The sequence below is a fragment of the Blautia sp. NSJ-140 genome (assembly GCF_022868965.1).
GTDB lineage: Bacteria > Bacillota > Clostridia > Lachnospirales > Lachnospiraceae > Blautia_A.
In genome coordinates this window covers 1-57,671 of the sequence record NZ_JALIFS010000008.1, presented here as the reverse complement: position 1 = coordinate 57,671, position 57,671 = coordinate 1, and the positions used below count along the sequence as shown (strand labels likewise).

Here is a 57,671-nt window from a genome sequence, read left to right as displayed (position 1 = left end):
TCTTTGAGAACCTTAAAGGATGAAAAGAATGCCTCGCCGTCCAGCTTCGTCACAAGACTCACCTTCTGATAAACGGCCGGCGGATAAAAAATGCACAAAAATCTCCGTACAATGGTCTCGTACACACGCTGTGCAGTAAGAGACACACTTCCCAGCGCATTCAATCCCTGACCGGTAGGAATGATCGCATAATGGTCTGTGATCTGCTTGTCATTCACATATCTGGTCTTTGCAATACTTTTCCAGGATTCCATCCCCAGAACCTCTGCCGCCGCAGCACCGGCCTGCTGATAATTTCGAAGACCGGATATATTCTTGTATATCTCCTTGGCCACTGCCGTGGAAAGAACTCTGGCGTCTGTTCTCGGATAAGTCACCAGCTTCTTCTCATAAAGCTCCTGTACGATCCGGAGCGTCTCGTCCGGACTGATCTTAAACAGCTTTGAGCACACATTCTGAAGCTCCGCTAGGTTAAAAAGAAGCGGCGGATTTTTGTTTTCTTTTTTTCGTTCCACCTTTTCCACAATACAGGAAAGGGGCTGGTTCACCATCAGCTGATCGATCAGCATCTGTGCATGCTCTTTTTTCCTGAAGCCGTTTTCTTTATAAAGATACGGGGACTGGAAATACCGGCTGCCTTCCACAGCTCTCCATTCACCGTCAAAATTTTCGCCTGCAAGTCCAATACTGCCAAGGACACGGTAAAACGGTGTCTTTACAAAGACACGGATCTCCCGTTCTCTCCGCACCACCATGCCAAGAACACAGGTCATCACACGCCCAACTGCAATAGCCTGATATTTGGAATGGAGATAATTGGTGACACTGCTTCCGTAGCGCAAGGTCAGAACTCTGGAAAAATTGATTCCCATAAGATAATCTTCCTTTGCGCGGAGATACGCAGATGCTGCCAGATTATCATACTCCGAGATATCCTTCGCTTCACGGATCCCTCTTAATATCTCTTCCTCTGTCTGGGAATCGATCCACACACGTTTCTGGACTTTTCCCCTTACTCCTGCCATCTGGGCTACCAGACGGTAGATATATTCACCCTCACGTCCGGAGTCGGTACACACATAAATGGTATCCACATCCGGCCGGTTCAGCAGCCCTTTTACGATCTCGAACTGCTTTTTGACCCCGGGTATCACTTCATATTTAAATTCGCGCGGCAAAAAAGGCAGGGTATCAAAACTCCACCTTTTAAACTTGATATCATATTTTTCGGGATAGCTCATGGTAACCAGGTGTCCTACACACCAGGTTACCACAGAATCATCAGATTCCAGATATCCGTCTTTTCTCTGACCGTTGCTCTTCAAAGCCTTTGCAAATTCCTGTGCCACGCTGGGCTTCTCCGCTATGTATAAAGCCTTTGCCATACTATTTATCTGCACTCATCTTTCTAAGCGGCCATGCCAGAAGCACAGCTCCGCCAACTATATTTCCCAGTGTTACTATCACCATGCTTTTAAGCATAGCGCCGACAGACAATCCTGGCACCATACAGAATGCAACTGTAAAAATACCCATATTTGCAATACAATGCTCAAATCCGCTGACAACGAAACCTGAAATACAGATCACGATCATCAGGAACTTGCCTGACTCACTCTTCAGCTTAATGCCGCAGAGAACTGCAAGACAGACGAAGAAATTACAAAGTACCGCACGGAAAAACATCTGTCCTGCCGGAATACTCAGTTTTCCGTTTATAAATCCGGCAAAATAATCTGCTGTACCGGACGCTCCGGCACCTACAAAGATCAGCGCCAGGATCAGGCATCCCACAAAATTGCCGATGTAACTGATTCCCCAGACCTTTCCAACATCTTTCCATGATACGCTCTTGTCATACGCACCAAAAGCCATTACCAGATTGTTACCGGTAAACAGCTCTCCTCCTACCATTACGATCAGCAGGACCGCAATGGAGAACACGATGGCTCCAAGGAATTTCCCCCATTCCGGGAATGTCTTGGAAAATACATTTCCAACAACGTTACTGTAGATCATCGCCACATCAATAAAAAATCCGGCCATGATCGCCCGCATAAAGTATTTTCCGAAATTGCTGTTCAGTAAGTTTATCTTACCCTTCGCAGCGGTTGACAGTTTCTCTACATCCTCCCTGTTCATAAATAGCACCTCCACATATTTTTAGCAAGCGTGGCACTTTGTTGCTGCTTCTTTGTTCACAGCAACACGCTTTCCGGAAATCTGCTTGTTATATTGTAACACTTTACCAATTATTTAACAATAAAAATGCGAAAATTTTCAAAAATTTCTGTTTTGTTACATACAACAAACAATATCCTTTTTATACCAGAACACGGTAGATGCCATCCCAGGCCAGTTCCTTTTTTTTCAGGAATTTTTCTGTTTCCTCCTCTGATTGCTCCACGCATTTCCATGCCAGTCCGCACTGGGCACTGATCTCTGAAGGGATCGGGATCAGTCTTCCTGAAAATTCAGATTCTCTGGCCGTTTTTTCCATTTTCATGGCAGCCGTGGTTGTGGAAAATGTCACAACTGTAGTAATTACTTTTCTTCGCATATCTCCTTTGTTCCTTCCACACACGCAAAAACAGGACACCGGAAAAACCGATATCCCGTTTCTGATGATTTTCTTTATTTCCTGTAAAGGATCCAGTTCTTATTTAGCCTGGATATATCCTTTCGCTTTCAGAGTTTCTGCACAGAGAACTGCTCCGCCTGCGGCACCTCTTACTGTGTTATGGGAAAGTCCGATGAACTTGTAATCATAAACAGTATCCTCACGAAGACGTCCTACAGATACTCCCATTCCATTCTCATAGTTCACATCCATCTGTACCTGCGGACGGTTGTCTTCCTCAAGATACTGGATGAACTGCTTCGGAGCGCTTGGAAGCTCAAGCTCCTGCGGAAGTCCCTTAAACTCAACCAGCTTCTGGATCAGCTGCTCTTTGGTAGGTTTCTTGCGGAATTTAACGAATACAGCTGCTGTATGTCCGTTGAGGACCGGAACACGTACACACTGGCATGTGATGACAGGTGTGGTAGCCGGAACGATCACGCCGTCCTCGATCTTGCCCCAGAGTCTTAATGGCTCCTTCTCACTCTTCTCTTCCTCACCACCGATGTAAGGAATGATGTTGTGCTCCATCTCCGGCCAGTCCTTGAATGTTTTTCCTGCTCCGGAAATAGCCTGGTATGTAGTGGCAACTACTTCATACGGCTCGAACTCTTTCCATGCGGTAAGTACCGGAGCGTAGCTCTGGATAGAGCAGTTCGGTTTAACAGCTACGAAGCCGCGTTTTGTTCCGAGACGTTTCTTCTGGAATTCGATAACCTCGAAGTGCTCCGGATTGATTTCCGGAACTACCATCGGAACGTCCGGTGTCCAGCGGTGTGCGCTGTTGTTGGACACAACCGGTGTCTCTGTCTTTGCATATTCTTCCTCGATCGCCTTGATCTCATCCTTAGTCATATCAACTGCTGAAAATACAAAGTCAACAGTAGCTGCAACCTTCTCAACCTCGTGGATATCCATAACAACCAGCTTCTTTACTGCTTCCGGCATCGGAGTATCCATTTTCCATCTGCCGCCTACAGCCTCCTCGTAGGTCTTACCTGCGCTTCTCGGACTTGCAGCTACAGTAACCACCTCAAACCACGGGTGATTCTCCAGAAGAGAAATGAATCTCTGACCAACCATTCCAGTTGCACCTAAAATACCGACTTTAAGCTTTTCACTCATAATAAAACTCTCCTCATCTCGTGTCCCTCTATGGCACACATTTGTCTTTTCTGTAAATACTATACCAATTTTTCCGAAAATGCAAGCATTATCTTAATTTTTTTCAAGATATTCTTTATTCTGAGCGATCACCTGCTCCATCACGTCCGGTCCCGGCGCTCCCAAAGTCACACGTTTTTCCACGCAGGTCTTCATACTGATGGCCTCATAAATATCCTCCTCAAACACAGGACTGATTTCTTTGTACTCGGAAAGCGGAAGCTCATCCAGAGAGATTCCCTTATCCAGACAGAGAAGGACCAGTCTTCCGACGATGCCGTGAGCATCACGGAACGGTACACCGTGGTTAACCAGATAGTCTGCTGCGTCTGTGGCGTTTGTAAAGCCTCTTTTTGCACTTGCCTCCATATTGGCTTTGTTGAACTGCATAGTGGAAACCATGCCGGTAAACAGGGCGATACAGCCCTTTACGGTGTCAATGGCATCAAAGGTCAGCTCCTTGTCTTCCTGCATATCTTTGTTGTATGCAAGCGGGATTCCCTTCATGGTTGTAAGAATAGATGTCAGCGCTCCGTAAACACGGCCTGTTTTTCCACGGACAAGCTCTGCGATATCCGGATTCTTCTTCTGCGGCATGATACTGCTGCCTGTGCTGTATGCGTCATCGATCTCAACGAAACGGTACTCATTGGAATTCCACAGAATGATCTCTTCTGAAAAGCGGCTCAGATGCATCATGATCGTAGAGAATGCACTGAGAAGCTCAATGACATAATCTCTGTCAGATACGGAATCCATACTGTTTCTGGTTGGTGCATCAAAGCCGAGAAGCTCTGCAGTATAGGCACGATCCAGCGGATAAGTGGTTCCTGCCAGTGCTCCGGCTCCAAGAGGACAGGTGTTCATTCTCTTACGGATATCAAAAAGTCTGTCACGGTCTCTCCGGAACATCTCAAAATATGCGCCTACATGGTGTGCCAGAGTTACCGGCTGTGCCTTCTGAAGGTGAGTAAATCCCGGCATGTAGGTGTGAACATTCTCTTCCATGATCTTCTGCAGGGCAAGAAGAAGGTCCTTCAGTTCCTTATCTGTCTCATCGATCTCGTCGCGGACATAAAGCTTCATATCCAGAGCTACCTGGTCATTACGGCTTCTCCCTGTATGAAGCTTCTTTCCGGCGTCTCCGATACGATCGATCAGATTCGCCTCCACGAAGCTGTGGATATCCTCATACTCAGCTGTGATCTCCAGCTTTCCTGCTTCCACGTCTGCAAGGATACCGTCCAGTCCTTCTGTGATCTGCTTCTTTTCTTCCTCTGTCAGGATCCCCTGCTTTGCAAGCATGGCAACATGTGCCTTGCTTCCGCGGATATCCTGTCTGTAAAATTTCTGATCAAAGGAAATGGATGCGTTAAAATTGTAAACCAGCTTGTCCGTTTCTTTTGTGAAACGGCCTCCCCATAACTGTGCCATATTAATTCTTCCTCACTTTTCTTTTTTGCGGCAGAACTATCTTATCCGGACATATATGAGATCCGTCTCCCGGACGTCTGCACTTTTCTGTGTTAGTGTAACATATTTTTATAAAAATGCAAAGTTTTTCATAATTATACGTTTGCTGCCTTCAGCCGTTGTTACTGTTCACTCTGTTCTCAGTAACCAGCCGTTCTCTGTCCATGGCTTCTTTCTTTGAAAATACACAGCCGCAGTAATTCTGCCGGTACAGAGCATGCTCATGAGACAGCTCAATAGAACGCTTGTAGCCATTCTTTTTCTTGAAATCTGAAGTCAGATGTGGCACTTTATAGATTTCCGCCAGTTCCTCACCGATCTCATTAATCTTCTGTGCATTTTTCAGAGGACTGATACTTAAGGTTGTGGTGAAATAATCATATCCTCCCTCCTTCGCCAGTTTTGCCGCCTCTTCCATCCGCAGGCGGTAACACCGAAAGCACCTCTCTCCTCCTTCCGGAACATCTTCCAGGCCTTTTGCCATCTCATAAAATTCCTTCGGGTCATACCGGCCCTCCATAAGAGTTACCGGATGGACAAATTCCATCTCCCCGATCAGGCGGCGGATCTCAGCCACACGGTGTGAATATTCCTCCTCCGGTGCGATATTGGGATTATAAAAAAATATCGTGATCTCAAAATACTGTGACAGGTATTCCATCACATAGCTGCTGCATGGCGCACAGCAGGCATGCAGAAAAAGTCTGGGAGTTTTCCCCTCTTTCCGGTTTCTTTCAATCAGTTTATCCAGTTCTTTCTGGTAATTTCTCTTGTTCAATGTTTGTAATTCCTTTCTCTATGACTGTTTTCAGGCAGACATCGGAGTATACATCCCTGCCATTGGCCTTCTCCCGTTTCAGACATATGATAATATTATACCATTATCTACGAAAAGGAGGCAACATCCATGAATCCTGTCCTGAAAGTGCGGGACGTGTGTCTCTCCTATCACACCTTGTCCGGTGAGACACCCGCCCTTTCTCATATATCCTTTGACCTGATGCCCGGTGAATTCCTGTCCATTGTAGGACCTTCCGGATGCGGAAAATCCACTCTTCTGAATCTCATTGCCGGCCTGCTCACTCCGGAGCACGGTTCCATTACTCTGGGAGGCCGGCCGGTATCCTCCGGCAGTGCCGCTGTAGGATATATGCTCCAGAAGGATCATCTTCTGGAATGGCGAAGCATCTACAAAAATATCCTTCTCGGCCTGGAGATCCGGAAAGAGCTCACACCCGAAAAGCTGGCACATGCAGAAGCCCTTCTTCAGACCTACGGTCTGGACCGTTTCCGCGATGCCCGCCCTTCCCAGCTTTCCGGCGGAATGCGCCAGCGTGCTGCACTGATCCGGACCCTTGTGCTGGAACCGGAACTCCTTCTTTTGGATGAACCTTTTTCTGCACTGGACTACCAGACCCGCTTAAATGTCAGTGATGATATCGGAAAAATTCTCAAAAGCTCCGGCAAGCCTGCGATCCTGGTCACTCACGATATCTCAGAGGCCATCAGCATGGCCGACCGGGTACTGATCCTTTCTGCACGTCCTGCCACTGTACGAAAGATCATTGATATCGATCTGGATATCAGCGACCGCACTCCCCTCTCCTCCAGAAATGCTCCGGATTTCAAGAAATATTTTAACATCATATGGAAGGAGCTCAATGAAAATGCCTGAAATTTCCAGACAACAGAAACAATATCTTGCACAGCAAAAAAAAGAAAAACACATCATCCTTACTGCACGGATACTTCTTTTTGTCCTGTTTATGGGACTTTGGGAAATATCCTCTGATCTTGGATGGATCGATTCCTTTATCTTCAGCAGTCCTTCCCTGATCGCAGAGACCTTTCTTTCCATGTGCAGGGATCAGTCCCTGTTTACACATATTGCCGTGACACTGGCAGAAACTCTTATCAGTTTCTTTTTTGTTGTGATCCTGGGTGTAGGAACCGCAGTACTTCTCTGGTGCTCCCGACGGATCGCACGGATCCTGGAGCCATGTCTGGTGGTACTGAACAGTCTCCCGAAATCTGCACTGGCCCCTCTTCTGATCGTATGGCTTGGTGCCAACGAACGTACCATTGTGGTCGCCGGCATGTCTGTAGCCATCTTCGGCTCCGTTATCAATCTGTACTCAGGCTTCTGCCAGGCAGATCCGGAAAAGCTGAAGCTGATCGAAACTCTGGGGGGACACAAAAAGGAAAAGCTTCTGAAGATCGTCCTGCCCTCCTCCGTTCCTCTTATCCTGAGTGTGATGAAGGTCAACATCGGGCTTTGCCTGGTGGGCGTGATCATCGGAGAATTTATCGGTGCCCGAAAAGGCCTGGGATACCTGATCATTTACGGAAGCCAGACATTCAGGCTTACATGGGTCCTGATGTCCATTGTGATCCTCTGCATCATTGCCATGCTGCTGTATTTTGCACTTTATCTTATTGAAAAGCAGGTCCGAAAGCATTAGCTGTAAAAAGGGCGTGTAAAAATGATCTCTCATTTTTTACACGCCCCTTTTGCTCTTATAACCTCTGTTTCAAAGTTTTCCCACGGCAAAGGCCGTGCATAATAAAAGCCCTGGATCCCATCGCAGTGCAGGCTTCGCAGGATCTCCACCTGTTTTGCTTTCTCCACGCCCTCGGCAAGAACCTTCATTCCCAGGCTGTGTGCCAGCGAAATGGTATGACGGACCACCTGCTGCCCACGAAAATTTTCTATGTAATCGATCAGACTTTTATCCAGCTTCAGAGTATCGAACGGCAGCTGGGTCAGGCTTGTCATAGATGAATAGCCGGAGCCAAAATCATCCATATGCAGCTTGAATCCTGCATCCACCATCTTCTCTATGATCTTGCTGATCTGATCATTATACAACGCAGCAGTTTCTGTCAATTCAATGGGAACAGAAGAAAACGGAATGCCATTTTCTTCCACGATCTTCACATAACGACAGATCATATTATCGTAATGGATACTGGCACGTGACAGATTCACCGAAATCGGAAGTATCTTTTTCCCTAATCTTATACGTTCCCCCTGAATGCTGCATACTTTTCGGAAAACATATTCATCAAGGCGTACGATCAGACCGTCCTTCTCAAAAAGAGGGATAAATTCTCCCGGCGAAACTATAGTCCCTTCCGCTCTCTTCCAGTGCACCAGTGCCTCCGCCCCAACGATCTCTTCTGTCTCCACACTGTATTTCGGCTGCAGGTAGACTACGAATTCTTCATTGCGTATAGCCTCCTCGAAAGCATTCTCTATCTGTCCGTTACGGATATGTCTCCGTCTCATCTCATCATCATAAAAAGCGATCTGGTGCTCATAATCATCCCGGATACTCTTCATGGCCAGAAAAGCTCTGTCACAGATCAGGGTAAAAGGCAGTGTCTTATCCACATTCTCATAGACCCCATAGTTGACCACCAGATTAGGAATCGGCGCTCCGCTCTCGACCCTGTGGATAAATTTCTCCATATCTGCCATACGTATCTCTTTCTTTCCATATATGATGGCTACAAACTGGTCTCCTCCATATCTGCCCACCGTCCCGTAGCGAACCTGATTTCTGTACGTATCTCCCAGATAGGTAAGAACCTGATCTCCGGTCTTCTCTCCATAGGTTCCGTTGATCCATTTAAAGTTCTTTATATCTGCCACCACCACATGAAAATACTGATTCGTATTAAAGCGCATCAGCGTCTTTGCATGATGGAAAAAGGCCTGTCTGGTATAAAGCCCTGTAAGATCATCATATTCCAGAGCTGAGAGGACCATCACGGACTCTCTCAGCTTGATCACATTGTTGATCTTACTTTTTAATATGCGGACATTATACGGTTTCCGTACAAAATCCACTGCTCCCAGTTCCAGACATCGCACCTCATCCTCCAACCGGTTACTTCCGGTTATGATGATCACAGGTACAGAGGTCAGCATCACATCATCACGGATCAACTCCAGAAACTGAAATTCATCACATACCGGCACACTCATATCAAGAAGAATTGCAGAAAGGGTTCTGTAATTCTCAGACAGACACTTCATCCCCTCTGCTTCATTCATCGCAGTGATAACCTCAAAACTGCCCTCCAGATGTTCTGTAAGCGCTTTCCGATCCGTTTCGTCATTCGCTACGATAAGGAGTTTTCTTCCGGATGCTGTTCCTCCTGGTTCCAGTATGGCCTCCATCTCACTGTACCGTACATCCATATCCTCATTGGCAAAAGCAAACACCACGGCCTGAAAATCCTCAGCCGTTCCTACTCTGGCACATTTCACATAGAAATATTCAATCCTCCCGTTGCTTCGGCGTACACGATAATGTACCATCAACTGGGGAATCCTGGTAAGGCGTTGGCATATCTTCTCAAAATCCATCATCTGATGCATCCGGATCCTGTCCTCCGCCGCAACACTGCTCTCAATATAAATATCCATGATCTTCTCATAGGATTCATCCCTGCGAAGTCCCTCTTCCACATAAGCTCCGCCCTGCCCCTGGAAGCGGTACACCTGGACCTTATGAGTTTCTCTGTCAACAGAGTAGATATTGACAAAATTTTTTCCGAGGACATTAATGATCCCCATAAGAAGTGGATTCTCCATCATTCCGCTGCTGATCTCAGCATTAGTCTCTGTATCCGAAAAAACAAGGGCATGTCCTGTCCCGCCGGATTCCAGCGGAATCTCCACAGCATCAACCACACGCAGGATATTCCGTCCCGGTTCCAGATAGTTCTTCGGACCTTTGATCCCGTTAATGATCGGACAGACCTCACAGGGAGTTTCTCTGTTTCTCAGACAGCGATAGCATTTCTCGCCACTTCTCAGCTGCGGATAGAGCTCACGTGCTGCCTGATTATAGCTGATAATCTTATAATCCTCATCTATGACATACATTCCTGATGTATTTTTCCCCACAATCATCACCTCCGGATTCGTAAATTTCTCATAGATCCTTCGTGACAGTTACTGTCTCAAAATCCGCAAATATGCCTTCATTGTATACGATTTTTCTGATAATCGCAATTATCTTTCGTAATTATTTATTTTTATTTTTCATATTGGTTTTATTATATTTCGGTTATCAGCGCATCTGAAAAGATTTCCCCCTGAGAGGGACTCCGGCAAGCTCCGCAAGCCTTTTGATCCCGGAATCTGCTATGGATACCGCACTCTCCACATGATTGAAATCTGTGGCACTGTAATCAAACAGGATATTTCCCTGAGCTTCAAACTCCTCGTCCCGCTCCCAGAAGAAGAATCTCATAGGCATACAGTCAAAGGCCCTGATCTCATATCCCACATCACCCTGGGGCAGTTCCCTTCCGTCAAGCTTGTGAAACGCTTCCCTCAGTTCCTTTTCATGACCGGAAAATGTAGCACCGAACACATCCGTCTCTCCGATCTGATACGCCGGCGCAAATGGTCTTGCATTCCTGAGATCAGCAAAAGGGACCCACTTATCCATAATAAAAGCCCCCTCTTTCGCATACCCCAGAAGTGTATAAATATTCAGCATCTCCGTAGTATCCGGTTCTCTCTGTCCATCCAGGCTCCGGATACTGCCGTCTTCCAGACTCACCCCATATTTTCTTCCGAAATGAATGATCGTGAGAAACCCGTTTTCTTCCTTCAGTTCCGGCACCCGTTTATGCAGATCTGCCTGGTCCATCTTCAAAAAGCGTTGTGCCCACTCTTCACATAGTTTTACATAGTTGGACATTCTTTCTTCTTTCATCCTGTCTTCTCCTGTCTGATATCGATATTCTTCCTCCGCTGTATTCCGGACTTTTTTTACAGAATACACTGCTTTCACATTTTCCGCAAGAATCTTCGCCGATGTATCCGAAATCCGGATATTTCCAATGTTACTTTTTTTCAGCATCCCGGAACCTTCTTAAACGTTTCTTTTTTCGACAGATCCTCCGGCAATTTTTCCAAATTCGTCTAATTTTTTAACATAAAAATAACGTTTTTTTGCACAAAAAACTGGATTTTCTTTTTTAAAAGGTGTATAATATTAACAAAGTTTATTGTTTTTATGGTTAAAGACACCTGGCAGTAAACAAGAAATGAAAGTGAGGATTCGCCATGAAACAAAACAGTATGTTAGCAATGATCCTGGCCGGTGGAAGAGGAAGTCGTCTTCACGAATTGACGAATAAAGTTGCCAAGCCAGCCGTTGGTTATGGTGGTAAATACCGTATCGTGGATTTTCCGCTCAGTAACTGTGCCAACAGCGGCATTGATGTCGTAGGTGTACTGACACAGTATGAATCAGTTTTACTGAACAGCTATGTAGCAGCCGGTGGCCGCTGGGGCCTTGATGCCAAGGACAGCGGAGTTTATGTACTTCCTCCACGTGAGAAGGCTGATGCCGGTCTGGATGTATACCGTGGAACAGCTGATGCGATCTCTCAGAATATTGATTTCATCGACTCACAGAACCCGGAATACCTTCTGATCCTTTCCGGTGACCATATCTATAAGATGAATTATGCAAAGATGCTTGATGACCATATCCAGCATAAGGCAGATGCGACTATTGCAGTTATCGAGGTTCCCATGAAGGAAGCCAGTCGTTTCGGTATCATGAACACCGGTGAAGATGACCGCATCGTGGAATTTGAAGAGAAACCGGAACACCCGAAGAGCAATCTTGCCTCCATGGGTATCTACATATTTAACTGGAAGCTTCTGCGCAAGCTCCTGCTGGCAGATATCAAGAATCCGGATTCCAACCACGATTTCGGTAAAGACATCATCCCTACACTCCTTGCACAGGACAAAGCACTCTACGCCTACAAGTTCAAAGGCTACTGGAAGGATGTAGGAACCATCGATTCCCTCTGGGAAGCAAACATGGATCTTCTCAGTCCAAACAGTGAACTGGATCTTAACGATCCTACCTGGAAAATCTACACTGAGGATGCTACCTCTCTTCCACAGTATATCTGTGATACCGCTGTGATCAACACTGCTTTCATTACTCAGGGCTGTGTTGTAGAAGGTGAGATCACCAACTCCGTACTTTTCACAGGCGTCAAGGTCGGTCCTGGTGCCAAGATCATCGACAGTGTCCTGATGCCGGGTGTTGTTGTTGAAGCAGGTGCCGTTGTCCAGCGTGCTCTCGTTGCAGACGGAGTCGTGATCGGTACCAATGCTCGTGTCGGTTCCAAGGACAGTGAGCACATCGAACTTGTATCAAAACGTGTAAAGGGGGCTGAGTAATATGTTTAAAGCATTTGGAATCGTGAATTCCTCAGAAAGAAATATCCATGTGGAGGGGCTTCAGGACTACCGTGCGATCGGCGCCTTTTCATTTCTCGGAAGATATCGTGTCATCGACTTCCCGATCTCAAATATGACCAACAGCGGAATTGAGTACATTCAGGTCTATGTAAAGAACAAACCCCGTTCTCTTGTAGAACATCTCGGAACCGGACGTCACTACAACATCAACTCCAAGAGCGGTAATCTCCAACTCCTCTTTTCAGAGCATTTCGGAGTCAACGATATCTATAACACCGATATCGACAACTACTACTCCAATCTGGAGTGCATCGAAGCAGTTCATTATCCGTATGTTGTTATCGCTCCGAATTACATGATCTACACCACCGACTATTCCAAGCTGATCGATGCCCATATCGAATCCGGTGCAGATGTGACCATGCTTTATCATTCCGTTGATAATGCCAAGGAGAACTATCTGAACTGCCACATCCTGAACCTGAACCGTCAGAAGGGTGTTCTCTCCATTGAGCACAACCACGGCAATGCAAAGAACCGCAACATTTTCATGGATACCTACGTAATGAGCAAGGAGCTTTTCATCAGCCTCATCCATAAGGCAAAAGAGATTTCCTCTCTTTATACCCTTGCAGACGTGATCAATGCCGGCTGCAGAGACGGTGAGCTGGATGTGCGTGGTATATCTCATCGCGGATATTTTGCATCGATCACTGATTTCAAGAGCTATCACGATGCAAATATGGATCTGATCGACTACAAAACTGCAACCGATCTTTTCCATGATAACTGGCCGATCTATACACGCACCAATAACTCCTGCCCGACCCATTATTTTGACACAGCTAATGTTTCCAACTCCGTTATCTCCAACGGCTCCATGATCGAGGGAACTGTAGAGAATTCCATTGTCGGACGTGGCTGTACCATCAAAAAGGGCGCTGTTATCAAGAACTGTGTAGTTCTTGCAGACTGCACCATCGGTGAGAATGTCCATATCGAAAATCTGGTCGTAGACAAGCATGCCAAGATCACACATGCCAAGGAGATCATCCGTCCTGCGGATGAGCCTGGCTACATCAAACGTAACGATACACTGTAATATTCATATATAATAAGGCCTCCGGTTCCTGTGTTACGAACCGGAGGCCTTATTTATCTCTGTACTCAGCTAAGCATATGGATTCATCATTTCAGAACAGACTGGATCCATTTCAACGCATTCTCTTTATTCTTCACATTACCCGGAAGGCAGATGCACACCGGATCATATCTCAGGCCAAATTCCTCTGCAACACTACTGCTGCCGTCAAGCTCCAGATGCTGATCATCCACAGCGCCCAGAGACTCAAACACCTCATCTCCAAACGTTTCCCTGAGATTTGCATACATTCCGCTATCTTTCTCATGTTCATAGAGTTCCTTCGGCATGATCAGGACATCAACGGTAGCACTCTGGATTTCCGTCACATATGCGATCCTGGCATAGTAATCAAAATCCTCTCCTGTCTCGTCCGTCATCAGATTCTGCGCCACACTGACTTCTGCATATTTATCCTCTGTTCCCAGTGTCTTCAAAACATCCTCTTCCACCTTCTCAGAGTCATAATTCCCTGCATTCACCACCGCAATGGAAAGCACCGTCTTCATCTGTGCGTGACGATAAATATTCACTCCCAGACAGACTCCGCCAATGGCAAGAAGCACGCACAGCATATGTATCTTATAATACATCCAGATATACTGAATCTTCTTACCTGTTCCCATTCCCTTCAGTTTCTCTCTTTCGATCCGGCGGCGTTCCTTCTTCGTCAGATCAGTTTCGTTGGGCATCTCCGGATTCAGTACACTCTCATCGTGTCCGTCACTGCCGGCCTCCGCTCTGTTTTGTAAATCCATAAAAATCTCCTTTTTCTTTCATGTCTCAGTATTTCTTACCCTGAAGCGGGATATTCCAGTCGCTTTCCCCTCATCCTCCGGGTGGGTGCTGTGACTTATCAATAAAGGATATTTTAGCATATTTTGGTACAAAATCACAGCGCATAAATATGAAAATACCATAAACTCTTCTATTTCCGGCAGATCTTCATTCCATATCCATACATTACCGCCACAGCAGTCACAAGAACACAGACCATCACCGGTCTCATCCACAGATATAAAAGATTTTTCTCAATTCCAGCTGCCACAGCCACATCCTTCAGGATATCAGCCACGCAGAGATGGAACAGATAAATAAAAAACGCATATTTCTGACCGATGGCTGCCGGAAGCTCGGGCACTTTCCGATTCTTTCCCATGATCGCAATGAGAAAAAGACCAACAGCCATAAATACTGACCCCAGAAACAATTCCAGTTTGCCAAAATACCGGTATTCCAGCAGACTTGCGATCCCGCCGCCAGCTACCATGCCATACAAAAGAAGCACTTTTTTTCCGGCAAACCAGGCTTCCAGCTTTTCCTGATGTCTGTGTATCAGATGTCCCAACATAAAAAACGGAAATCCGGTAAACAGATAGTTTCGAAACTGCATAACACGGAAATGCTTTTCCGGGAACAGGAAGATTGAAAATTCCTCCATTCCGAAATGGATCAGAAGAAGCACCGGTATCAGAACATATGCCTGCTTACAGAGCCGAAATCTTGCTGCCAGGGCAAAAAGAAGATAACAATAGAGCAGTGCCGGGAGAAACCACAGATGCCATTTCACCTGAGAACTGTTATTATATAGAAGAAACTGACGGATATGTTCCCCCGAAACCAGGGCTTCCAGCCATTCCTTCTGGCTTGCTCCGTCGATGTGGTTCTGGATCAGCTCCCACAGACAGCAGACCGGAAATGCCACAAGCATCAGCCTCAGAACATGCCGGATCTTTTTTCCGGTTCTTATAAATTCCGTATCATCGCCACGGAAACAAAAATATCCGGATACCATAAAAAACACAGGTACTGCAAATCTGGCAAGTACATTGGCTATAATTCCGGCATTTCCCGGAAAATGGACATGAAGAAGCACAACTGCATAAGCACAGATCGCCTTTACCATATCCAGAGTACGGTTTCGCATAAAAATTACTCCTTTTTTTATCGAACGCTTATCCCGGAAATATGATTCCGGGGTTTCCTTTTTTTCGAAACGATATACTAGCAAACCAGCAGAATTTTGTCAATGCTGTTTTTCTCCTGTGCGGTTTACTCTTATACGTTTTTCTCTTGTACGGCTTCCGGATCTGAATTATAATTCTTTTATGACTTCTATTGCAGGATGTTTATTATTTCCTCAGAAAGGATTTTATTTTTTATGAAAAAAGACGGCTACTATTCTTCCGGCGAATTTGCACGCATGGCACATGTAACTCTGCGTACTGTCCGCTATTATGATAAACAGGATATCCTGAAACCCTCTCTCGTCACCGAATCCGGCGCACGTTTTTATACAGACGAGGATTTTGCAAGGCTTCAGCAGATCCTCCTTCTGAAATACCTGGGCTTTTCCCTGGATGACATCCGTGAAATGACCATCGGTGATTCCGATTATCATTTCATGCTGAATTCTCTGAATATCCAGCTTCGTCTGGTCCGTGACCGGATCGAACAAATGCAGCTGGTGGAAAAAGCGATCCAGGATACCGCACAGGTGATAAATGAACAGCACACCATTGACTGGAGCCAGATGCTGAACCTGATCCACCTGACCGGCATGGAAAAAAGCCTCAAGAATCAGTATCAGAATGCTACCAACATTTCCTCCAGGATCAACCTCCACAGCCTGTACTCCCAGAACAAACAGGGATGGTTTCCCTGGATATTTGAGCAATGCCGGATCTCACCCGGTCTTCGTATTCTGGAGCTGGGCTGCGGTGACGGAACGTTATGGACTGACAATCTTTCCCTTCTTCCGGAGGATATCTCCATCACACTTTCCGATATTTCCAGCGGTATGCTCCGCGATGCCAGACGAGCCATCGGTTCCTCGGATACCCGGTTTGCGTTCCGGGCCTTTGACTGCAGAAAAATCCCCTGCAAGGACGAAAGCTTTGATCTGGTGATCGCCAATCACGTGCTTTTTTACTGCGATGATATTCCCTCTGTCCTGAGAGAAGTTCGCCGCGTCCTCGCTCCCGGCGGAAGATTTCTCTGCAGTGCTTACGGAAAGGCACATATGCAGGAGGTCAGCCAGCTGGTGCAGGATTTTGATGAACGGATCGTGCTTTCCGCAGACCGGCTTTATGAGCGGTTCGGACGTGAAAACGGCCAGAGTATCCTGGCGCCTTTTTTCCCAAAGGCTCAGTGGCTTTCTTATGAAGACTGCCTTCTGGTCCAGGATGCGGAGCCGCTGATCTCCTACGTCCTCTCCTGCCACGGCAACCAGAATCAGTATATCCTGAACCGTTACAAGGAATTCCGGTCCTACACCGCCAGAAAAACTGCCAAAGGATTCCGCATTACCAAGGATGCCGGCGTATTTCTTTGTGAAAAATAGCCAAAAATAAAAAATATGAAAAAAGCTCTTGAAGGTGACCTTGCGTCACCTTTTATAATACAGTTACAGTAACAAAGTTATGTGCAGGCACGACTTATGCTGCACATCATCACGCAAAGGAGAAAACATATGAAAGGAATTATTTTAGCCGGAGGCTCCGGAACACGTCTTTACCCGCTTACCATGGTGACCTCCAAACAGCTTCTGCCGATCTTTGACAAACCGATGATCTACTATCCTATGTCTGTTCTTATGAACGCAGGCATCCGTGATATCCTGATCATCTCCACACCACAGGATACCCCGAGATTCGAGGAGCTTCTCGGTAACGGCCATCAGTTCGGTGTCAACCTTACTTACGCTGTACAGCCAAGCCCGGACGGACTTGCCCAGGCATTTATCATCGGCGAGGAATTCATCGGCAACGACACCGTATGTATGGTCCTTGGCGACAACATTTTCGCAGGACATGGCCTCAAAAAGCGCCTGAAAGCTGCTGTAGACAACGCAGAAACAGGCAAAGGTGCCACTGTTTTCGGATACTATGTAGATGATCCGGAGCGTTTCGGCATCGTGGAATTCGACCAGAACGGAAAAGCTGTTTCCATCGAAGAGAAACCGGAAAAGCCAAAGAGCAACTACTGTGTAACCGGTCTCTACTTCTACGACAACAAGGTCGTAGAGTATGCAAAAAATCTGAAGCCAAGCGCAAGAGGCGAGCTTGAGATCACAGACCTGAACCGTATCTACCTTGAGAAAGGACAGCTGAACGTTGAGCTTCTGGGCCAGGGCTTCACATGGCTGGATACCGGTACACACGAAAGCCTTGTAGAGGCAACCAACTTCGTAAAAACCATGGAGCAGCATCAGCACCGCAAGATCGCATGCCTTGAGGAGATTGCTTACTTAAACGGCTGGATCACAAAGGATGACGTGCTCAAGGTTTATGAGATCCTTAAGAAAAACCAGTATGGCCAGTATCTCAAGGATGTTCTGGACGGAAAATATCTGGACGCACTTCACTAAGCCGATCTGTTTTTCCGACACTGAATTTACCGGCGGACTCCATTTCGACGGAATCCGCATAAGATCAATCATTTATTATAAAGGAGATTTTTTATGACAATCATCGTTACCGGCGGCGCCGGATTTATCGGAAGCAACTTTATTTTTCATATGATGGAGGCTCATCCGGATTACCGTATCGTATGCCTGGACTGCCTGACCTATGCCGGAAACCTTTCCACTCTTGCACCGGTCATGGACAAGCCGAACTTCCGCTTTGTAAAGGAAAGCATCACAGACCGTGACGCTGTTTACAAGCTTTTCGAGGAGGAGCATCCGGACATCGTGGTAAACTTCGCAGCTGAGAGCCACGTAGACCGTTCCATCGAAAACCCGGAGGTATTCCTTGACACCAACATCAAGGGTACTGCTGTTCTCATGGATGCCTGCCGTAAATACGGAATCCAGCGTTATCATCAGGTTTCCACAGACGAAGTTTACGGAGATCTTCCTCTTGACAGACCGGACCTCTTCTTCACAGAGGAAACTCCGATCCATACAAGCAGCCCGTACAGCTCCTCCAAAGCAGGTGCTGACCTTCTTGTTCTCGCATACCATAGAACCTACGGCCTGCCTGTGACCATCAGCCGCTGCTCCAACAACTACGGCCCGTATCACTTCCCGGAAAAGCTGATCCCGCTGATGATCGCCAACGCTCTGAACGACAAACCACTCCCGGTTTACGGAAAGGGCGAAAATGTCCGCGACTGGCTCTATGTTGAGGATCACTGCCGTGCCATCGACCTGATCATCCACAAAGGACGTGTAGGCGAGGTTTACAATGTAGGCGGACATAACGAGATGAAAAACATCGATATCGTAAAACTGATCTGCAAGGAGCTTGGCAAACCGGAAAGCCTGATCACACATGTAGCAGACCGTAAAGGCCATGACATGCGCTACGCTATCGACCCGACCAAGATCCACAATGAGCTTGGATGGCTTCCTGAAACAAAATTCGCAGACGGAATCAAAAAGACCATCAAATGGTACCTTGACAACAAGGAATGGTGGGAAACCATCATCTCCGGTGAGTATCAGAACTACTACGAAAAAATGTATGGAAACCGCGAGGAGGTTAAAGCATGAGATTTTTCGTAACAGGTGTTGGCGGCCAGCTTGGCCATGACGTAATGAATGAACTGTCCGGCCGTGGACATGAAGGCGTAGGAAGTGACATTGCTCCTTCCTACAGCGGCATCGCTGATGGTACTCCTGTTACCACCATGCCTTATGTGCAGCTTGATATCACAGATAAAGAAGCGGTAGCAAAAACCATCCGTGAGGTAAAGCCTGATGCAGTAGTACACTGTGCCGCATGGACAGCCGTAGATGCTGCAGAGGACGAGGAAAACCGTGAGAAGGTACGTCTTGTCAATGTTGTAGGAACACAGAACATTGCGGACATCTGCAAGGAGCTTGGCATCAAGATGATGTATATTTCCACAGACTACGTTTTTGACGGCCAGGGAACCACACCATGGGATCCGGACTGCAAGGACTACGCTCCACAGAACGTATACGGTCAGACCAAGCTTGACGGTGAACTGGCAGTATCCGGCACTGTAGATAAATTCTTTATCGTACGTATTGCATGGGTATTCGGTAAAAACGGCAAGAACTTTATCCGTACCATGGTAAATCTGGGAAAAACCCATGACAAGCTTACCGTGGTCAGTGACCAGATCGGAACTCCGACCTACACCTACGACCTTGCCCGTCTTCTGGTAGACATGGTCGAGACAGAGAAATACGGCTACTATCACGCAACCAACGAAGGCGGCTTCATCAGCTGGTATGATTTCACTAAAGAGATCTTCCGCCAGGCTGCTGCCCTCGGCCACAAGGAATACGAAAAAGTAGAGGTATCTCCTGTCACAACTGCAGAGTACGGCGTTTCCAAGGCTGTACGTCCATTCAACAGCCGCCTGGATAAATCCAAGCTTGTAAAAAACGGCTTCCAGCCACTTCCAACATGGCAGGATGCCCTGGAAAGATATCTGAAAGAGATCCTGTAAAAAAAATCCATCGGCGATTGCCGGTGGATTTTTTTCGTTCTGTTTCTCATGAAAAAACAGCCGGTGGAAAGCTTTACGCTTCCCCGGCTGTTCTTATGCTAAAATTTTAATAAATTTATCTTACTACTGTGCAACAGTTCCGTCTGCTGCCTGGGCATCTGCTGTGCCATTCTGTGTGGCATCTGCAGTCTCACCCTGCGCTTCTGCTGTACTTCCCTCTGCAGCTGCCTGTGCATCATTATCCGTAGCTGCTGCCACTGATGTTGCACTGTCTGCCTCCTCCTGGGAAACAGTCTCTCCGTCACGAACCTTCTTCATCATGGCCTCCGCCTTCTGAACGGTAGACTCATCCGGGATCATAACGTAAGCCTTCTGGCTCATGGAGTACGGCTTCTGTGTGTCACCGGTACCATTTACACTGTAGCTTACGATGTTCCAGTCACCGCCATTGTTCAGCTGCTGCTGGAGCAGTCTGGCGATCTCCTCATAGGAGATATTGGTCTCAAAGCATCCCTGGATGCTGGAAAGGACAGAAGAATAATTCTTCAGAAGCTCCGGTGAAAGAGCCTTGTTGATCACACCCTTGATCACTGCCATCTGGTTCTTGCCACGCTGACGGTCGCCCTCTTTAAAGGCATAACGCTCACGGCTGAATACCAGAGCCTGCTCACCGTTCAGGTAGTTCTCTCCCTGATTGAAGTGATATCCTGTCTCATTCTTGGAATCAAAGTCATAGTCAGAATAAACGGTAACTCCGCCAAGCGCATCGATCAGCTGCTCAAATCCCGCAAAGTTGATACGGAAATAATAGTTGATATCCTCATTGTAAAGCATTCCCAGAGTATCCATACATACATTGATACCATAAATACCTGCATGTGTCAGCTTATCTCTCTGTCCGCCTGAAATAGAAAGCGGTACAAAATAATCACGAGGTGTAGAAACCAGAAGCACCTGTCTGGTAGCTGTATTTACCGTAGCAATGATATTGGAATCGCTTCGGCTCTTTGCAACAAGGCCGCTGCGGCTGTCGATACCACTGATAAAAATGGTATATACAGAACCGTCATTGGTATTCTCTTCAGCCTTCGCCTCTGTCTCCTGCGGCTCAATGGTTGTCTCCACCTTCTTCACAGTCAGCTCTCTGATCCTGGAAGAAATATCGGAATACCCATCCATCTCTTCAATAACACTTAAATATGCGCTGTTCAGCACGATCGCACCTGTCTGTCCGTTCAGAAGACCGTCAACCAGCTCTGTAAGTCCTGCAAACTCCTGGACCTGCACGGTCTTACCTGTCTCGGAATCCACCTCCTGGATAGCCTTGTCCGAATTGGCTCTGTCAAGATCTGTCAGCACACCATACATATAATCTGCTGTAGCCTCTATGGAATCTGCAGAATCATCTGCACGGACATAAATGCCGACCTCCGTAACCTCTGTGTTCACACCGGAAATCCCTGCCAGTGTGGAATGTGTCTTATAAACATACATACTTCCGAGAATGAATACTGCTGCAAAAACTGCTGCCAGGATCACTCCCACTACAAATCTTATCTTACCATCCGTACTCCATACAAGCGCTCCGACGATCACGATCAGGACCAGCATTACCAGTCCGATCACTGCAATGAACTTCGTCGGGATCACCTTCATATTCAGAAGCATGACCGCAAATACGATCGCTGTGATCAGAACCACAAGCGTCACGATCAGCCCTGGGATATGTTTTCCCATTTTTCTCATATGCAATCCTCCATTTTTGATGGTACAGAGAATATTACATATGGACACTCTCTGTACAGATTCAAATATCCTAATCATTTTACGCTTTTTTACTGATAAAAGCAAGAAATATCGTAAATCGCCAAATGCAAAAACAGTTCCGTGATATCATGATCCTTTTATGCTCTCACGATGTCACGGAACTGCCGCTAAAATGTCCCTTCTGTAAAATGGATCTCCTTATTCCACGGTAACACTCTTGGCAAGATTTCTCGGCTTATCCACATCCAGACCTTTATTTACACTGACATAGTAGCCCAGAAGCTGCAGCGGGATCACTGCCAGCGAAGTTGCAAAATGCGGATCTGTTTTCGGGATATAAACCGTAAAGTCAGCAGTATCCTCGATATTATAGTTTCCAAACGTAGTAAGCCCCATCAGATATGCCCCGCGGCTTCTGCACTCCACCATATTGCTGACTGTTTTCTCATAAAGCTCCGGCTGTGTCAGGATACCGATCACAAGAGTGCCGTCCTCGATCAGGGAAATGGTGCCATGCTTCAGCTCACCAGCTGCATATGCCTCAGAATGGATGTAACTGATCTCCTTCATCTTAAGGCTGCCCTCAAGGCTGATGGCATAATCGATCCCTCTTCCGATAAAAAAGATATCCTTTGCATTGGCCTGCTTGGAGGCAAACCACTGAAGCCTTTCCTTATCCTCGATGATCCTGCCGATCTTGTCCGGAAGTGTCTTCAGTTCCTTAATGTAGGACTCACACTGCTCCTCTGAGATCTTTCCGCGGACCAGTGCCATCTGCAATGCCAGCACATAGGAAGCGATCAGCTGTGTACTGTACGCCTTGGTGGTAGCAACCGAGATTTCCGGTCCTGCAAGTGTGTAGAATACATGATCCGCCTCTCTTGCAATGGAAGAACCCACCACATTGACAATAGCCAGCGTGCGGATCCCCTTCTCCTTACATTCCCGAAGTGCAGCCAGACTGTCCGCAGTCTCACCGGACTGACTGATGATCACTGCCAGGCCGTCAGGATCCAGAAGCGGCTTCCGGTAACGGAACTCCGAAGCAAGCTCCACACGCACCGGAAGACCTGCAAGATCCTCGATCACATACTGTGCAGCCATTCCCACATGGTAAGCAGAGCCGCAGGCCACGATATAAACCTGGCTGATGCTGCGGATCCTCTCATCATCCAGACCGATCTCCGTCAGATCCAGCCTGCCCTCCCGGATAACGGAGTTCAGTGTATCTGCAACTGCTTTCGGCTGCTCATGGATCTCCTTCATCATGAAATGCTCAAAACCGGCTTTCTCCGCTGCCTCCGCATCCCACTCAATGACCTTAGGCTCCTTCTCGATCTCCTCACCATCCAGATTGTAGAAAGTGATCTCACCCGGTTTCACACATGCCAGTTCCAGATTTCCGATATAATAAACATTTCTTGTATACTTCAGGATCGCAGGAACATCCGATGCGATATAGGATTCTCCATTCTCCACCCCCAGGATCATAGGGCTGTCTTTTCTCGCTACAAAGATCTCTTCCGGATAATCACGGAACATCATTGCCAGCGCATAGGAACCACGGATACGCACCATGGCATGACGCACTGCCTCAACCGGAGATCCGCCGTATTTCTGGTAGTAATAATCCACCAGCTTCACAGCAACCTCCGTATCTGTGGAAGAATAAAAAGAATATCCCCTGCGGAGGAGCTTCTCCTTCAGCTCCTGGTAATTCTCGATAATGCCGTTATGCACAGCTACCACATTTCCGTTATCACTGACATGAGGATGGGCATTGATCTCTGATGGTTCTCCATGAGTTGCCCAGCGGGTATGACCGATTCCGCACATACCCGGAACAGATTCACCTGCGTTTGTTTTCTCCAGAAGGACCTTCAGACGCCCCTTCGCCTTAATGATCTCGATATCCTTTTCCCCGTCACGCACTGCGATGCCGGCGGAATCATATCCCCTGTATTCCAGTTTGGAAAGCCCGTCCAGAAGGATGGGTGCTGCCTGATGCCTGCCTGTAAAACCTACAATTCCACACATGATTTTTTCTCCTCTTATTGCATTTTTATATTCTTCTGACTGCTCCGTTCTTCAGACACCTGCGGTCTGCATCCGGGACATTACTCTGCCACATGCCCCTTCTTACGGACGATCTCAACCACCTGATCCACATATTTTCTGCAAAGCTCCTCGCTCTCTGCCTCTACCATAACACGGAGCAGGGGTTCTGTGCCGGATTCTCTCACCAGGATCCTTCCGGTGTCTCCAAGTGCCTCAGCCACACTCTCTACTGCTGCCTGCACATCCACATCTGCCTGCGCCGCTGCCTTGTCATGGACACGCACATTCTCAAGAACCTGAGGATAGATCGCCAGATCAGCGGTAAGCTCACTGAGCTTTTTCTTCCTTGCCATTATAACTTCCATCATCTTCAGACTTGTAAGGATACCATCCCCGGTAGATGCATACTTGGAAAAAATAATGTGCCCGGACTGCTCACCACCAATACGGCAACCATTCTGCATCATATATTCATAAACATATTTATCCCCTACTGCCGTCTTCGCATAATCGATATCAAGAGCATCAAAAGCCTTGTAAAGGCCAAAATTGGACATTACCGTGGTTACAACCGTATTGGTGAGAAGCTTTCCGCGCTCCTTCATGTAACGACCGTACACATAGAGGATCGCATCTCCGCTGACCACATTTCCCTTCTCATCCACACAGAGACAGCGGTCCGCATCTCCGTCGTAGGCAAAGCCAACATCCAGCCCCTTCTCCACTACAAGCTTCTGGAGACCCTCGATATGGGTGGAACCGGCATTGTTATTGATATTGGTACCATCCGGCTCAGCATTGATCACATAAGTCTTCGCTCCCAGCGCATCAAAAACCGCCTTTGCGATATTCCATGAACTTCCGTTGGCACAGTCCAGACCAATCCTCATTCCCTTAAAAGAATATACTCCCAGGGAGATCAGATATCCTATGTAACGGTTCCGGCCTGCCGAATAATCCACCGTCCTGCCGATCTCACCGCCCTTTGTAAAAGGAATCTCATGCCATTTCTGTCCGAACAGCTGAAGACGGTCATCCAGATAATCCTCCACCAGAGCGATGATCTCCTCTTCCATCTTCTCACCCTGGCCATTGATCAGCTTGATCCCGTTATCATAATAGGGATTATGGCTGGCAGAGATCATAATACCACAGTCAAAGCCATCAGTACGGGCAACATAAGCCACAGACGGCGTTGTTGTCACGTGGAGAAGATAAGCATCCGCTCCGGACGCCACCAGCCCGCCAACCAGCGAATACTCAAACATATAGCTGGAACGTCGGGTATCCTTGCCGATCACGATCCTGGCCGCAGCCGTTTCCCCTGCTCTTCTGCGCAGCTCATTATAATACCATCCCAGAAAACGCCCGATCTTAAATGCATGATCCGCCGTCAACGAAACACCCGCTTCTCCACGGAAGCCATCTGTACCAAAATATTTTCCCATTTCTTGCTCTCCTTTGTGTGTTAATATTTATAACTTATCTTATATATGGTTGTGTCATACAGGGTTAATCAGAATTGTTCTTATCTTTGATTGATTTTACAACCTCGCAACTTTTCAATATATTTTTGTATATATTCCGAGTGTATCTCGTAATATTCTCCAACATCTGGAAGCATTGATCCCGAAAATGTTTGCGAATCATATTCTTCTACGCCAAGTATATTGCTATTTTCTTCTATAAATGTCTTATAAATTCTTTTACCTAAACGGAAAGTATGTTCCATTGTATTGCGATTTTCCAACATATCCAACAATTCATCAGCTTCTATTTTCCGATATATATATATTCCGTTATAGGAATCATATGTCATAACCAAATATCTATTATTCTTATCATCAACACATACAAAGAGTACTGGTTCTATTCCCACAACCAGTTCCTCTTCTACATATAATTTACCTATTCCCCTGATTTCGTCCCAATATTCTTCTGGCATAGTTCGTCCACCTCTATGATTTTGAATTCACTGCTAGCTGAATCAATTTTATCTTCGAATAAATACCAATTATGATGTGTTTTTCCCTCTTGAAAATCTGCTGGTCCATACTGACATTTCATGATTCCTCTGACTATTCCAAGAGTTGGTCTTCCAGGATTCGGAATATGTAGCGCCTTGATCAACTGCATCGGATCTTCATTAACTGAAACACCGCACATTTGAAATGTCGATTTCCTGACAGGACGATCATACAACTCTGCTTCATCCAGGTTTCCCAGAAAATCATCTCTCTCAATTCTATTCTCTCGATGAATTCCTCTATATACAATTATGTCCGCATATTCTTTGGATATACTTTTAAAAAATTTATCTCTTACCCTTGAGTCTTTTAACATCTCATGCAACTTTGTCGGAAACCGTTTTATATATTCCTCGGATGCCTCTTCCTGCTGTATCTGAACTGTGCTTTTCTCCATAAGAACATCATTTTCTAGCATGATCTGTATCTCACCCCTATTTTTTCTTACAATGCTATATATAATTCGTGCTTTCAGAGTAGCACAATACGCTCTTTTTGTCTATTGATTTATTTCGACTCCGTTCGACAAACATATCCGCCTTAACTACACAGCTCTGAAGCTTTTTCACAAAAATCCTCTTTCCAAAAGCAATAAACTATGTTACCCTGAGAATGGATCAGATGATAAAATAACTCTGATTACATAACAAGATCGAAGGTGGTGAAACCTATGGGTACAAAGGATACCATCACCAAAGATTACATGGCTGACAACCCACAGAGAAGCAAAACAATGGCCCTCCACATCCGGAGAATATCTCACCGGCTTCTACAAAGATGACCGGCTGATTCCGGTCATCACCGTAGTCGTATACTTCGGCTCCGATACCTGGAAAGCTCCCAGGAGCCTCCACGAAATGCTCTCTGTCCAGGATCCCGAGATTCTTTCTCTGGTCCCAGATTACCGGATCAATCTCTTCTCACCTGCCGAGATAAAGGATGAAGAACTTAATAAACTTCAGAGTAATCTAAGAGAAGTCATGCTCTTCATCAAGTATGCCAAAGATAAACGGAAACTTAAGGAGCTCACATCCAAGAACTCCAGTTTCCAGTCACTCGAGCTCAAAGCAACCCGGGTCATTGACTCCATAACCGGTATCAACTTACGTTTCACAGAAACAGAAGGGAGTGTTAATATGTGTCAGGCTGTTCAGGAAATGTGCGATGATGCACGCGCAGAAGGTCATGCCTCCGGACTTATAGAGGGACGTACTGCCGGACTATCCGAAGGTCACGCCCAAGGCCTTCAGGACCATGCTTTACTCACTGCTCAACGCATGCTGCAGGATTCCAGGTTCTCCCCTGAGGATATCAGCAGATTCTCAGGACTTCCACTTGAGGATGTTTTGAAATTGCGGGAGAAATGATGAGTTTTATTTGAGAGAATGCTCAGAGAGTATGTGCTTTCTGAGCATTCGTTAATCCTTTTCCAAAAAGCTAACTAGTTTTTTAGAGTATCTCATAAATGCGCAATTCGGGCTAGGCGAATGGTTTAATATTTACAAAAAATCCTGCTTTTTAATGCATTATTATTTTATAAAATCTCCTCAATCCCTGCTAAAAATGCAGGGATTTTTGCTGTCAAGTACTCATGTTTGAGGATTTACTGTTCAACCAGACACTCCTTTGTTGTTCCTAGTATATAGTAAATGTCTCAAACCATGTTGTCGTATATAAATACTACATCACATTTTGAGACATCTCTTTAATCATTACTATACTTTCATTAATATAATAGCATTTATCAATTTATTTTTTAATTTAAGCACTAGTGCTATGATAATTAACATTAACAAATATCTTATCCATTTTAAATCATAAATAAAATTACATAATAAGCAACTAACCATTACTATGGCAACACTTAAGATACAAAACTTAAAATCGTATACTTTTTCTTTTTCAATTTTTCTTGAGTTTATGTAATGTAATGCTGTTAATATTAAATTTGAAGCTAAGGTCGTATATCCAGCCGCAATATACCCATACTGTTTAATAAACACATAGTTCATAATAATATTTGATATAGCAGCTATAACTGTAGCCATCATTATATTAAACGATTTTTTATGAAAAAAAGAGATCGCCGTAAAATTATCATAAAGTGCTGTTGTATATATTCCTGCTGCTATAGGTGGAACAACATAAATCCCCTCATAATACTCTTTTGTTGCTAATATTCCTATAATTTCCGGAGCTGCCAATGCAGTTAAAATACAAAATAATGCAACTACCACCAGGAGCGGTTTGACTGCTTCTCTTATTGCTTTAAAATCTCTTTCACCTAATTTACTATTAACAAACGGAGTATATGTTACACTTAATGCTCTCCAAACTAAAACTCCAATAGCAGACAAAATCGCTGCTAAAGAATAAACACCCGTTTTATTTTGATCAATCATTTGGCTTATCATTATTTTATCAATACTGCTTAAAACAACTGTTGATAAATAATGAGGTATCAATGGTAATGCAACAAATAGTGTAGATTTCCATAAAATGCCATCTACATATTTTTTTCCATGTCTGTATATATAAATGTATAAAAAAACTGCCACACATAGATTAACTATACCTGCACTCCATAACCTAACAATGCCCATATTGTAATCATACTTTTTCAAACAAATTACGGCAATTATAGATACGATTTGTGCCATTACTGCAGTTCCTACTGACACACAAAAAGTAGATTTATATTTTATCTCATATCGCTGCTTTTGAGTCCAAAAAATGGTTGCAGGTTGAAAAAAGCACATAATAAGCATCAATATTATTGCATTCATAGGGAGCTCAAAAAAAGTATTTACTTTTTTATAAAACATAGCATAAATCAAAGAAAGCACCACTGTTGAACAGGCAGTCATTCCCAACATGCTTGATAAATATTTCCAGCGGTTATTACTATGTTCATACAATCCCACATTCAAAATTCCCGGAAATATCAGAGTCAATGACGCAAATACCCTAACAATCTCAAACCACGAATTATATACGGAAATAAGTCCATATTCTGATGTCGTAAGAATTCTCGTAAAAATAGGAGTCGTAATATAATTAATTCCACTAGTTGCAAAAGATGCAATCGCAAAAACAAAGGTTGCTTTTAAATTTTCAGGAATATTATCCAGATTATTTATTTTCAATTTTTTTCCTTTCTTCATATACATTCGTTTTTCCTAAAGATATAAGTTTTCTTGCTCCATACATAAGAATAATTGAAAATCCGTAAAAGCCCCAAAAAACAGGTTTATAAAATGCCGGATCTAACTGTGAAAGAATAAAAAAGAAAATTTGAATTCCAAATGCAACAGCATCTATCTTAAATGCATATTCATAAAATATATTTAAATTCATTTGCTTCTTTATTGTCATCATTCTATGATATGACCCAATAAACAAAAGCAACATAGGAATCATTAAAATTACAGTTCCTATAATTCCATTTTCACATAATAGCTGTAATGTACAATTATGAACATCCATGACATCTTGTCCATGAATTGATCTGAAGGACCCAGAAATATGATAAGCAAAACCTCCAAATCCTATTCCAAATATTGAATTTTCTTTAAATAATTCCCATGCAGTTCTCCATAATTCAGTTCTTCCTGATGTAATATCTGCACCCATCATAATACCTTGTATAGATTTTACATATCGACTAAGGAACGGGATTGATTCTGCACATTCTAATATTCTCTTGTAAAATGCCATTATTATTACAATTCCAATTATGATAACAGTTATTTTCATCAAAAAATGCGTAGTATCTTTCGATAGTAAAAACAAAAATAACAACGCAAATATTACTGCTATTAATTCTCCTCTTCTTCCTTCCGCTATCATAGCCAAGATGATAAGTGCCGTACCTATTACATTTTCTTTTTGTCTTTTACCCGAAACCACTTCTACAAACATTATTAAAATTCCAACAGTCATAATATAATATGCGATTGTGAATGATCCACCTAATGGAATACCATAACCGCGGGGGACATAATATGCAGCTAATTGTTTGCACGCTACATCAATAAATTTATAAACCGTCGCCCAATAAATATTAGGAAATACTTTAAAAAATAGTATCCACATTGCAATAAGACATGACATAACTTTAAATACTTTGCAAGTTTTCACAATTTCTGATAACGAAGGCTCCGCCACAAAAACAACTACTGTCATAACTAGCATTGCAATTATATAAAGCCTTTCATCGGCATCATGTCTAGATGATAATCTTAAAAAAAACAATCCAATTATAATTGTTATAAATAAATATGCTATTTTTTCGAATGATAATCTTACTGACAAATTGCACTGCAACTTTATAACAATATTCAAAAGTGAAAAAAGCAGAATGATTCCCCAACCTATTAATGTTGTAATTCCCAGATCTCGATACAAATAAAATGTTGTCAAAAATAGAGCCATTAAAAGAAGCTCTCCATTTCCATCATTTAATCGAATTCTAATTTTACTTTTCACATACATATAAAGTATTATCCTTTCCGCTCTGCTGTATAGCTACTTTTTATTGATAATTACACCATTTAATAATTTTCTTCCCAATTATCTCAGTAGCTTTTCCACTTTCGCATATTCCTAATTTACTATGATGAATATCTATTCTCTTTTCAGCTGTTACGGAATTATATTCTTTAATTTCTTTTTCTAAATCATTCATCGAAAAGCATGCCGGGTACGGCCATTCCTGTATAGGTGTATATAATTCTCTTTCGTCCATATAGTCATTATAATCAGGCATAAATAAAAATCCTGGTTTTTTCATTAAAGAAAAATCCCATATAGATGAAGAATAATCTGTAATTAATACATCGCTGACAAGTAATAATTCTTGCATATCTGGATAATCTGAAACATTTTTTACATTAAGAGTACTGGAACCATTGCCTTCCAAATAGTAATGGGTTCTAACCAACATAATCCATTCATTCCCAGATTTCGCCTCCAAAGCTTTTAATGTCCTATTATAATTAAGCATGTATTTATATTCCAAATTATGTCTGAATGTTGGCGCATAAATCACAATCTTTATATTTTCTGGAATTCCCAGTTTTTTTCTTATGAAACTTTTTTTCTTTTCATTATTTTCTAAAAGTAAATCATTCCTTGGCATTCCATATTCTATAATTTCGCCTTTATAGTGAAAAGAATCTCTCAATGTCATCTGTGAAAAAGCTTTGCTACTTGACAAATAAACAGAAATTCTTTCATTTTTTTTCAGCATATTCTTATCCAACATTTTGGATGTATCTTTTCTTCTTAAACCAACTCCTTTATATGCTCCTCCACCGTGCCATGTATTAACAATATACTGTCCATTTCTTTTCGGAAGGATTGACCAACTCTCTACATTATCTACAACCACTTTTGATGTTAATAAATAATACAGATGTTGAATACTTTTAAATTTCACACACTTTATATCTGTATTGTTCACATTCTGAAACATCTCTTTTTTTTCAAATGCCCAGATTATTTCAAACTTCCCAGAATAATTTTTTTCAATCCATTCCGATATATATTTAGGATTACATGAATATTGTCTACCACTATAAGCACTGAAAAAAATCCTATTATTTTTTATAGGAAATATAAAAAAAACATGTAACATGATTTTGCTTAATTCTATTATTAAATTTTTCATAATTCCTCTACATTGTTTTTATCAATCTATCATACATCCATAAAAGATCATATTCTGGCTTCCAGCCTAATTTTTCAATTTTAGTTATATCTAAGTTTAAGTAACTAGTATCCGGATATTTTGAAACATCCCCATCTTTTGCAATTTTCACTTTTATTTTTCCATCAGTAAGTTTTTCTGCAACCAGTTTTCCCATTTCATAAATCGAACAGTATGTAACCGGATTAGACACATTATATGATTCCCCTACATTTCCATTCAAGAGCACTGTAAAAATTGCAGTTGCTGCTTGTGCTGTATAAACATAAGGATGTTTACTATCTCCCTTTGTCTGAAGAATAATGTCTTTTCCTTCTATTGCATTTCTTGCCATCATTGCAAATACTCTTTTATCTTCATACGCAATTCCCGGTCCAAAAGTTTGCGCCAATCTTATCTGATAAACAGGTACTTGATATTCAGCTGCATAACTGGCACATAAATTCTCGCAAATTCTCTTACTTTCCGGATAACAGTTTCTAACATTAAGAGGATCAATATAGCCTAATTCTGTCTCTTGTAACGTTTCATCTTTTTCCACTTTTCCGTAAATTTCCATACTGGAAAGATATACCATACCTTTTACTTTTTTGCTTTTCGCCAACTCTAAAATATTAATGGTTCCTTCCACCGCCGTTTTTATCGTTTCAACTGGATGTTCAACAAAAAATGAGCTCGCAGTAGGACTTGCACAGTGAATAATATAATCAATATTCTCCTCGATGCCAGGTATGTTCTCCATACTACCTTCTATAAATTTCAACTTTGACTGACTCTCGATTTGTTCAAAAAACATTCTTTCTGCTTTTTTTATATCTCTAACTATAGACAAAATTTTGATATTGTAAGTTTTTTTTATATTTGCATATACCAAACTGTTAATTAATGTTGAACCAATAAGTCCTGTTCCACCAGTTACTAAAATTGTAGAATTTTTCACTAAATTCCAATCAAAAAATTTAGACTGCAAAATATATTCCATATCTTCCTGATACAAAGATTGTTCCAACCACATCCTATTTTTCTCCTCTAAATTCCAAAAATTTGTGTATTTTCTCTTGCATCGACAATTGCTCTAAACATAAAAAAATCAGTTGGCGTAGTTATCTTAATATTTTCTGCTTTTCCATATACCGTATACAATTCATAGCCATAATGCATCATCATAGTTGCTGAATCTATAAAACTTATCTCTTTATCATTTGTAGCTCTCTTATATACATTTAAAATTTCATTTAAGAAAAATCCCTGAGGTGCTCGTGCCATTTGACATTTAGATCTTTCAATAACCTTTTTTATTACTCCATTATCTTCATTCGAATCAGATACCGTTATTGTCTCGATAGCCGGAGATACTGTAATAGCTGTTCCGTTTGTTTTAACACATTCAATATTTTTTGTGATGGTTTCTTCATCTATTAATGGTCTTACTCCATCATGTATAAGAACTACACTATCTGAAGGAAATAACTCATTTGCTCTGGTCAATCCGTTGAACGCAGATTCTGTTGCAGTTTTTCCTCCCGGAACAATTGATTTAAGTTTTGTTAAATTATATTTTTCTTTTAATTCCTCACAATACTCAATCCAATCCTTTAATGTTACAAGAACGATTCCATCAATGTCTTTATGATTTTGAAATATTTCCAATGTATATATAAGTATCGGCTTTCCATGTAACTCTAAAAACTGTTTCGGTTTTGTCCTGCTATTCATCCTTTGCCCTGTTCCACCTGCAAAAATCACTGCAATATTCATTTTATTAACTTCCTTTCCACTATATTCGCAACCGCATTATCAAGTTTGCTATATATCCAACTGATTCCAACTATAAAAAATGATGTAAGAAGCATTATGCAAATCTTCCTATCATTTGAAGCGTTCATTCCAATACCCAATTCAACTATGATATTTCTCACAAATACATTCATTAAATACACTTCTAATGACATCTTACCTATAAATATCAACACATTATTTAATAGGCTTCCTTTTTGCAAATCTAATATCCACGATGCTATTGTTATTAATATAAACGCAATTCCAAAAGCCCCTAAAAAATACATCATTATCCCGAACTCATGATTGATTTTTCTTATAAATGGACTCAACAGAAATATAATCGTTGTCATTAATGCATAAATTGTTATTATATTCGTACATTCTTCTTTTCTCTCTTTTTCAAAAAGTAATTCACCTAATACACTCCCTATTAAAAATGCAGGTACTCTCATCAGAGCTTTATCTACTTTTATGTACCATTCTGTAAAAAAGAAGTAGACAATAAAATTAACCAAAATAGCCATTATTATAGCCAGTTTTATATAATTCAGATTCTTTTTTTGTATTTTATAAATAATTGGATACAGTAAATACATAAGAATAATAAATTCTACATACCATGTTGTTGAAATCCCATCTGTCCAAAATGAGATTCCAAATAAATCATAAAAAAAATTCACAAAACTATTATTTTTTTGTAAGACATATATAAAACTCCAATAAGGTACAGACATCAAAATCCATGGCATAACAACTTTTATAAATCTTTTTTTATAAAACTCTGTAATGTTACTTTTTTTACTCACAGAAACAAACAAGCCCATTCCAGATACTATAAGAAATATATCTACTCCAATATTCCCTCTTGCAAAAATCTGCGAAATTACGGGAATTGATACCGAATCGTACAATTCTGTAAATATATGATGTCCCAGAACCCACATAGCTGCTAGGCCCATCAATTGGGTTCTATATTTACTAATCTTGAATACATATATTGCTATTTTCTTATCCCTCAACAATAATTTACCCCTTATTTTTGCAATAATATATGCCTTTAAATTTAGTATACGGTTCATTCAAATTCATATATACAACATCGTGTTTTGCAACTCTTTTTTCTTCTGGAGGAAGTTGCATATAATCTCCCCATATTTCTTTCAAATATCTTTTATAGCCAGCCATTACCGGAATTTTATATCCTTCAAAATCTTTTAAAACAACATTATCAAAATCTTCTTTCGGATGTTTAATCAGCATTCCTTTTATACTTCCGACTAATTCTGTCACATACTTACAATCATCCCAGTTATATTTCACCATTACATTTTCAGCATGTTTCCATATTTTATATCTGACATTCTGAGACGGAAACAATTTATATATAACTTCTGAAAATGTTCTCAACATTTTACCTTTATTATCTGGTAACCGTTGTACGTTAAATAAATTAAAAACAAATGCATTAAACAATTGTCTCCATCTTGATAAGAAAAATGTTGGACAACCATCTATAGGCATTATTTCCAATGCAATTCCATGTTCAATATCTTCATTAACACTATGCTTATTAATATACGTTGTTCTGATATCTCTTATAGATGATCCGCCATCATGATACACATGCATTTTATTTGTACGGCAGTAAACAAACTTTTTAACATCAGCATTTTGATTCCAGATTTTTGCCAGTCTTTCATAATCAGGTCTCGGCATAAACAAATCTATATCATCATCCCATGGAATAAATCCCTTATGCCGTACGACTCCAATCAAGCAACCACCGCAAACATAATACTTTAATGAATTTTCTCTACAAAATTCATCAAAATATAACAGCATTTCTAACATCTTATTTTGCAATTCTTCCGTCTTAATATCATTCATTCCAAATACTCTTTTCCTAAAACAGCCATTACTGTTCTAAACATTGTTTTTATTTCTTCACTCAAGCTAAAATTTCTAATGCTTTTGAGATTGTATTTCATTTTTTCAGGTAATATTTTCTTCACATAGATTTCATCTACATTTTCAGCCTGATTTAACAATCTTGCCTCATCTTTATAACGTATGCTCGCTTCTGATGTGATGCCTGCTGGCAGCAATAATGTAGCGCACATCTCTTTTGTGTATTGTTTTACATATTTTGTTGCTTCTGGCCTGGTTCCCACAAAACTCATATTTCCTGACAGGATATCTAATAACTGTGGAAACTCATCAATTCTTAAATTCCTTAATTTTAATCCTACTTTAGTTATTCTTGAATCTTCATCAACCGTAACCGTTGTTCCAATTTTATCCGCATCATTTACCATTGTTCTGAATTTATGAATTCTAAATTTTTTTCCATATGCAGTGATTCTCTCCTGACGATAAAATACAGAACCTGGTGAATCCATCTTTATCATTACTGCTATTAGTAACATAGGAACAGAAAAAATTATAAGCATTAAGCTGGCAACAATTACATCAAATAATCTTTTTAATTTAAGGCTAAATTTTTTCTTTGCTAAAATATTATAATATTCTCTGACTTCTCTACACTGCATGAACTCCGGAAGTTCATCCCATTTTTTTAACATCCAACACCTCTAACTTTTAGGATATATTCCTTCACAACCTCACAAAACATCTCAATCACATACTCCACTTCCTCATCCGTCAATTTCGTATGCAGCGGCAATGTGATCTCATTTTCAAATCGCTTATAAGCATTCGGGTAATCCTTAATGTCAAATCCCATATTTTTATAAGCAGTCATCATTGGCAGTGGTTTGTAATGTACGTTGCAGGCAACACCTTTTTCTGCCATTTTGACGATAATCTCGTGTCTCTGCTCCAAAGTGATTCCCGGAATTCTGGTGATGTACAGGTGTCCGGAGGACTGATGCTCTTCGTTGTAATGATCCAGCACTTCGATGCCAAGTGGTTTAAATGCTGCATCATATCTGCTGATGATTTCTTTTCTTCTTGCAAGCAAAGCTTTATACCGTTTCATCTGCGCCAGTCCGATTCCGGCAACTACATCGGTCATATTGCATTTGAACCAAGGTCCGATGATGTCATACTCCCATGCTCCAAGCTGCGTTTTGGCAAGGGCATCCTTTGACTGACCATGAAGTGATAACAGCTGATACTGATGATAGATTTCTTCATTATCAATTCCTTCGATATCTCTCCATGCCACAGCGCCGCCTTCTGCTGTTGTAAAGTTTTTCACTGCATGGAAGCTGAAGTTTGAAAAATCCGCAATGCTTCCCACTGGTTTTCCATGCCAGGTTGCACCAAATGCATGTGCTGCATCTGCCATTACAATGACTCTTCCGATTGCTTCCTGAAGCTTATTGTCTGGATGGAAAAGCTTCTTTTTCTCTTCTACGATAGAGAAAATCCTGTCATAGTCGCATGGCACTCCGCCAAGATCCACCGGAATGATTACTTTTGTTTTTTCTGTAATAGCTTCTGCCAGCTTGTTATAATCCATTTCCAGAGAATCTTCCTGTGTATCAATAAGAACCAGCTTTGCCCCGACATGACACACCACCGATGCACTTGCGGTATAGGTATAAGCGCAGGTGATCACTTCATCGCCTTCGTGAATTCCCAGAAGGCGAAGTGTCATTTCCGCACATGCAGTCTGAGAGTTCAGGCATACAGCTCTATTGGTACCGCATAAATCCGCTACTTCTCTTTCCAGCTCTTTTGTTTTCGGTCCGGTGGTGATCCACCCGGATCTTAAAGCTTCTGCTACCTGTTCGATTTCTGCCTCTGTAATATCTGGCGGTGAAAATGAGATTTTCATTTTTTCAACACTCCTTCGTTTTCTTATATGTAAATTATTGATCAGTTATCAGTTCTTCTCCGCAGCCACAGCCGCCTCACTCATCAGTTCCTCATACACCTTCTTATGCAGCTTCAGGTCGGAATCCGCAGAGTGATAGGTCGGTACGATCGCGGCTACAATGTCTCGGATCTTTTCGCTGTTGGCGTAGCCGTATGCTGCCAGGACTTCCAGCTGTTTGAAGAATTCCTGTACATCCATTTCGATGGGTTTGCCGATGTGGATGAGGTCGTTTGGAGTTTTCTCCATGCCTTCCTCGGCCATCAGCTTTTCTTCGTAGAGCTTTTCGCCCGGGCGGAGACCGGTGTAGGTAACTTTGATGTCTACATCCGGTGTGTAGCCGGAAAGCTTGATCAGGTTTCGGGCAAGGGTGTCGATTTTTACCGGAGCTCCCATGTCCAGGACGAAGATCTCGCCGCCTTTGGCGTAGGTTCCTGCCTGGAGGACAAGGCTTACGGCCTCCGGGATAGTCATAAAGTAACGGATGATGTCCGGATGTGTGACGGTGACAGGACCGCCTTTTTCAATCTGGCGCTTGAACAGCGGGATTACGCTTCCGTTGCTGCCGAGAACGTTTCCGAATCGTACAGCTACGAATTCTGTGCCGGTTCCTGCTTCTGATGCAGGGTTCTCACTTACATATGCCTGGCCTTCGTTATCATGAAGTGCATCCAGGGTATCCTTTCTGTGTCCGCCAAGTCGTGGCAGCCAGTCGGTGTGTCCGTTGTGGCTGACCATGTTCATGCTCTGGACTACCATTTCGCAGAGTCGTTTGCTGGCGCCCATGATGTTGGTCGGGTTTACGGCCTTGTCGGTACTGATCAGCACAAATCGCTGGCAGCCGTTCATCATTGCCGCATACGCAGTCTTATAGGTTCCTACCACATTGTTCTTGATCGCCTCACAGGGGCTGTTCTCCATCAGCGGCACGTGCTTATGTGCGGCTGCATGATATACGATCTCCGGCTTGTAGGTTTCAAATACCCAGTTGATCCTTTTGCTGTCACGGACGGAGCCGATCAGTACCTTCAGGTTCAGGTTCGGATAACTGGCCTTCAGCTCCTGTTCAATGTCGTAAGCGTTATTTTCATAAATATCGAAGATCACCAGGAGCTCCGGCTCATGACCTGCGATCTGACGGCAGAGCTCGCTTCCGATGGAGCCGCCGCCTCCTGTTACCAGAATCCTTTTGCCCTTCAGATACTGAAAGATTTCTGACATGTTGACTTTGATGGTGTCTCGTCCGAGAAGATCCTCCACTGCTACTTTTTTCATCTTGCTCAAGGATACTTCTCCGTTTACAAGCTGATATACACCCGGAAGCTGCTTCAGCTCGCATCCGGTTTCCTTGCAGATGTTCAGGATATCCCGCTTTTGATGCGGGGTTGCAGTCGGAATCGCAAGAAGGATCTGATTGATATGATACTTATCTACATTGAGAAAAATATCGTCTCTTCCGCCTACCACCGGAACTCCTTCCATGTATCTTCCCCATTTATTCGGATTGTCATCGATCAGGCAGCGTACTCTGGAATTGGTTTCCTTTGCATTCTGAAGTTCCCGGACAATAGTTCTTCCCGCTTCTCCTGCACCGATGATCATCACGTTTTTGCTCCGCTCTTCACGCTCGCTCTTTTCTCTGCGGTTCCGCTCAAGAAGTACAAAACGATAGGAGAAACGTACGCCTACAGTCAGGAAAAACTGCAGCATGACACCGATCAGATAATAGGAGGCCGGCATCCGTCCCCAGAAGATCGTGATACCCGCAATATGCAGAACGCCTGTGATCACAGTTGCTACCGTGATCTTGATCAGCTCATGGAAGCTTGCGAAACGCCATACACTGTTATACAGATGCATGCATCCAAACACTGCCAGGATGATAATGGTATAGATCGGTGCAAAACTCCTCCATGCAGCAAAATAATCTGTGGGGATCGAGGAATACCGAAAATCGAATCTCACCAGCAGCGCCATAAAATAAGAAAAATTAACAGCTATTATGTCATAGATGATCAGATATATCGCAATTACTTTCCAATGTTCTAACTTCTTCATACTTCCTCCGGTCTGTCTTACTGTTTCTGCATAATCCCTGATGTATTCTTCCTGCTCTTTGTCTTCTGTCTGCTTTTCCCTGGGACTTTGTTTTGCCAATGCCAGAAGCAGGACCAAGAACGCGAGAAGTACTACAATCAGCATGATCAATAAAATCTGCATTTTTAACTTCCTCTTTTATATTTATAACTTATCTAATTTATTTTTATCCCCGGACTGCACCTCCGCAGTCCGGGTCATTATATTCGAATCTCAATATGTATTGATCATTTCGCGCCGCTTCCGCGGAAAACGACCATAACTGTCTTAACCAGGATCTCAATGTCCAGCTTCAGACACCATTCGGCAATGTACTTCGTATCAAGCTCTACGACTTCCTCGAAATCCGTGATATCACTTCGACCGCTTACCTGCCACATACCGGTAAGTCCCGGCTTGATGGCCAGACGTTTGCGATGGTGAAGCTCGTACTTCTCCCACTCATCCATTGTCGGCGGTCTGGTTCCTACAAGGCTCATATCTCCTTTCAGAATATTCCAGAACTGCGGAAATTCATCCAGGGATGTCTTTCGGATAAAATGTCCTACTCCTTTGATGATTCGTGGATCATCATCCATTTTGAACATCATTCCGTCTTTTACATTATTCTGTTTCATCAGTTCTTTTTTGCGTTCTTCTGCATCCATATACATGGAGCGGAATTTATAGATCTTGAACGGACGACCGTTCTTTCCCATGCGGACCTGTGAAAAAAATGCAGGACCCGGAGATTTGATCTTGATGGCCGGAACCAGAAAGATCGCTGCGATTCCTGTAAAAAGACAGCCTACCAGACCGCCTGCTATATCCATGGCTCTCTTAACAAACATCTGGCGCGGCGTTACAATGTGGATACTGCTGGAAAGCACGGTGTATCCGCCAAGTTCCTCCACCACCTGGTTCTTGCCAAGGGATTTCATGGTTGCCAGTCTCATATGGATGACAACTCCCATTGCAGAACAATCCTTGATCATCTGCTCCGGGATTGGGATTTGCTTAGGTACTGCAAAAAATACTTCGTCGATCCAGTTCTTATGGATATAGGAGACCATATCCTCCTTCCCGGCTACTACCGGAACTCCACAGACGGATGCTCCCTTCCTGTCACAATCCATAAAAACAATTCCTGCCAGATGATAGGTTCCGTAATTATTCTTGCGGATGGTTTCCACCACATTGTCTGCATCTTCACTGACTGTAACGATCAGCAGAGATCGTTTCTCGCTTTCTTCGTATCTGCGATCCTTCAGGAATTTCTTCAGTGCCTGTCTGCCGCAATAGCTGAAGCAGGTATAAAGCACATAGGTGATCAGCAGGATCATTCTGGAATAATTGTTTCCAATTCTTAAAAGAAACATATATGCCAGAACCAGAAGGCAGACCAGTGTACACTGTTCAAAGGTTTTCTTCAGTTCCACCAGCATTCCTCTTCGCAGAACTCCGCTGAAGCTCTCATTAAAAAATGTGACCATCAGCTGGATAAGAAACATCACCACTGCCACATTTCGGTACAGCTCTGTCTCGTATGGCTGATCGATCCCGTTTCGGATCCAGTATGCAAGTACAAACGCAAGCTGCAGACACAGCATATCGCAGATCGCAAAATCCGCATGTTTTACCCAGCTACTGTTTTCTTTTTGATACATATCCTTTTATACGCCTTCCCTCGCTTACAGTATGTTATACTGTGTTTATTTTACCCCCCCCCTCCGGTATTTTGAAGACCAAGGAGGGGTATCATGCACTATTTTACAACAACAGTCAGTACTGCTCCGTTGGAGCTGTTTCCACTGTTGTCGACTACATAATATGTAAGCTCGTAAGTTCCCGGTGCGGCTGTATTTACATCACCGGTGATCTGGATTTTTTTGAAAAGATCACTGGTTGATTCTGTATCATCCTGGATATCCTTTACATAGCTTAATTTATCCAACGTAGTTCCTACTGGTACCTCTACGTAATAGGTAGTCAGATACATCTTTGGATCCTGCGGAGAGAGCTGCTCGATCTTGTCTTCCTGTGTCTTCTGCGCCTGTTCCTCCGGGGTCAGTTCTCCTTCTGTGGAATCTCCGCTTTCAGCATCTGTGCTGTCTGCCTCTGTCCCATCCTGCATATCTGTCTCTTCTGCCGGCTCTGTGGTGTCTGCGGAATCTCCGTCCTCTGGGAGTCCATCATTATCGATCAGTCCCAGCTGCGGATTTTCGGCGCTGCCGTCCTGAGCCTCCATGGTAAATTCTTTTTTTGTTACATTGTTGTTTTTGTCTTTTGCAACAAAGATAACGGAAACCTGTTTTCCGTCGTTCTTCGGATATATGGTTTCTACGGTAAGAGAATCTGTAACATCTCCGTCCCTGTCATCCTGTGCCTTTACACCCTTCAGAAGATCTTCTTCTGTCATATCGGATGTATAATTTGTATCTTTTCCCTCTTCAAATGTGATCTTCGGTCCTTCATTATCCTCAGAGCTCTTCATGTATACTACACCGGCTCCCATACCAAGGCAGATGACCACTAATAAAAACACAAAAAATTTCTTCATATTTTTGCTGCTCCCGGCCTTTCCCAACACTTTGATCCGTTGTTGTTATTTTTATGCGTGACGTTTCTTTTTCTTTTTGGATTTCTTGCCCATTTTGGAAGAGTACGGAATCGTACCAAGTACACTTAATCCAAGATATTTTTCTACGTCTTCCGGTGTCTTTACGGTATCATTCGTCAGATATACGATGATCACAACGGCTGCTGCCAGAAGTATACCCAGAAGTCCGCCGATCACACCGTTTTTCGGTACGCTTGGGCTTGACGGCTCATCCGGAATGTTTGCTGTCTCTACCACATTTACTGCCTTGATATCCATAACCTGCTGGATATGCTTGGAAGCAATATCTCTTACTGCATTTGCGATCTCTGCCGCTGTATAAGGATCGGTATCTGTAACTGTGATGGATACTACTCGTGTATCGATTGGTGTATCTACGGAAAGCTTCTTAAGGAGCTTCTCATGTGTCATATCCAGGTTCAGCTGTGCGATCACACCCTCGGTAACTGTACGGCTCTTGATCAGCTCCGCATAGTCCTTTGTCAGTGATGTACTCGTCTGGATATCCTGATTGGTCAGTGTGCTGCTGTCCTGCTTGGACAGTACCACGATCTTGGTTGTGGATTCATACTTCGGTGTGATCAGAAGCATGGTTCCCATAACAGCTGCCAGGCAGAAAACAATACCGGATAAAATGATAACACCCAGCTTGCTCAGTAACAGGTGAAATACCTCACCAAGATCGATCTCTACTTCGTCGTTGTTGTTAACAGTCTGATTTTCCATTTCTTTTCTCCATTACCCTGTGATTTTCCGGGGATTTTTGATAAAGATCTTCTTTACATATTCGCTCCCCATTGTTTTTTCCATTTTGGCGACACATTTGCCGATCTCCGGGATACGCTCCGTCTTACGGTGTCCGTCGGAACCGACAAAATCCAGAAGCCCATGCTTCATGACTTTCCGTGCGAAGGTTTTTGCCCCGAATCCGTCCTGACCGCTGATGGTATCTGCGTTGACCTGGATATGTGCTCCCATATCCTTCAGCTCTGTCAGGAATCCGATATCGTTCCGGGTAGCCTTATAACGTTCCACATGAGCGATGATCGGGATAAAACCATTCATCAGAAGACTTCTGACCCGTTCTTCAATATAATTTTTCTCATCTCCGTTGCTGAATTCCACAAGCACATATCTGGAACCTGCAAGGGTAAGCCGCCGTCCCTTCTTAAGGCATTCCACCATATCCATACTGGAATGGAGTTCACAGCCCAGATAAAGCCTCATGCCTTCATCGCCAATATTCATGGCTGCTCTGCGCAGCTGCATGAACTGTCTTGTCACAATGTTCATATGCGGCTCAAACATATCATACCGGAAATGTGGTGTCAGGATCACATGACGTACGCCCTCCTGATACTCCTTATTGAGCATCCAGAGTGATTCTTCCATGTTTCTTGCACCGTCATCCACCCCGGGGAGGATATGACAATGAATATCATAAAGTCCCTTCATTAAAATAACCCACTCATTTCTGTTGTCAATGTCTTTTTATTTACTGCTGCTCTCACCATAATCTCCGTAGGAACCATACTTGCCGTACTTGCCGTATTTACCATACTTGCCATAGTGACCGTAATTGCCGGCCTTGCTGTAGTCCACCTTGTTCAGGATGGTTCCCAGGATCGGACAGTTGCTCTTGGCAAGCTGATCTCTTACTTCCTGTACAAAACGATAGCTGATGGTACCGGATTCAACGACGATTACAGATCCGTCACAGGAATCTGCTATGATAGCACTGTCGATGATCAGTCCAAGCGGCGGTGTATCTACAATAACATAATCATAAACATCTCTTACCACACGGATCATATCCTTGAAAAGTCTGTTTCCGAGAAGCTCTGCCGGGTTCGGAGGTACGATACCGGAGAAGATAATATGGAACTTCGGAAGTGTAGTGGCACAGATCACGTCGGAAAGCTTGGCCTGCTTGGAAAGATAATGGGCAAGTCCCATAACCTCCTGGTCTACTGTCACACGTCCCATCAAAACGGATTTACGCAGATCGGCATCGATCAGAAGCACAGATTTGCCGCTCTCAGCAAGAGAGGCAGCAAGATTAAATGCCACACTGCTCTTTCCCTCATTAGGAGTACAGCTGGTAAGTGCGATCACTTTCTTATCTGCTCCGCAGAACTGGATATTTGTTCGCAGAGCTTTATAAGCCTCATCCATCTGGTGATCAGACTTCCAGTTGCTCAGTTTAACTTTAATCATAATTCCTTTTCACCTTTACCTTTATGTTCTATCTGATGACAGTCTTGCCCCTTGGGCATGTCTACAGATTATTATACAATCTCATTTCTTAATACGCAAGTTCTTTATTCGACAGAAAAGCCGCCAAATATGTACAATTTGCCTAATTTTTATTTTCCGACTCAGAAACAGGATAGATTATTTTTATTCCCTGTGTTAAAATAAACCCACGGCAATGAGTGCAGCGGTTACAGGAGGAGCCTTATTTTTTGCCAACCGTGATTGGCTGCCATAAGGAGGATATAAACATATGACAAAACAGGAATTTCAGAAACTGACCGAAAATCATGTCCTGCTGCTGGATGGTGCTACCGGCTCCAACCTGATGAAGGCCGGCATGCCACGTGGTGTCTGCACAGAGAGCTGGGTGCTTGAGCACAAAGATGTGATCCAGTCTCTGCAGAAGGCATACATCGAGGCAGGAAGCCATATCATCTATGCGCCTACCTTCGGCGGAAACCGTATTAACCTCACTATGCACGGACTGGAGGATCAGATCGAACAGATCAATCATACCCTGGCCGGCTATTCAAAGGAGATTGCACCGGAGGGTGTTTTAGTAGCAGGTGATATCACCACCACCGGCAAGATGATGGCACCGGCCGGTGACATGACTTACGAAAAAGCCTTCGAAGTCTATCAGGAACAGATCGGCTATCTCCGTGACGCAGGTGTGGACCTGATCGTAGCGGAAACCATGATCAACATCGAGGAGACACTGGCTGCTGTAGACGCCTGCCAGAGTGTCTGCGAGCTTCCTATCATCTGTACCGTGACTGTAGAAGCAGATGGAAGTATCTTCAGCGGCGGAAATGCCATAGAGGCTGCCATGTCCCTGGAAGCTGCAGGTGCAGACGCTGTCGGCATCAACTGCTCGGTTGGCCCGGATCAGCTGGTATCGGTTATCCGCAATATCAAAGAGAACGTTTCCATTCCTGTCATCGCCAAACCCAATGCGGGAATGCCCCAGATCGATGATCTTGGAAATGCAGTTTACAGCATGACCCCTGGGGATTTTGCAGGTTATATGAAGGTGCTGGTGGACAACGGTGCTTCCGTGATCGGCGGATGCTGTGGTACCACACCGGAGTTTATTTCGGAAACCGCCCAGGTGCTTGGACTTCGATAACTTTAACCGGAACAGATATGTTTCCACGCACTGCTTCAATTGAGAACAGCAATAAGCCGTGAGTGAAAGATTCCGTCAAAAAAATCCTGAGGATCCTATGTGAGATATCAACAGATATCAACATAGAAATTCTCAGGATTTTTGTTTTTTCGGATATTATTTCTCTTTTACTGCTTCCGCCGGCCGGTTTGCCTCATCCGCATAGGAGCTGCGGATTGCTTTTCGCACTGGAAGTACACAGGCAGGAACAACGGAAAGGCCGTCCACTCCCATCTGGATAAAAGCTTCTGTAAGATTGGAATCTGCTGCCAACTCTCCGCATATGTAAACTTCACATCCTGACTTATGTCCTGCCTCTGTTACCATGCGGATCATCTTTACAAGCGCCGGATGATGATCGTTGTATTTATCCTTCAAAAGAAGATTCTGCCGGTCCATAGCCAGGGTATACTGAGTCAGGTCATTGGTTCCAAGGCTCAGAAAATCCACACGTTTTCCAAGTTCTTCACTGATCATGACCGCTGCCGGTGTTTCGATCATAATTCCGGTACGGATGTTTTTGTAAGGAATGTTCTTCTCATCCAGACCCTTTTTTACCTCCCGGATCAGCTTCTCGATCTCATCCAACTCATCCTCGGACGTGATCATCGGATACATCAGGTTGATATTTCCATAGGCACTTGCACGGTAAATAGCCCGAAGCTGCGCTTTGAACATTTTTTTGCGATCAAGGCAGAGGCGGATGCCACGGTTTCCCATCATAGGATTGACCTCATCAGGAATTGCCATATATTCTGCCTGACGGTCTGCCCCCAAGTCCACGGTACGTATCACTGCCGGACGTTCATCCATACCCTCGGCTACTTTTTTATAAGCACGGAACAGCTCATTCTCTCTTGGATAATTCTCTCTTCCGAGATACTGGAATTCACTTCGGAGAAGGCCGATACCTGCCGCTCCGTAATAAAGAACCGTATTCAGATCGTCCAGATTTCCGATGTTTGCCAGAAGCTTGATCTCCTTGCCATCGACTGTGATATCCTTCTGGTTCCGAAGTCTCAAAAGTTCTTCCCGCTCTTCCTTATCTGCTGCATGACGGATCTCATATTCCTTAAGAAGCTCCGGCTCCGGATCGATATACAGTGTTCCTGTATACCCATCTACAATAGCCATATGGCCATCCCATTCTTTCTGTATCTCCACCTCGACCAGGGTGGGGACTTCCATGGATTTTGCCATGATCGATACATGGGAAATAACAGACCCCTGATGCATGACTACCGCCAGAAGACTGGCTTTGTTCATCTCCAGAAGTTCATTGGGGGAAAGCTGCTCTGCTGCAAGGATCACTGGCTCATCTCCCAGATTGATCCGTGCATGGGAGCCACCCATGGCGCCGATCAGCAGCTCGGAGATCTCCCTGATATTTTCGATCTGTTCTTTGACAGCCTCGTCCTCCAGCTTGCGGAACACATTGGCAAGCTCATCCCTGGTTGTCTGGACTGCGTAGGCTGCACTGACCTTTTCTGTCGTGATCATGCTTTCCACGGCCCGCTGAAAGCTGCCGCCACTTAAGAGCTTCAGCTGACGTTTCAAGGTCAGCTCCTGCTCTTTGGGGAGGGGTGCTCCGTTTTTATACATATGCTGGATCTGGTTCTTTACCGCTGTTCTTGCATTATCCAGACGATCCAGCTCCTTTTTTACATTGTCTACCATGGACTGACGGATCTGATATTCGCCTCTGTGGTAATACAGTATTTTTCCAATGGCTATTCCGGAAAAAGCGGATGTGCCTTTGTATATCTCCACCTGAAAAACCCCCTTACTGGTCCGTCTGCTTAATCGCAGGCAGCTTTAAACTCTGTCCAGATCTTATTGTATTCCTGCTCTGCTTCCTGGCTTACATTCTGTACGATCTCACCCTTTGTCACGCTGTCCGGAACAACCAGGCTCTCGTCTACCAGATCATCTGCTGCCTTGTTTGTATTGTAGTATCCGATATAGTTGATGCACTGTGCAGATACTTCCGGCTCCAGGATATAATTGATAAATTCATTGGCAGCCTTCGCATTCGGTGCTTCACTTGGCACAAACATTCCCATAATACCAAATCCAAGACCTTCCTCCGGATAAACCACCTTAAGATCCGGATTATCCTTCAGCGCCTGTGTTACCTGTGATGTATAAAGAAATGCCACACTTGCCTCTCCGTTGAGAAGTGCATTCTGTGTATTGTCATCCTGGATCATACGAATGTTCGGTGCCAGCTCTTTCAGCTTCTCACCGGTCTTGTCGATCACGGATACATCTTCTTCGTTCATGCTCTCCCCCATGGAAAGCTGTGTGATGCCACAGATCACGCGGTAATTACCTACGATGGCAATGCTGTCCTCCAGAGACTTATCCCAGAGATCCTTGTATCCTTTAATGTCGATATCTACCTGCTCCGGATCATAAACGATCAGTGGGATTCCTGCTCCGTAAGGTACTGTATATTCGTCATCCGGATCATAAAACTGTCCCTGATAAAGGGGGTTGATGTTCTTAAAATTGGAAACGGTATCCTTGTCGATCTTCTGGACAAGTCCTTCTTTTACCGCGCTGTCGATAATGTAATCATCTGCAATTACCACATCGTAATCGCCGCCCTTTGCCTGGGAAAGCTTCTCAAGCATGGTCTCATCGGTATCAAAGTTGGAATATACCACCTTGGTCCCTGTTTCTTTTTCAAAATCATCCAGCACTTCCTGCGGAAACATTCCGTCCCATGTATAAAGTACCAGTTCATCCTTATCCTTTGCACTGACACTGACACCTGTTATCATAGATGTTCCAAGTACCGCACATAACATGATCGCTGCTGCTTTTTTTGATTTCATAGAACCTCCTTCATGTCTCTCTCTGACGTCTTGTTATTTTGCTTTTACCTTTGTCCAAAGCTCTGCGAATTTCTGCTTGATCTTTGGCTTCTGATATCCGAAGATCTCATTCTTGGGATTGTCGATCTGCGGAATATAGGAAGAAATTCCCTCATAAGTTCCGTTCTTCATCTCCTCGAATGCACTCTTTACAGTAGAAGTATATCCTACTTCTTCGGTATTGGAAAGAGCATTTTCATCATCCAGCATAAAATTGATGAACTCATGAGCCAGATCTACTTCATTACAGTCCTTGGTGATGACCATGGCATCATACCAGGTATTGGTTCCCTGCTGCGGGGTATAATAGCCAAGCTCCGGATTTTCGCTGATAATATAGGAAGCATCTCCGGAATAAACAACCGCCATTGCCTTGTTTCCTGAGATCATGTTGTCGATCACATCATCACCTGCATAGATCGGATCCATGGTATCTCTCTGCCGGATCAGCCACTCATAAGCCTGCTGGATCTCATCAAGATTTTTTGTGTTCATGGAATACCCCAGCGCTTTCAGGGCGATCATAAAGGAATCCCTTTCGGAATCATACATATAAAGATCTCCCTTATATTTTTCATCGCAGAGAATATTCCAGCCCTCTTTGTCAAGATCCTCCTGAGAGACTACATTCTTATTATAAAGGATTCCTACAGTTCCCCAGAAATACGGACAGGAATAACGATTTCCCGGATCATAGTCCTTATTCTGTACCTCGGGAAGAAGATTTTTGCTGTTTGGGATCTTTTTCCAGTCAAGGGCCTGAAGATATTCCTCCTTGATCAGTCTTTCGATCATATAATCTGACGGAACCAGAACATCGTAGGTTTCACCACTGGCCAGCTTGGTGTACATCATCTCATTGGACTCGAAGGTTTCATATACAACAGTACAGTTATACTGCTTCTCAAATTTGTCCAGAAGACTCAGGTCCATATATTCTCCGGCATTATATACACGAAGCACGTGGTTTCCCTGGCTTACAATCGTCCACTTTCCCAATACCAGAACAACCGCAGCAGCTGTGATAACCGCAACGATCCTTCTTTTTTTCGGATCCATTTTTTTCACGGTGGAGGCCTGAAGCTTCGGCATGATCAGATTTGCAAAAAGAAGCACCAGCACAATGACCACGATCACAATAGTAGAAAGGGCGTTGATGGTGGGATTGATGCGCTTTGTCATATTATATACAACAATGGATATATTTTTTACTCCGTTTCCGGAAACAAAATAGGAAATTACGAAATCGTCAAAGGACATAGTAAAGGCCAGGAGCGCTCCCGCAAAAATCCCTTCTTTGATCATGGGCACGATAACCTTGGTAAGTGCCTGATATGGCGTTGCACCAAGATCCATGGCTGCATTGGCAAGGTTCGGATCCAGGCTTCGTACCTTCGGATATACACTGGTGATCACATAGGGCGTACAGAATGCGATATGTGCCAGCAGCATGGTCAGATAGCCTTTCGTCATTCCCAGCGAAGAAAACAGCAGCATCAGACCAATCGCGGTTACGATCTCCGGATTCAAAATTGGAAAGTTATTGATGGTAAGGACCATCTCCTTCAGCACCTTTCTGGATTTTGAAAGTCCGATGGCTGTGATGGTTCCCAGCACTGTGGAAATAACAGTTGCCAGAATTGCCACTGTGACCGAAACATAAACTGCCTTACTGATTTCCATATTGTTTATCAGCTCTCCGTACCAGCGCAGGGAAAATCCTGTAAATCTGGTCAAGGACTTGGATGAGTTAAAGGAAAAGATCATGGTCACAAGGATCGGCAGGTAAAAAAATGCCAGACACAGCACTACATATAATTTTGAAAATATGGTATTTTTTCTTTTCATCTCCTACCTCCTTTAATCGTCCTGAGTATCCATCTTCTTCATCAGGCTCATAAAGATCAGGATGATCACTGCCAGGATCAGAGAGATGGCACTTCCGAAGTTCCAGTCACCTACAGAAATAAACTGTGACTCGATGAGATTACCAATCAGCATGTACTGGCCGCCGCCGAGAAGCTTCGGAATAACGAAGGTTGATATGGACAGAAGGAATACCATCATGATACCATTGACCACACCTGGCATGGAAAGCTTCCAGGTGATCCTCCAGAAGGTCTGGAAGGGATTGGCACCAAGGTCGTTGGCCGCTTCGATCAGTGACTTGTCCATTTTACTTAAGGATGTATGGATCGGAATGATCATAAAGGGCATAAAGTTACAAACAAGGCCCACGATAACGGAAAAATCTGTATACATCATGGTGATCGGTGAGATTCCCAGCATTTTCAGAAGGTTGTTCACCAGACCATTGTCAGAAAGAATGTTCATCCATGCATAGGTACGGAGAAGCATGTTGATCCACATGGGAATGGTGACCATAAGGATCAGAAAGCTCTGCACCTTTTCGGAATATTTGGAGATAATGTATGCCAGCGGATATCCGCAGACCAGGCAGATCAGTGTGGTCAGGATACCCAAGCGGAAGGATTTCAGGATAACACTTAAATATGTAGCTTCCAGAAATTTTGCAAAATTCGCCCATGTAAAATGCAGGGTCAGAACTTCATTTCCATCTGAGGTAAATGCATAAAGCACGATCAGGATCAATGGTACCACGATCAGGATCGAAGCCCAGATGATATACGGCTTGATCAGATGCTTGAACTGTTTCATTAGTATCCTCCCATTCTGCACATAACATGGATATCCTCAGGACCAAACTTCAGTCCCACTTCACGTCCCACTTCTGCATAATCGGTAGTGTGCACCATGTATGTGCGAAGCTCCGTCTCGACCAGGATCTCATAATGCACGCCCTTGAACGTAATGTTCCGTACAGTTCCTCTGATCTTGGCCTGATCCGGTTCCACAATATCCAGATCCTCCGGGCGGAGAACAACCTCAATGGCTTCGTTGTCCTCAAATCCCTTGTCTACACATTCAAAACGGAAGCCATCAAACTCCACAAGGAAATCCCTGATCATCGTTCCTTCTATAATATTGGACTCTCCGATAAAGCCGGCAACAAAACGGTTCTCCGGCTCATTATAGATATCTGTCGGGCTGCCGATCTGCTGGATCTCACCGTTGTTCATGACTACTACCGTATCAGACATGGAAAGTGCCTCCTCCTGATCATGAGTAACATAGATAAAGGTGATCCCTACCTCTCTCTGGATCTTTTTCAGCTCGATCTGCATCTGCTTACGGATCTTGGCATCCAGTGCGCCGAGTGGCTCATCCAGCAGAAGAACCTTCGGCTCATTGACAAGAGCTCTGGCAATGGCAACTCGCTGCTGCTGTCCACCGGAAAGAAGTGTAACATCTCTTTTTTCGAAGCCTTCCAGCCCTACCATTTTCAGCATTCTTTTTACCTTCTGCTCAATAACAGATTTATCTACCTTTTTCAGATTCAGGCCGAAACCGATATTGTCCATAACATTGAGATGCGGAAACAATGCATATTTCTGGAATACCGTGTTGATCTCTCTTTTATATGGAGGCAGCTTGGAGATCTCAATTCCGTTAAACAGTACCTCTCCGCCGCTTGGCTCCTCAAAGCCGGCAATGATCCTTAAGGTTGTTGTCTTTCCACAGCCGCTGGGTCCCAGAAGCGTAAGGAATTCGTTTTCGTGAATGTCCAGATTAATGCCCCGGAGCACCTGCTGGTCATCAAAGTTTTTTGTGAGATTTTTTAACTCGATCAGTTTATTGCTCATCTTTTATATTCCCCTTCCCGCGTTTTCCTGCGATCAGATATACTGCCAGTACCAGAAGGATCACTCCCAGCATTATGGTACAAAGTGCATTGATCTCCGGCGTAACGCCTGTTTTCATCTGTGTGTAAACTTTTATCGGCAGCGTGGATACACGTGGCCCGGTTACAAAAATGCTGATCACCACATCGTCCATGGACATGGCAAAGGCCAGCAGAGAGCCGGATATAACAGCCGGCATGATCAGCGGCAGGGTAATGTCCCAGAAGGCCCGAAAGGAACCGGCACCAAGATCTCTGGCTGCCTCTTCCAGGGACGGATCCATTCCCACAAGCCTTGCTTTTACCTCCATCAAAATATAGGGCACGCAGAAAACCGTGTGTCCGATCAGAAGTGTCAGCATTCCAAATGGCAGGTTCAGCATATAGAAAAATGCCATCAGTACCATTCCCAGAATGATCTCCGGGATCATCAGAGGCAGAATGGAAATATACTCCATCACCCCTTTTGTTTTCCAGTGGATCCTGGAAAGTCCTACAGCTCCCAGTGTTCCGATCACTGCAGATACCCCACAGCTGGACACCGCCAGGATCAGACTGTTTTTCAATGCCTGGATCAGATCCCTGTCCTGAAACAGTTCCTGATACCATTTCAGGGAAAAACCGGTAAAGCGCACCGGAAGTCTTGCTTCATTAAACGAAAATACCACTACCACACCAATGGGCAGATACATAAGGAAAAACAGGATCCCCAGATACAGTCCTGAAAACTTTGAGTTCTTTTTCATCCGATTCCCTCCAGTTCCTTCACATTGGTAAGCTTCCGATATAATATGATCATCAGAGTTGTCAGTATCATCAGTACCACAGCCAGTGCTGCGGCAAAGGGCCAGTTATTGCCTCTTGTCATCTGCTCCTGGATCAGACTTCCCACAAGTACGATCTTGTTTCCGCCCAGGATATCCGCAATAAAAAACAGACCCATAGACGGAATAAAGGTAAGTATCACTCCGGAAAGAAGTCCCGGCAAAGTCAGCTTAAAGGTGATGCTCCAGAAGGCCTTCCATCTGCTGGCTCCGAGATCTCTGGCAGCTTCCACAAGGGACCAGTCCAGCTTTTCCGCACTGGAATATACGGACAGTGCCATAAACGGCAGCAATACATAGATCATACCGATCACGATTGCAGGATAACTGTACAGGATTTTTAAGGGCTCCTGGATGATGCCAAGCTTCATCAGCAGATAATTCAGAAGGCCCTTTTTCTGGAGAATGATGATCCAGCCATAAAGACGGATCAGGGAATTCACCCAGAAAGGCAGCATCAGGAAAAGCATGGCCAGCTTCTTTTTGCCCTCAGAAAGCTTTGCCATAAAGTATCCGAAGGGGTAGCCCACCAGACAGATGATCAAAGTGCTGGTGAGCGCAAGGCGGAAGGATCCCGTAAAGGTCTGCAGGTATACAGGCTCCAGGATCTGCTTGTAATTATCCAGAGTAAATTTCCAATTCACGCCGTAGCCGCCGTCTGCTGTGGAAAAGCTCAGTGCAGCTACATACAGAAGAGGCAGTGCGACGAAGATCAGTGTAAAAAGATACAGCGGCAGGATCATCCATACGGAGCCTGCTCTGTGCTTACGCATGGGTACCTCCTGCACAGGGACCTGACTGATCCGGCAATACTTCTTCTGATCTTTCTTCCCGATCTACCAGCACTGCATCTGTAGGAAGAAAACAGCAGCGCACCTTTTCTCCTACACTGACATTTGTATCAATGCCGTAACGGCTTGCCACGATTTCCTGACCTTCCGAAGTTTTCAAAACAACACGGAGCTGGCCGCCGGCGAAGGTTTTTTCAATGACTTCGGCGGTTAAGCCATCGCAGCTGTCATCTGTGTTTTTTTCTGAGGGCTCCTGTACACTCTTTTGTGTGTTTTCTGATGTGCAATTCGGCGTGCTTTGTTGTGCATTTTTTTTATTTTCCTCAAACCGGATATTTTCGCTTCTTACTGCGATGGTAACCTTTTCTCCTTTTTGTGGGAAATATCCTCTGTCAGATGTAGCTACGGTGTCCATTGATACTTTTACTTTTCCGGCATCAGTTCTTACGGTGATCTGAGCGGAAGTACCGTCAATCTCCTCTTCCGCAATGCTTTCCACAATACCGGTCAGGATATTGGCATTTCCAACAAAGGTTGCCACATAGCTGGTCTTCGGATGATTATAGATCTCATCCGGCGTCCCGATCTGCTCAAAGCGTCCGTGGTTCATCACAGCGATCGTATCAGACATGTTGATGGCTTCTTCCTGATCGTGGGTGATATAGATAAAGGTGATCCCCAGCTTCTTCTGCAGGCGCTTCAGCTCGTGCTGCATGGCACGCCTCAGCTGCAGATCCAGCGCACCAAGGGGTTCGTCCAGAAGAAGTACCTCCGGATTGTTCACAAGTGCTCTGGCTATGGCCACACGCTGGCGCTGACCGCCGGAAAGCTCTGACGGCTTACGCCTCTCAAAGCCCGGAAGCTGAACAAGCTCCAGCATTTCTTTGACTCTTCTGCTGATCTCCGCTTTCGATGTTTTTTTCAATTTCAGCCCATATCCAATGTTATCTGCTACATTCATATGGGGAAAAAGTGCATAATTCTGGAACACTGTGTTCACATTGCGCTGATTCGGTTCCAGGGATGTCACATCCTTTCCATCCAGAAAAACCTGGCCGGAATCTGGCTGTTCCAGACCTGCAATGATCCGCAGTGTGGTGGTTTTTCCACAGCCGGAAGACCCCAGCAGGGTGACAAATTCTCCTTTTTTTGCTGTAAGACAGATGCTTTCCAGGACGTCCTCACCTTCCTGGAAGCTCTTTTTTATGTTTTTCAGTTCTAATGAAATTTCGGACATTTAGTTCTCCTTCTGTTTGCTATGATATCCGCACCCTGCATGGGACTTTCCTGATATAAGATTGCTTATTGCACTCTCGCAAGGGCGTTCCTGGTTCAGGATTGCTTATTGTACCACGCATGGGATTCTCTGATTCAGGATTGCTTATTATACTCCGCATGGGATTTCCTGATTCAGGATTACTATAGGTTAACTACTCATTTTCATGAAAATTATCTCGTATATACTGACAATAAGTTTCTTTGTTAAATACAGGTTTAAATTCCTGACAGATTTTTTTTGCTTCTTTTGCCTGGTCACAGAGAAGACGATACGTAGTCAGTGCCAGAAGCTTGGCTGGTTTAATATAAGCCAGTTCTTCATCCATGATCTTAAAATCTGCTCCGTGGAGTTTTCCCGCAAATCCTCCGAATGTAAAATTCAGCACCGGAAACAGATGGGTCAGGTCTCCTACGTCGGTACAGGCGTTGTTAAAATCTGCCGGCTTTGAACACCGGTATGAAGCATCCAGAAGCTTTACGGATTCTTCCATCACTTTATCCGCACCTCTGTGCAGGATCGGCATATATCCCTGAAGCGGTTCTCTTTCGATCGTACCACCGAATGCATAGGCAGCTCCGTCATAGGCACGGTCCATTTTTTCCTGTGTTGCCCTGATCGCATCCAGAGACGCTGCACGGACTTTTGTTTCGATCACCGCTTCGTCCGGAACTGCATTGATCACATCTCCGGCTTTCCGGATCACGTTGTGAAGACGCACATGGTCTTCCTCCCGGAACGTTTCACGCATCAGTCCCATCATCTGGATGGCACTGGAAGTAATACTTAATGCATTGACGCCATCCCATGGATCAATGGCTGCATGTGCGGCTTTTCCTCTTACTGTCACTCGTTCTGCGGAAAATCCATTGCAAGCCGCATTCCCCAGGTAGAAATCTTCCTCCACCTGCATCATGTGCACGTGGGTTGTCAGAATAATGTCAGAATGGTCAAATTCTCCAAGACGGATCAGTTCGCTTTTTCCGGATGCAGGAAAGCCGATTCCTTCTTTACGAAGCCGTGCACGTTTATCTGCATCGATGTATTCCTCCGCCGGAACGGCAAAAAAAGATACGGACCCAGACAGAGAGGCTTGAACCTCCTCATTGGTCAGTGCCAATGCTGCGCCGATCATGGCTGCAATCTGTGCGTGGTGTCCGCATGCATGTGCTGTCCCGTTAATGGGATCAGCCATCGGATGCGACTTACATCCGATGGCGTCAAGTTCTCCGATAATAGTAACGTTCGGTCCGTCCTGTTCCATCCATTCAGCGCGGACCCCTGTGCGTGCAAGTCCCCCATGTACACGGAGTCCAAGGCCACGCAAAAAAGCCGCTACGTGTGCGGCTGTTCTCTCCTCATAAAACCCTGGCTCCGGATGACTCTGGATATCCTTCGCAAGGGCTATGATTTCTTCTCTATGTTCATCTATAGTCTGAATGATCTTTTCTTCAATATGATTCATGTCTTATAACCTCCATTTTCCGCAGGTTAAGCTATATGATATCATAAAACAGTTGATTTGGAAATAGATATTTTCTGGAGATATTTCGCTACTCCGTCGTTTTCATTGGAACCGATGATCCCGGTTGCCACAGCTTTCAGTTCACTCACTGCATTTTCCACTGCATAGGCTTCATCCGCTATTTCAAACATATCAATATCATTTTTTCCATCACCAAAAACAACTAATCTGTCACATTCCAGTTTTTGTTTTAGCTGCAAAGCAGCCTGCGCTTTGGATGCTTTTTGCGGCATGATCTCCAGCCACTGCTCTCCTGTGTAGATGTCCTTCTGATAAACAACATGATATTTATTTTTATATTTATGATAAAATGGTTCAAGCTTCTCCGGCTTATCAATGCAGGTAATATAAAAAAGATCTCCATACATCAGTTCAGATTCTGTAGTTACAATATTCGTACGTTTGTCGCCCTTCCGGCTGTTTAAAAATGCCTGCATTCCACTTGTTGCCTTTGCTGTTATATAAGAAAACTTTTCAATATTATTCTGATATGAATATATGATCGGATATATTTCATGCGCAAAAAGATCCCTCAATACCTCATATATATCCTCTGCAAAATAATTGGCAATGAGAATTTCCTCTGTTATATTATCTTTCACAAATGCCCCATTGTATATAATAAGAGGAAAGTGTGTGTTAAGGCCTTCTGTTACTTTTTTTGCCGTATTTAAGGAACGAGCTGTTGCATAGGAAAATGACATGCCTGAAGAAGTTAAAGCATTGATTGTTTTTATTGTATATGGAGATAAAGTTTCATTTTTTCTCAAAAGAGTTCCATCGAGATCTGATACGTATAATGTTTTCATAAATAAATCCTCGTTTTGCTGTGGACTGTGAATAGAGAAACTTTTTTCAGTTGACAGGGAAATTGATGATAAAGTATTTCTTTATTATAGCACAAAAAAAGCGGCTGTTTAAGCCACTTTTTTACGATTGTATATTCAAAACTACATACATGCTTGTTGATCGTTAATCAAACTCTTTGAATCAATTCTTAACCTGCGTTTCTTGGTCAAGCCCTCACCCGATTAGTAACAGTCAGCTCCATGTGTTGCCACACTTCCACCTCTGCCCTATCTACCTCGTCGTCTTCAAGGGGGTTTACTTCACTAAGAATGGGATATCTCATCTTGAGGGGGGCTTCACGCTTAGATGCCTTCAGCGTTTATCCCTTCCGGACTTGGCTACCCGGCCATGGCTTTGGCAAGCCAACCGGTCCACCAGCGGTC

50 protein-coding genes and 1 rRNA gene (1 of these 51 running past the window's edge) are annotated in these 57,671 nt (G+C 43.9%); 10 read left to right on the top strand and 41 right to left on the bottom strand.

Annotated elements, in window-relative coordinates:
• The 6 genes from MUB50_RS10590 to MUB50_RS10565 form a co-directional block, all read right to left on the bottom strand.
• Nucleotides 1-1,385: the 5' portion of a DNA topoisomerase gene (locus MUB50_RS10590; RefSeq protein WP_244790930.1), read on the bottom strand. The gene continues 667 nt to the left of window position 1, outside the view; only the first 1,385 of its 2,052 coding nucleotides appear in the window; the start codon lies at nt 1,383-1,385; the stop codon falls past the left edge of the window.
• A 1-nt stretch (nt 1,386) separates the two neighbouring features.
• The gene (locus MUB50_RS10585; protein WP_015525722.1) at nt 1,387-2,142 is read right to left on the bottom strand and encodes a formate/nitrite transporter family protein; all 756 of its coding nucleotides are present in this window, start codon (nt 2,140-2,142) and stop codon (nt 1,387-1,389) included.
• Between the two features lie 181 nt (nt 2,143-2,323).
• Nucleotides 2,324-2,560, bottom strand: coding sequence for a DUF3343 domain-containing protein (locus tag MUB50_RS10580; protein WP_118514906.1), 237 nt, complete (start codon nt 2,558-2,560; stop codon nt 2,324-2,326).
• Between the two features lie 99 nt (nt 2,561-2,659).
• On the bottom strand, nt 2,660-3,745 hold the full coding sequence (gene asd / locus MUB50_RS10575; RefSeq protein WP_015525720.1) for an aspartate-semialdehyde dehydrogenase: 1,086 nt from the start codon (nt 3,743-3,745) through the stop codon (nt 2,660-2,662).
• 93 nt (nt 3,746-3,838) lie between these two features.
• Complete coding sequence (argH, locus tag MUB50_RS10570; RefSeq protein WP_118514908.1) at nt 3,839-5,218, bottom strand: argininosuccinate lyase; 1,380 nt, start codon at nt 5,216-5,218, stop codon at nt 3,839-3,841.
• A 151-nt stretch (nt 5,219-5,369) separates the two neighbouring features.
• Nucleotides 5,370-6,035, bottom strand: a complete 666-nt coding sequence (locus tag MUB50_RS10565) for an epoxyqueuosine reductase QueH (RefSeq protein WP_138276366.1) — start codon at nt 6,033-6,035, stop codon at nt 5,370-5,372.
• A gap of 129 nt (nt 6,036-6,164) precedes the next feature.
• Between MUB50_RS10565 and MUB50_RS10560 the strand changes: the two genes are divergently transcribed.
• Complete coding sequence (locus tag MUB50_RS10560) at nt 6,165-6,932, top strand: ABC transporter ATP-binding protein (protein WP_092069257.1); 768 nt, start codon at nt 6,165-6,167, stop codon at nt 6,930-6,932.
• On the top strand, nt 6,925-7,719 hold the full coding sequence (locus MUB50_RS10555; protein ID WP_138277658.1) for an ABC transporter permease: 795 nt from the start codon (nt 6,925-6,927) through the stop codon (nt 7,717-7,719). Before MUB50_RS10560 ends, MUB50_RS10555 begins: the two co-directional genes overlap by 8 nt.
• A 29-nt stretch (nt 7,720-7,748) precedes the next feature.
• Here the strand turns inward: MUB50_RS10555 and MUB50_RS10550 are convergent, their stop codons facing one another.
• Both MUB50_RS10550 and MUB50_RS10545 read right to left on the bottom strand, forming a co-directional pair.
• Nucleotides 7,749-10,175 (bottom strand): putative bifunctional diguanylate cyclase/phosphodiesterase, encoded by a 2,427-nt coding sequence (locus tag MUB50_RS10550; protein WP_244790928.1) that lies wholly within the window; start codon nt 10,173-10,175, stop codon nt 7,749-7,751.
• A gap of 166 nt (nt 10,176-10,341) precedes the next feature.
• Complete coding sequence (locus MUB50_RS10545; protein WP_227752292.1) at nt 10,342-11,142, bottom strand: DUF3786 domain-containing protein; 801 nt, start codon at nt 11,140-11,142, stop codon at nt 10,342-10,344.
• Nucleotides 11,143-11,348: 206 nt separating this feature from the next.
• Between MUB50_RS10545 and MUB50_RS10540 the strand changes: the two genes are divergently transcribed.
• Both MUB50_RS10540 and glgD read left to right on the top strand, forming a co-directional pair.
• Entirely contained in the window at nt 11,349-12,488 is a 1,140-nt protein-coding gene (locus MUB50_RS10540; protein ID WP_059086314.1) for a glucose-1-phosphate adenylyltransferase, read from the top strand.
• A gap of 1 nt (nt 12,489) precedes the next feature.
• Entirely contained in the window at nt 12,490-13,611 is a 1,122-nt protein-coding gene (gene glgD, locus MUB50_RS10535) for a glucose-1-phosphate adenylyltransferase subunit GlgD (RefSeq protein ID WP_118514924.1), read from the top strand.
• A gap of 86 nt (nt 13,612-13,697) precedes the next feature.
• On the opposite strand, the gene MUB50_RS10530 is transcribed toward glgD, so the two are convergent.
• On the bottom strand, nt 13,698-14,408 hold the full coding sequence (locus MUB50_RS10530) for a hypothetical protein (protein ID WP_118514926.1): 711 nt from the start codon (nt 14,406-14,408) through the stop codon (nt 13,698-13,700).
• A gap of 170 nt (nt 14,409-14,578) precedes the next feature.
• The gene (locus MUB50_RS10525; protein ID WP_118514928.1) at nt 14,579-15,577 is read right to left on the bottom strand and encodes an acyltransferase; all 999 of its coding nucleotides are present in this window, start codon (nt 15,575-15,577) and stop codon (nt 14,579-14,581) included.
• Between the two features lie 234 nt (nt 15,578-15,811).
• On the opposite strand from MUB50_RS10525, the gene MUB50_RS10520 reads away from it, so the two are divergent.
• From MUB50_RS10520 to rfbD, 4 genes are all read left to right on the top strand, one after another.
• Nucleotides 15,812-16,993, top strand: coding sequence for a MerR family transcriptional regulator (locus tag MUB50_RS10520; RefSeq protein ID WP_244790926.1), 1,182 nt, complete (start codon nt 15,812-15,814; stop codon nt 16,991-16,993).
• A 129-nt stretch (nt 16,994-17,122) separates the two neighbouring features.
• Nucleotides 17,123-18,019, top strand: coding sequence for a glucose-1-phosphate thymidylyltransferase RfbA (gene rfbA, locus MUB50_RS10515; RefSeq protein ID WP_244790924.1), 897 nt, complete (start codon nt 17,123-17,125; stop codon nt 18,017-18,019).
• Between the two features lie 93 nt (nt 18,020-18,112).
• Nucleotides 18,113-19,147, top strand: a complete 1,035-nt coding sequence (gene rfbB, locus MUB50_RS10510) for a dTDP-glucose 4,6-dehydratase (RefSeq protein ID WP_015525710.1) — start codon at nt 18,113-18,115, stop codon at nt 19,145-19,147.
• Nucleotides 19,144-20,076 (top strand): dTDP-4-dehydrorhamnose reductase, encoded by a 933-nt coding sequence (rfbD, locus tag MUB50_RS10505; RefSeq protein WP_092069245.1) that lies wholly within the window; start codon nt 19,144-19,146, stop codon nt 20,074-20,076. Before rfbB ends, rfbD begins: the two co-directional genes overlap by 4 nt.
• A gap of 123 nt (nt 20,077-20,199) precedes the next feature.
• Here rfbD and MUB50_RS10500 read toward each other — a convergent pair whose 3' ends face one another.
• From MUB50_RS10500 to MUB50_RS10480, 5 genes are all read right to left on the bottom strand, one after another.
• On the bottom strand, nt 20,200-21,822 hold the full coding sequence (locus MUB50_RS10500) for an LCP family glycopolymer transferase (protein ID WP_244790922.1): 1,623 nt from the start codon (nt 21,820-21,822) through the stop codon (nt 20,200-20,202).
• Between the two features lie 219 nt (nt 21,823-22,041).
• Entirely contained in the window at nt 22,042-23,880 is a 1,839-nt protein-coding gene (gene glmS, locus MUB50_RS10495) for a glutamine--fructose-6-phosphate transaminase (isomerizing) (RefSeq protein ID WP_244790920.1), read from the bottom strand.
• 80 nt (nt 23,881-23,960) lie between these two features.
• Nucleotides 23,961-25,349 (bottom strand): phosphoglucosamine mutase, encoded by a 1,389-nt coding sequence (gene glmM / locus MUB50_RS10490; RefSeq protein WP_244790918.1) that lies wholly within the window; start codon nt 25,347-25,349, stop codon nt 23,961-23,963.
• Between the two features lie 80 nt (nt 25,350-25,429).
• Nucleotides 25,430-25,846, bottom strand: coding sequence for a hypothetical protein (locus MUB50_RS10485; RefSeq protein ID WP_244790916.1), 417 nt, complete (start codon nt 25,844-25,846; stop codon nt 25,430-25,432).
• Nucleotides 25,810-26,346 carry a hypothetical protein gene (locus tag MUB50_RS10480; protein WP_138276377.1) on the bottom strand — a complete coding sequence of 179 codons (537 nt, stop codon included), beginning with the start codon at nt 26,344-26,346 and terminating at the stop codon, nt 25,810-25,812. Before MUB50_RS10480 ends, MUB50_RS10485 begins: the two co-directional genes overlap by 37 nt.
• Nucleotides 26,347-26,611: 265 nt before the next feature.
• Between MUB50_RS10480 and MUB50_RS10475 the strand changes: the two genes are divergently transcribed.
• Nucleotides 26,612-27,295 (top strand): Rpn family recombination-promoting nuclease/putative transposase, encoded by a 684-nt coding sequence (locus MUB50_RS10475; RefSeq protein ID WP_330637506.1) that lies wholly within the window; start codon nt 26,612-26,614, stop codon nt 27,293-27,295.
• A gap of 348 nt (nt 27,296-27,643) precedes the next feature.
• Here MUB50_RS10475 and MUB50_RS10470 read toward each other — a convergent pair whose 3' ends face one another.
• From MUB50_RS10470 to MUB50_RS10400, 15 genes are all read right to left on the bottom strand, one after another.
• Nucleotides 27,644-29,092, bottom strand: coding sequence for a lipopolysaccharide biosynthesis protein (locus MUB50_RS10470; RefSeq protein WP_244790914.1), 1,449 nt, complete (start codon nt 29,090-29,092; stop codon nt 27,644-27,646).
• Nucleotides 29,061-30,422 (bottom strand): O-antigen ligase family protein, encoded by a 1,362-nt coding sequence (locus tag MUB50_RS10465; RefSeq protein WP_244790912.1) that lies wholly within the window; start codon nt 30,420-30,422, stop codon nt 29,061-29,063. Before MUB50_RS10465 ends, MUB50_RS10470 begins: the two co-directional genes overlap by 32 nt.
• A gap of 40 nt (nt 30,423-30,462) precedes the next feature.
• Nucleotides 30,463-31,599: a CDP-glycerol glycerophosphotransferase family protein gene (locus tag MUB50_RS10460; RefSeq protein ID WP_244790910.1), complete on the bottom strand. Its 1,137-nt coding sequence runs from the start codon at nt 31,597-31,599 to the stop codon at nt 30,463-30,465.
• A 7-nt stretch (nt 31,600-31,606) separates the two neighbouring features.
• Nucleotides 31,607-32,653 carry an NAD-dependent epimerase/dehydratase family protein gene (locus MUB50_RS10455; protein WP_244790908.1) on the bottom strand — a complete coding sequence of 349 codons (1,047 nt, stop codon included), beginning with the start codon at nt 32,651-32,653 and terminating at the stop codon, nt 31,607-31,609.
• 14 nt (nt 32,654-32,667) lie between these two features.
• Entirely contained in the window at nt 32,668-33,396 is a 729-nt protein-coding gene (locus MUB50_RS10450) for an IspD/TarI family cytidylyltransferase (RefSeq protein ID WP_244790906.1), read from the bottom strand.
• Nucleotides 33,393-34,499, bottom strand: coding sequence for an acyltransferase family protein (locus MUB50_RS10445; RefSeq protein WP_244790904.1), 1,107 nt, complete (start codon nt 34,497-34,499; stop codon nt 33,393-33,395). The genes MUB50_RS10450 and MUB50_RS10445 overlap by 4 nt, the downstream gene beginning before the upstream one ends.
• Nucleotides 34,447-35,307 (bottom strand): LicD family protein, encoded by an 861-nt coding sequence (locus MUB50_RS10440; RefSeq protein ID WP_244790902.1) that lies wholly within the window; start codon nt 35,305-35,307, stop codon nt 34,447-34,449. Before MUB50_RS10440 ends, MUB50_RS10445 begins: the two co-directional genes overlap by 53 nt.
• Complete coding sequence (locus tag MUB50_RS10435) at nt 35,304-36,002, bottom strand: sugar transferase (RefSeq protein ID WP_244790900.1); 699 nt, start codon at nt 36,000-36,002, stop codon at nt 35,304-35,306. The genes MUB50_RS10440 and MUB50_RS10435 overlap by 4 nt, the downstream gene beginning before the upstream one ends.
• On the bottom strand, nt 35,996-37,222 hold the full coding sequence (locus MUB50_RS10430; RefSeq protein WP_244790898.1) for a DegT/DnrJ/EryC1/StrS family aminotransferase: 1,227 nt from the start codon (nt 37,220-37,222) through the stop codon (nt 35,996-35,998). The genes MUB50_RS10435 and MUB50_RS10430 overlap by 7 nt, the downstream gene beginning before the upstream one ends.
• Before the next feature lie 48 nt (nt 37,223-37,270).
• Complete coding sequence (locus MUB50_RS10425; RefSeq protein WP_244790989.1) at nt 37,271-39,319, bottom strand: polysaccharide biosynthesis protein; 2,049 nt, start codon at nt 39,317-39,319, stop codon at nt 37,271-37,273.
• A 266-nt stretch (nt 39,320-39,585) separates the two neighbouring features.
• Complete coding sequence (locus MUB50_RS10420) at nt 39,586-41,004, bottom strand: sugar transferase (RefSeq protein WP_244790896.1); 1,419 nt, start codon at nt 41,002-41,004, stop codon at nt 39,586-39,588.
• A 98-nt stretch (nt 41,005-41,102) separates the two neighbouring features.
• Entirely contained in the window at nt 41,103-41,897 is a 795-nt protein-coding gene (locus MUB50_RS10415; protein ID WP_244790894.1) for an immunoglobulin-like domain-containing protein, read from the bottom strand.
• Between the two features lie 51 nt (nt 41,898-41,948).
• Nucleotides 41,949-42,683, bottom strand: a complete 735-nt coding sequence (locus MUB50_RS10410) for a YveK family protein (protein WP_244790892.1) — start codon at nt 42,681-42,683, stop codon at nt 41,949-41,951.
• 12 nt (nt 42,684-42,695) lie between these two features.
• Entirely contained in the window at nt 42,696-43,412 is a 717-nt protein-coding gene (locus tag MUB50_RS10405; protein ID WP_015525687.1) for a CpsB/CapC family capsule biosynthesis tyrosine phosphatase, read from the bottom strand.
• A 36-nt stretch (nt 43,413-43,448) separates the two neighbouring features.
• Nucleotides 43,449-44,174: a polysaccharide biosynthesis tyrosine autokinase gene (locus MUB50_RS10400; RefSeq protein WP_015525686.1), complete on the bottom strand. Its 726-nt coding sequence runs from the start codon at nt 44,172-44,174 to the stop codon at nt 43,449-43,451.
• Nucleotides 44,175-44,463: 289 nt separating this feature from the next.
• Here MUB50_RS10400 and MUB50_RS10395 point away from each other — a divergent pair, with 289 nt between their 5' ends.
• Nucleotides 44,464-45,342 (top strand): homocysteine S-methyltransferase family protein, encoded by an 879-nt coding sequence (locus MUB50_RS10395; protein ID WP_244790890.1) that lies wholly within the window; start codon nt 44,464-44,466, stop codon nt 45,340-45,342.
• A gap of 156 nt (nt 45,343-45,498) precedes the next feature.
• Here the strand turns inward: MUB50_RS10395 and ptsP are convergent, their stop codons facing one another.
• The 11 genes from ptsP to MUB50_RS10340 all read right to left on the bottom strand — a co-directional run.
• Nucleotides 45,499-47,151: a phosphoenolpyruvate--protein phosphotransferase gene (gene ptsP, locus MUB50_RS10390; RefSeq protein ID WP_244790888.1), complete on the bottom strand. Its 1,653-nt coding sequence runs from the start codon at nt 47,149-47,151 to the stop codon at nt 45,499-45,501.
• 29 nt (nt 47,152-47,180) lie between these two features.
• Entirely contained in the window at nt 47,181-48,221 is a 1,041-nt protein-coding gene (locus MUB50_RS10385) for a polyamine ABC transporter substrate-binding protein (RefSeq protein WP_244790886.1), read from the bottom strand.
• A gap of 33 nt (nt 48,222-48,254) precedes the next feature.
• A complete protein-coding gene (locus MUB50_RS10380) occupies nt 48,255-50,108 on the bottom strand; it encodes an extracellular solute-binding protein (RefSeq protein ID WP_022426291.1) in 1,854 nt (617 codons plus the stop codon).
• Nucleotides 50,109-50,120: 12 nt separating this feature from the next.
• Nucleotides 50,121-50,939: an ABC transporter permease gene (locus MUB50_RS10375; protein WP_015525682.1), complete on the bottom strand. Its 819-nt coding sequence runs from the start codon at nt 50,937-50,939 to the stop codon at nt 50,121-50,123.
• Complete coding sequence (potA, locus tag MUB50_RS10370; protein WP_015525681.1) at nt 50,939-51,985, bottom strand: spermidine/putrescine ABC transporter ATP-binding protein; 1,047 nt, start codon at nt 51,983-51,985, stop codon at nt 50,939-50,941. The genes MUB50_RS10375 and potA overlap by 1 nt, the downstream gene beginning before the upstream one ends.
• Entirely contained in the window at nt 51,975-52,769 is a 795-nt protein-coding gene (locus tag MUB50_RS10365) for an ABC transporter permease (protein ID WP_015525680.1), read from the bottom strand. Before MUB50_RS10365 ends, potA begins: the two co-directional genes overlap by 11 nt.
• Nucleotides 52,766-53,620, bottom strand: coding sequence for an ABC transporter permease (locus MUB50_RS10360; RefSeq protein ID WP_244790884.1), 855 nt, complete (start codon nt 53,618-53,620; stop codon nt 52,766-52,768). The genes MUB50_RS10365 and MUB50_RS10360 overlap by 4 nt, the downstream gene beginning before the upstream one ends.
• Entirely contained in the window at nt 53,613-54,875 is a 1,263-nt protein-coding gene (locus MUB50_RS10355) for an ABC transporter ATP-binding protein (protein ID WP_244790882.1), read from the bottom strand. The genes MUB50_RS10360 and MUB50_RS10355 overlap by 8 nt, the downstream gene beginning before the upstream one ends.
• Nucleotides 54,876-55,068: 193 nt before the next feature.
• On the bottom strand, nt 55,069-56,379 hold the full coding sequence (locus MUB50_RS10350; RefSeq protein ID WP_173754181.1) for an amidohydrolase: 1,311 nt from the start codon (nt 56,377-56,379) through the stop codon (nt 55,069-55,071).
• 41 nt (nt 56,380-56,420) lie between these two features.
• Nucleotides 56,421-57,248, bottom strand: coding sequence for an HAD family hydrolase (locus tag MUB50_RS10345; protein ID WP_244790880.1), 828 nt, complete (start codon nt 57,246-57,248; stop codon nt 56,421-56,423).
• A gap of 202 nt (nt 57,249-57,450) precedes the next feature.
• Nucleotides 57,451-57,671: ribosomal RNA gene (locus tag MUB50_RS10340) — 23S ribosomal RNA — on the bottom strand; the annotation flags it as partial.

Bases quoted from the DNA above. Each gene is read 5' to 3' on its own strand.
- MUB50_RS10345 (WP_244790880.1), bottom strand. From the start codon at position 57,248: ATGAAAACATTATACGTATCAGATCTCGATGGAACTCTTTTGAGAAAA.
- MUB50_RS10425 (WP_244790989.1), bottom strand. From the start codon at position 39,319: ATGAAGAAGTTAGAACATTGGAAAGTAATTGCGATATATCTGATCATC.
- MUB50_RS10355 (WP_244790882.1), bottom strand. From the start codon at position 54,875: ATGTCCGAAATTTCATTAGAACTGAAAAACATAAAAAAGAGCTTCCAG.
- MUB50_RS10540 (WP_059086314.1), top strand. From the start codon at position 11,349: ATGAAACAAAACAGTATGTTAGCAATGATCCTGGCCGGTGGAAGAGGA.
- MUB50_RS10525 (WP_118514928.1), bottom strand. From the start codon at position 15,577: ATGCGAAACCGTACTCTGGATATGGTAAAGGCGATCTGTGCTTATGCA.
- asd (WP_015525720.1), bottom strand. From the start codon at position 3,745: ATGAGTGAAAAGCTTAAAGTCGGTATTTTAGGTGCAACTGGAATGGTT.
- glmM (WP_244790918.1), bottom strand. From the start codon at position 25,349: ATGGGAAAATATTTTGGTACAGATGGCTTCCGTGGAGAAGCGGGTGTT.
- MUB50_RS10530 (WP_118514926.1), bottom strand. From the start codon at position 14,408: ATGGATTTACAAAACAGAGCGGAGGCCGGCAGTGACGGACACGATGAG.
- MUB50_RS10380 (WP_022426291.1), bottom strand. From the start codon at position 50,108: ATGAAAAGAAAAAATACCATATTTTCAAAATTATATGTAGTGCTGTGT.
- MUB50_RS10435 (WP_244790900.1), bottom strand. From the start codon at position 36,002: ATGTTAAAAAAATGGGATGAACTTCCGGAGTTCATGCAGTGTAGAGAA.
- MUB50_RS10465 (WP_244790912.1), bottom strand. From the start codon at position 30,422: ATGTATGTGAAAAGTAAAATTAGAATTCGATTAAATGATGGAAATGGA.
- MUB50_RS10545 (WP_227752292.1), bottom strand. From the start codon at position 11,142: ATGCTGAAAAAAAGTAACATTGGAAATATCCGGATTTCGGATACATCG.
- rfbD (WP_092069245.1), top strand. From the start codon at position 19,144: ATGAGATTTTTCGTAACAGGTGTTGGCGGCCAGCTTGGCCATGACGTA.
- MUB50_RS10455 (WP_244790908.1), bottom strand. From the start codon at position 32,653: ATGTGGTTGGAACAATCTTTGTATCAGGAAGATATGGAATATATTTTG.
- potA (WP_015525681.1), bottom strand. From the start codon at position 51,985: ATGAGCAATAAACTGATCGAGTTAAAAAATCTCACAAAAAACTTTGAT.
- MUB50_RS10440 (WP_244790902.1), bottom strand. From the start codon at position 35,307: ATGAATGATATTAAGACGGAAGAATTGCAAAATAAGATGTTAGAAATG.
- MUB50_RS10405 (WP_015525687.1), bottom strand. From the start codon at position 43,412: ATGAAGGGACTTTATGATATTCATTGTCATATCCTCCCCGGGGTGGAT.
- rfbB (WP_015525710.1), top strand. From the start codon at position 18,113: ATGACAATCATCGTTACCGGCGGCGCCGGATTTATCGGAAGCAACTTT.
- MUB50_RS10395 (WP_244790890.1), top strand. From the start codon at position 44,464: ATGACAAAACAGGAATTTCAGAAACTGACCGAAAATCATGTCCTGCTG.
- argH (WP_118514908.1), bottom strand. From the start codon at position 5,218: ATGGCACAGTTATGGGGAGGCCGTTTCACAAAAGAAACGGACAAGCTG.
- MUB50_RS10445 (WP_244790904.1), bottom strand. From the start codon at position 34,499: ATGAACCGTATACTAAATTTAAAGGCATATATTATTGCAAAAATAAGG.
- MUB50_RS10420 (WP_244790896.1), bottom strand. From the start codon at position 41,004: ATGTATCAAAAAGAAAACAGTAGCTGGGTAAAACATGCGGATTTTGCG.
- MUB50_RS10555 (WP_138277658.1), top strand. From the start codon at position 6,925: ATGCCTGAAATTTCCAGACAACAGAAACAATATCTTGCACAGCAAAAA.
- MUB50_RS10360 (WP_244790884.1), bottom strand. From the start codon at position 53,620: ATGCGTAAGCACAGAGCAGGCTCCGTATGGATGATCCTGCCGCTGTAT.
- MUB50_RS10500 (WP_244790922.1), bottom strand. From the start codon at position 21,822: ATGAGAAAAATGGGAAAACATATCCCAGGGCTGATCGTGACGCTTGTG.
- MUB50_RS10365 (WP_015525680.1), bottom strand. From the start codon at position 52,769: ATGAAAAAGAACTCAAAGTTTTCAGGACTGTATCTGGGGATCCTGTTT.
- MUB50_RS10385 (WP_244790886.1), bottom strand. From the start codon at position 48,221: ATGAAATCAAAAAAAGCAGCAGCGATCATGTTATGTGCGGTACTTGGA.
- glgD (WP_118514924.1), top strand. From the start codon at position 12,490: ATGTTTAAAGCATTTGGAATCGTGAATTCCTCAGAAAGAAATATCCAT.
- MUB50_RS10480 (WP_138276377.1), bottom strand. From the start codon at position 26,346: ATGCTAGAAAATGATGTTCTTATGGAGAAAAGCACAGTTCAGATACAG.
- MUB50_RS10350 (WP_173754181.1), bottom strand. From the start codon at position 56,379: ATGAATCATATTGAAGAAAAGATCATTCAGACTATAGATGAACATAGA.
- MUB50_RS10450 (WP_244790906.1), bottom strand. From the start codon at position 33,396: ATGAATATTGCAGTGATTTTTGCAGGTGGAACAGGGCAAAGGATGAAT.
- MUB50_RS10400 (WP_015525686.1), bottom strand. From the start codon at position 44,174: ATGATTAAAGTTAAACTGAGCAACTGGAAGTCTGATCACCAGATGGAT.
- MUB50_RS10375 (WP_015525682.1), bottom strand. From the start codon at position 50,939: ATGAAACAGTTCAAGCATCTGATCAAGCCGTATATCATCTGGGCTTCG.
- MUB50_RS10430 (WP_244790898.1), bottom strand. From the start codon at position 37,222: ATGAAAATCTCATTTTCACCGCCAGATATTACAGAGGCAGAAATCGAA.
- MUB50_RS10485 (WP_244790916.1), bottom strand. From the start codon at position 25,846: ATGCCAGAAGAATATTGGGACGAAATCAGGGGAATAGGTAAATTATAT.
- MUB50_RS10415 (WP_244790894.1), bottom strand. From the start codon at position 41,897: ATGAAGAAATTTTTTGTGTTTTTATTAGTGGTCATCTGCCTTGGTATG.
- glmS (WP_244790920.1), bottom strand. From the start codon at position 23,880: ATGTGTGGAATTGTAGGTTTTACAGGCAGGCATCAGGCAGCACCCATC.
- MUB50_RS10470 (WP_244790914.1), bottom strand. From the start codon at position 29,092: ATGAAGAAAGGAAAAAAATTGAAAATAAATAATCTGGATAATATTCCT.
- MUB50_RS10580 (WP_118514906.1), bottom strand. From the start codon at position 2,560: ATGCGAAGAAAAGTAATTACTACAGTTGTGACATTTTCCACAACCACG.
- MUB50_RS10520 (WP_244790926.1), top strand. From the start codon at position 15,812: ATGAAAAAAGACGGCTACTATTCTTCCGGCGAATTTGCACGCATGGCA.
- MUB50_RS10585 (WP_015525722.1), bottom strand. From the start codon at position 2,142: ATGAACAGGGAGGATGTAGAGAAACTGTCAACCGCTGCGAAGGGTAAG.
- MUB50_RS10460 (WP_244790910.1), bottom strand. From the start codon at position 31,599: ATGAAAAATTTAATAATAGAATTAAGCAAAATCATGTTACATGTTTTT.
- rfbA (WP_244790924.1), top strand. From the start codon at position 17,123: ATGAAAGGAATTATTTTAGCCGGAGGCTCCGGAACACGTCTTTACCCG.
- MUB50_RS10560 (WP_092069257.1), top strand. From the start codon at position 6,165: ATGAATCCTGTCCTGAAAGTGCGGGACGTGTGTCTCTCCTATCACACC.
- MUB50_RS10410 (WP_244790892.1), bottom strand. From the start codon at position 42,683: ATGGAAAATCAGACTGTTAACAACAACGACGAAGTAGAGATCGATCTT.